The sequence below is a fragment of the Nonomuraea sp. NPDC049714 genome (genome assembly GCF_044465295.1).
GTDB lineage: Bacteria > Actinomycetota > Actinomycetes > Streptosporangiales > Streptosporangiaceae > Nonomuraea.
This window is the reverse complement of sequence record NZ_JBITLM010000001.1, coordinates 672,942-729,590: the sequence shown is the minus strand read 5'-3', so window position 1 is coordinate 729,590 and position 56,649 is coordinate 672,942. Positions and strand designations below refer to the sequence as shown.

The following is a 56,649-nucleotide window of genomic DNA, read 5'->3' as shown; positions in this document are numbered from 1 at the left end:
GGGCCGCCGGCTCCGGGGCCGGGGCCTCCTGGCCTGCGACGGATCGGCGCTGGAGGGCGGCGAGGATCCCGGCGGGGTCCACCGTGCCGTAACCGTAGTCGTAGTCGAACCCGACCTCGCTGCGGTCCTCGGCGGTGCGGCGCAGCAGGGCGCGGAGCTGGGCGGGCGACAACCGGGAGGACGGCCAGCGGGTGCGGATGGCGGCGACGAGCCCGGCGGCCACCGGCGTCGCGGCCGAGGTGCCGGAGTCCGGCTTGTCGGAGCCCAGCGCCTTGGATCCGGCGAAGTGGGTGTAGGCGCACAGGTCCGGCTTGCGCGCGCTCAGCCGGCCGGGCCCCTGCGAGGAGTAGCCGACCCGGTGGCCGTTGACGTCGACCCCGCCGATCGACAGCGCGCGGGGGTGGGAGTTGGCGCCGGTGATGGGCCGGTTGGGGTAGGCGCAGCGGCGGTCCAGGCAGTCGCGCCCGCAGTTGCCCGCCGCGAACAGCACGTCGGCCCCCGCCTGGTCGAGGCTGGCGACCATCAGGTTGAACGGGTGGGCCGCGTTGTCGGAGTAGTTGCCCGGATGCCCCACCGGGAAGTCCCACTCGGGGGAGAACGACCCCCACGAGTTGCTGATCACCAGCGCCCGGGTCTCGGCCGGCTGCCCGGCGAGGACCGTGCGCAGGTGGGAGAAGGCGGCCACCGCGTCGGACAGCAGCCCGTCGAGCGCCGAGCCGCCGGGCCGGGTGGAGCGCAGCAGCGGGATGTCGATGAGCGTCGCCTGCGGGGCGCCGATGAGCGCGTCGAAGGCGCACATCGTGCCGTGGTCGACCTCGGCGTGGCCGGGCCGGCCGGACACCCCGGCCGGGTTCCAGCTCAGCGCGGCGTCGAGGATGACGTCCCTGCCGAGCTGCCTGGCCACGTGGGCGGTGTTGATGCCGGTGTCGAGCACGGCCACCGGCACGCCGCCGCCGTGGAGCCCCTCGGCGTGCAGGCCGGGCACGTTGAGCAGCCGCTCCACGTCGTGCCAGGTGCCGACGGCCGCGTCGCCGCCGCAGGTGAGCGTGGACTCCACGACGGGGTCGGCGAAGACGCCGACGACGTCGGGGCGCATCGTGGGCAGCAGCGTCATCCGCGCGGTGAGCTCGTCGTCGGAGATGGTGCCGCGCACCAGGACGGAGGCGTCCTCGGCGGCCAGCGAGAAGTCGAGCGGCTGGTTGAGCGAGAGCGGGTCGCCGCCCCCGCCGGCGGGCACCGGCCGGGGCAGGGCGACGGGGACGAAGGTGGTGTCGAGCTCGACCCCGGGCAGGCCGTCGGCGACATCGGCGGAGGTGGCGGTCATGCCGGGGTCGGCGACCGCCGCGACCAGATCGGGGGAGGGGCGAAGCTGGATGAGTACCCGCATGTTTACCACCGAGCGACTATGGGGGAAGGAACCTTTCCAACATTCCTGCATTCCTCCCCGCCCCGTCCAGCGGCTCTTAAGGCAATTGACCTGCTAAAACGCCACAAATTCCAGCGAATTGCACAGTAATTATTTCGCGGAGCCCACGCGTTTCCGGACCTTGCGGCCCGGGCCGTCGCTCAATACGGTGAGTCATCATGACGCTTCAGGAGCAGAAGGCGGTCAGCGACGGCGGCGGCACGAGCCCACACTGGCTGGCGGTGCGGCCCAGATTGATTCTCGCCAGCGCCTTCATGCTCTTCCTGGAGCTCGCGCTGATCAGGTGGACCGGGTCGAACATCGTCCATCTGAGCTATTTCACCAACTTCGTCCTCCTGGGCTCGTTCCTCGGCATCGGGCTGGGATTCCTGCGCGTCGGCAGATCCACCCGGCAGCCCTATTACTCGCCTGTCGTGCTGTTCGGCCTCGTGCTCATCGTGCTCACCTTCCCCGTGACGGTCGACCGCGCGTCCGAGGACGTCCTCTACTGGACCAGCCTCGGCACCACCGGCCCGCCCGCCTGGCTGATCCTGCCGGTGATCTTCTGCGCGGCGGCCGTGGTGCTCATGGGGCCCGCCGAGCTGGTCGGCCGGTGCTTTCCCGAGCTGCCCCGGCTGGAGGCCTACCGCTACGACCTGATCGGCAGCCTCACCGGCATCGCCGCGTTCACCGCGCTGTCGTTCCTCAGCGCCCCGCCGGTCTTCTGGGGTCTGATCGTCGCCATCGCCTACGGGCTGCTGCTGGTGCCCCGGCCCCGCGTGCCCTACCTCGCGCTGGTCACCGTGCCCTCGCTCGCCGTCGTGGGCCTGCTGCTGGCCGAGACGCTCACCGCGGGCGCGATCTGGTCGCCCTACTACAAGGTCACCACCAGGGCGCTGGAGATCGTCGGCGTGCCGGTGACCGACATCTCGGTCAACGGCATCCCGCACCAGCAGGCCGCCCCCGCCGTCGCCCGCCTGCAGTGGGAGGGCCAGTACGGCCTGCCCTACGAGCGGGCCGTGGCGGCGCCGCAGGACGTGCTGATCGTGGGCGCGGGCAGCGGCACCGACGTGGCGATCGCGCTGTCCAAGGGCGCCCGCCGGGTCGACGCCGTCGAGATCGACCCCAAGCTCCGCGAGCTCGGCGGCTCCAAGCACCCTGACCGGCCCTACGACGACCCGCGCGTCACCACCCACGTCACCGACGGCCGCGCCTTCCTGGAGCACACCGACCGCCGCTACGACCTCATCCTGTTCGCGCTGCCCGACTCGCTCACCCTGGTGTCCGGAGCGAGCTCGCTACGGCTGGAGAGCTACCTGTTCACCCCGGAGGCCATGCGGGCCGCCCGCGAGCACCTCAAGCCCGGCGGCGCCTTCTCCATGTACAACTACTACCGCGAGAGCTGGCTGGTCGACCGGCTCGCCAGCACGGTGCAGAGCGCCTTCGGGCACAAGCCGTGCGTGGACGTGGTCAGCGTCAGCGGCCAGCAGGCCGTCATCACGGCCGGCGCCACCCCGGCCGCCCAGCGCTGCGCCGGCGAGTGGGCGGGCGCAGCCGCCGGCACCCCGCCGCCCGCCGGCGACGACCGTCCCTTCCTCTACCTCAAGGACCGGACGATCCCGGCGATCTACCTCATCACGCTGGGCCTGATCCTCCTGGTCAGCCTGCTGGCCGTGCGCATGGTCGCCGGCCCCTACCGCCGGATGCGCCCCTACGCCGACCTGTTCCTGCTCGGAGTGGCGTTCCTGCTGCTGGAGACCAAGAGCGTCACCGGCTTCGCGCTGCTGTTCGGCACCACCTGGGTGGTCAACGCGATCGTCTTCGCCGGGGTGCTCGTGGCGGTGCTCGCCGCCGTGGAGGTGACCCGCCGCTGGCGCACCCCGCCGCTGCGCGTCATGTACGGCGTGCTGTTCGCGGGGCTGGCGCTGGCCTGGCTGGTGCCCAACGCGTGGCTGCTGTCGCTCCCGCTGCCGCTGCGCGCGGTGGTGGCCGTCACGGTCGCGTTCCTGCCGATCTTCGCGGCCAACGTGGTGTTCGCCAAGCGGTTCGCCGACTCGGCGGACGCCACCACCTCCTTCGGCGCCAACCTGCTGGGCGCGATGGTGGGCGGCTGCCTGGAGTATCTCGCGCTCGTGATCGGCTATCAGGCGCTGCTCGTCGTGGCGGCCCTGCTTTACCTCGGCGCGTTCGCCCTGTTGCCCAGACGAGCCCTGGCCTGAACCCCCCGCTGGGCCGGGTTTGCCGGGCCGCGTACTGCTTGACCTGGCCTTTTGGGAATGTTGGCGGTAGTGTCGCTGTTGTAGACATCTGAGCGCCTGAGTCCGGCCCGGCGGTTTTCATCCCGGTGACCGAGCGACGTACGGCGACTTCCGTCCAGCGCCTCTCCCGCAGTGTGGCCCGTGTGCCCCGCCGAGGTGCTCCGCTGTAACCCCTCGTGTGCGTACGGCGACGTGCCGTGCCCGCGATGCCCCATATCCCAGGAGGATCTCGTATGACCATCTCCAGCACCCTGCGCAAGCTCCAGGCGAGCGCGCTGCTGGCCATGGCCACCACCGTCGCGGCCGTGGGCTTCTCCGGCCCCGCGCAGGCCGACGCCTTCCCCTACGGTCAGGACGTCTCCAACTACCAGCCCGAGCACGACTGGGCCACCAGCGGCGCCGAATTCGGCATCGTCAAGGCCAGCGAGGGCCTGGACTACAAGGACCCGACCTTCGCCCGCCACTGGAAGGAACTGGACAAGCACAAGGTCGTGCGCGGCGCCTACCACTTCGGCCACCCCGCCAACGACCCCGTCGCCGAGGCCGACTACTTCCTGGCGGCCGTGAACAGCCAGCCGGCCAAGCCCGGTGACCTGCTCGCCCTCGACCTGGAGACCAGCGACGGCAAGTCCACCGCCCACGTCAACGCCTGGGCCAAGAAGTGGCTGGAGCGCGTCACGGCCAAGACCGGCGTCAAGCCGCTGTTCTACAGCAGCCAGTCCTTCGCCGACCAGTACGGCAAGGGCCTGGGCGGCTACCCGCTCTGGCTCGCCAACTACGGCAAGGCCAAGGGCACGGTCACCCCGCCGGCCGACTGGAAGTCCTGGGCCATCCACCAGTACTCCGACAACCCCGTGGACCAGAACGTGTCCGCGCTGACCATCAAGGACCTGCAGGCCCTGGGCCGCCCGGCGGCGTGATCCCCGGCGGCCTCAAGCCCGTCGCGCCCGCCCCCCGGTGCCGGGGGGCGGGCTTTCTTCCTCAGAGGCCGCAGGCTTCGTCGAGTGAGGTGGAACCGGCCTTCTGCGTCTTGCGGGTGGGCGTGGCCGTCGGCCTGGCGGCGGCCGTCCCCGGTGGCGTGGCGGTGGCCGTCGGAGCGCCGGGGGAGGCGGTCACGTCGGCGGTCCGCGCCCGGCGGGCCGGCTTCAGGGAGTCCTGGATCGCCTTGGCCGACGCCTTGCGGATCTTGGCCCAGTCGGGGTTGCCCGGCCAGTACTCGGGCGGCACGAACTGCAGGCTGCTGATCTTCGCGTCCTTGACCTTGAGCGCCAGGGGGACCAGAGGCTCCAGCAGCTCCTGCGGGATGTTGGTCTGCGCCAGCCGCTTGGTCGCCCTGGCGAGGTCGGTGAAGTTCGTCAGGATCTTCTGCGGCGTGGCCTGCTGCGCGAACGCGGCGATGACGCAGCGCTGGCGGCTCATGCGGTTGAAGTCGTCACTCTCCACACGGGACCGGCCGTACCACAGGGTCTCCTCGCCGGACAGCCGGCGGTTGCCCGCCTTGATGGTGCCCGCGGTGCCGTAGTGGCCGCCCCACTTGATGTCCCGCTCGACCCGGATCTGCAGGCCGCCGATCGCGTCCACCAGGTCGGCGAAGCCGTACATGTTCACCATGGCGTAATAGTCGATCTTGAGGCCGAGGGTGTGGCCGATGGCGTCCATGAGCGCTCGCGGGCCCTTGTTCTTGCCGCCGGCGAGGTCCGGGTGGTCGGTGGCGTACTGCCACACCTCGTTGAGCAGGCCGCCTTGCGGCAGCTCCGCCATGAAGCCGTTGGGGAACTGCTTGCGCAGCGGTGAGGACGGGGGGAAGCGCACATGCTGCAGGTTGCGCGGCAGGCTGTACAGCACCGTGGTGCCGGTAGGGATGTGCACGCTGGCCACGTTCATGCTGTCGGTGCGCACGCCGGTGCGGTTGCCCGCGGCGTCACCGCCGACCAGGAGGAAGTTCACCCGGTCCTTGCCGTTCCAGGGGTCCTCTTCCTTGATCGGCGCGATGTCCGGGTCGTCCTCGGCGCTGCGGAAGATGTTCTGCATCGCGCCACTGCCCGCCTGCACGGTGGTGGCCGCCAGGGCGAACGGTGCCATCACCGCCACGCACACCACGCCCACCACGATGCCGGAGACGATCTGGCCCTGCTGGTTCAGCCTGTTGGGGCCGAGCGTGATGTAGGAGGAGATCACCAGCGCGAACCAGCAGAGCGCGCCCAGCACCGCGAGGGCGGTCACCGTGGTGTGCACGCTGCTGCGCATGTAGATGCCCACGTTGTCGAGACTGAACAGCACGAACGCCAGCACGCCGAGCAGCACCACCGCGTAGGCGCTGATCAGGATGAGGCCCGTACGGCGACGCCCGGCCCGCAGGTGCGCGATGCCGGGCACGAAGACCGACAGCAGGGTCCAGCCGATGATGGCTCCGACGTCGGCCGGCCTGGCCGGGCCGGACGCGCTCTTTCCCGCGCCGGCCTTGCCGCTGCCGAGGCCGGCGGCGAAGCGGCTGAGCGCGCCGGGCAGGCCCGGTCCCGGCGACCTCCTGGGGGCGGTGCCGTCGCCCCTCCTGGTGGAGCCAGAGCCAGAGCCGGAGCCGGGGCGGGGGCCGAGGCCGGGCTTCTCGGCGGAGCCGCCGGAGGGCCTCCTGGCGGAGCCGGAGGACTGCTTGGGAGTGCCGGAGGACTGCTTGGGGGAGCCGGAAGGCTGCGAACCGCCCTCCGCGGACGACGACGGCTGGCGGCCGGTGGGGCGTGGGCGGCGAGGGGGACGGCGTTTCCTACCGCCGGGCACGGTGTTGTCCCCATCGCGCTTGCTCACACTGGCTCCTTCGCGCCCACCAGGCAGAACCCCGAAGGTTTGCCCCCGTTTGACAGCAAGATTGCCAGGATTCTAGTCCCCATATACGGACATCAAAGACATGTGTTCAAGCTGAGATGAACACCAGGTTGCCGTTACGACGTCGTGGAGGAGGCCGCCATCCACGTGTTGCACTGGTATGCCTGGCTCTTCAGCCAGCCCTGCCGGAACCACCTGTTGTTGTTCGCCCGCGAGCCGTGGTCACGCGGAAAACCCGGGTAGTCGCCCACCTGGCTGTAGAAGAAGAACAGCTGGTTGCGGTTGGTCGAGTTGACCGGATAGGTGCCGGCCACCGACCTCATCCACATGCCGCCGAAGCAGGTGGCCTGCAACTCCATCCGCCTGTTGAGCGCCAGCTTGCCGCTCTGGCTCGTCGAGTCGAGGGTCCGCGCCCACCATGAGTCCATCAGCCCGGTGATGTTCTGCACATGGTGGCCGTACTCGTGGGCCATCATGCTGATGATGCCGCCGTGCCAGGAGATGATCTGGCCGTACCCGCGGGCGTTGCCGTTGCCCTTGGCCATGGCCGTGGTGGAGGCGTAGATGGTGTTGTTGCGCGGGCAGTAGTACGGCACCATGCTCCCCGCCGCCGGGTAGTCGCCGCAGGCTCCCCTGCCGCGCCCGGCGACGATCGCGTAGTTCGGCGGGCTGAAGGGGATGCCCTGCTTCCGCAGGATCTGCCCCCAGGCCTGGTCCATGCACCTGCCGGTCCTGAGGATCAGCGACTTGAGCTGGCTGTGGCTGAAGATGCTCACGTTGCCCGCCCGGCAGCGCAGCCTCGGCAGCGCGCCCGCCCGGTAGACCGTGTTGTTCTTCAGGCTCCGGTTGACGGTGACCTGAGCCGGCGGGTCCACCTCCTGCTCCCGATCGGGCTCGTCGTCCTGGGTGCGCGTCGGGCTGGGCCCAGCGCTCGGCTCGGTGCTGGGCTCACGGCTGGAGTCGGTGCTCGGCCTCTCGCTCGACGTCCGGTCCGGCCTCCGCGTCGGCTCGTCGTACGGCGACAGCGTCGGGATCGCGATCGGGGTCGTCGTCCGTGACTCCTTGGCGCCGCCGATCATCGCCGCGCCGATGACCATCAGGACGAACAACGCCGCGATCGAGCCGAACACGGTGCCGAGGACGGCCCCCACACCCATGCCCGGCTTCTTCCTCGGCGGCTGCGGCCACTGCCCGTACGGCCCGCGCCCCGGTGGGGGCGGAGGAGGCGGAGGCGGCGGCTGCTGCCACTGCGGCGACGGGGGAGGGGGCGGAGGCGGTTGCGGGTAGGGATGGCCCTGTGGAGGCGCGTAGGGGCCGCCCTGCGGCGGCTGCTGCGGGTACGGAGTCGGAGGCCCCTGGGGTGGCGGGTACGGAGCCCCTTGGGGTGGTTGCTGCGGGTACGGGTTCCCCTGCGGCGGCCGGGCCGGCGGGGAGGGGTACGGATTTCCCTGCGACGGGTAAGGATTACCCGGCGCCGCGGGTGGGTACGGGTTGTTCGCCGGACGGTCGCCGCCCGGTCGCTCAGGCGTGCCGTATCCCGGTGGGGGCCAAGGGCGCGAGGGTGGCCGCTGGGGCTGTCCTGGCCCCTGAGGCGGGGGAGGGTACTGCCCGTTGCCTGTCACCGTGTCGCCCCTTAATACGGTTCGTCCCGTAATGAGTGACCAAGTGAGTCACTCGTCGAGTCTTTGCCAAATTTGGGGCAGAAGCATACTCATTTATCACCCGTCACGGATGTAGCGGTACTCGGTTACAGTCCGAAATCATTCGAGGTGATCTCCGCTATGTCCCCCACCGCGCGGCGGGCGTTGTCCTAGCTTCTTTGACATGAACCTCCAGCAGCTCCGCTATGTGGTCGCGACTGCGGAGCACCGCACCATGACCGACGCGGCCAGGTCGCTCTACATCGCACAACCTGCGCTTTCGCGTGCGATCCGGGATCTGGAGCGAGAGCTGGGCATGACGCTCTTCGCTCGCTCCGGGCGCGGTGTAGTGGTGACCGCACAGGGCCGCCGGGTGGTGAAGCTGGCCAGGGAGGCGCTCGACGCGGTTCGCGAGATCGAGGGCCTGGGCAACCACGGCGGTCCCGCCGGGGAAGCCGAGCTTCGCATCGCCTCCACGCCCAGCCTCGAACCCGGCCTCGCAGGGCGGCTTCTGCCCGCCTACACCGCCGAGCACCCCGGCGTCCGCGTGCACATCGTGCGCTGTGACGGCCGTGATGCCGTGGTCAGTGCCATCAGGGACCAGCGGGCCGACCTCGGCCTGACGGACCTGCCGGTGCCCGGCGACCTCGTCACCCATCCCCTCGAACGCCAGGAGATCGTGCTGATCTCCCCTCCCGCCCTCGAACTGCCCAACCCCGTCCCGATGTGCCGTCTCGACGGCATGCGGCTGGCCCTGCCCGCGCGCGGCAGCGTCCGTCGCAGGGAACTGGAGGCGATGTTCGGCAGGTACGCGGTCAACCCCGTCGTGGTGCTCGAAACCGACGAGCGCAACGGCTGGCTGAACGCCGTACGCGCCGGCCAGGCCTCACTGCTGTGGTACCGCGGCATGGCCGAGCAGGCCGGCCGGGCCGGTCTCGTGGTCCGCTCGCTCGAACCCGCCGTGCGGCGCGTCATCGCCGTGGTGCACGCCCGCCGCCGCCTCCCGCTGATCGCCCAGGACTTCCTGGCGACGGCCGAGAAGGGCACCGCCGCCTAGCGCGGCCGATCGCCGGATCCCGCACCGGTCACCCGCGGGGCAGCCACACCACCACGCGCAGCCCGGGGGCAGCGTCCTCCAGGTGCACCGTGCCGCCGTGCGCGCGCACGGTCTCGCGGACGATCGCCAGCCCGAGCCCCGCGCCGCCCTCGTCACGGCCGCGGCCGGAGTCGAGCCTGGTGAAGCGGTTGAACACCCGCTCCCGATCCTCCTCGGGAACACCGGGGCCGTCGTCGGTCACCGTCAGCGTGCCGTCGCCGGTCAACGCCACCTCGATCTTCGACGTGGTGTGCCGGACGGCGTTGTCGATCAGGTTGGTCAGCACACGACTCAGGTCGAGCGCGTCACCGCTGACCACCAGCGGCTCGCAGGCGGTCAGCCGCACGTCGCCGTAACGGTCGGCGATCTGCCGGGTCACCTCGTCGAGGTCGACCGGCTCAGTCCGGGCGGGCACCCCGCCGCGCTCGTCCAGCCGGGCGAGCGCGAGCAGGTCCTCGGCGAGCTTGGACAGCCGCATGGTGTCCTCCAGGACGCCTTCGGCCGTCTCACGCCAGTCCTGGCCCTCGGGGTGCCCGAGGGCCACCTCGAGCTGCAGGCGGATGCTGGCCAGCGGGCTGCGCAGCTCGTGGGAGGCGTCGGAGACCAGCGCGCGCTGCCGCTGCTCGGCCTCCTCCAGCCTGGCCAGCATGTCGTTGAGTGTGGTGGCCAGGGAGTGCACCTCGTCCTTGGACTCGGGCACCGGCAGCCTGCGGGACCTGGCGGTGTGCGTGATCTCGGCGGCGCCTCTGCGCAGCGCGCTGATCGGGCGCAGCGTCCTGCCGATGATCAGCCAGCTCGCCGCGGCGAGCAGCACGATCAGCAGCGGCGTGCCGATCAGCAGCACCCGGCCGGCCGTGGCCAGGCTGGTCTGGATCTCCGCGACCGGCCTGGCCGCGATCACGGTCCGGCCGCGGTCGGCCCGCACCACGACCACGCGCAGCGGCCCGGGGATCGCGAACGGCCGGCCGTCCATGAACGTGACGCTGCCCTTGCGCAGCACCCGCTCCCGGGCGGCCGCGTCCAGCAGCGGCACCAGCCGGTCGGCTCCGTAGGTGACGTGCGTGATGCGCCCGCCCGCGTCGACGACCTGCACGATGGTGCCGTCGTTGGTGGTGATCGGGGTCGTCAGCGTGCCCGCGTCGGCGTGCACGCGCACCTTCTGGGCCTGTTGCCTGGTCGACTCGTCGACCGTGTCGATCAGCGCCCGGTCCAGCACGGTGAGCAGCACCGACGCCGAGACGGCCAGCGCCAGGGCGAGCACCGCGGCGGCCACCACGGTCAGCCGGAAGCGCAGCCCCTGCCGCCGCCACCAGGCCAGCGGGCTGTCAGCCACCGTCATCAGCCACCGTCATCAACCACTGTCATCAGCCACCGTCACCGGCCAGGCGGTAGCCCGCGCCGCGGACGGTCTGCAGGGCGTTCCTGCCGAACGGGCCGTCGATCTTGCGGCGCAGGTAGCCGACGTACACCTCCACCACGTTCGGATCGGTGTCGAAGGTGTCCCACACGTGCTCCAGGATCTCCGCCTTGGACACCACCTCGTCACGCCTGCGCATCAGGAACTCCAGCAGCGCGAACTCCCGGGGGGTCAGCTCGATCGCCGTCTCGCCGCGCAGCACCCGGCGCCGCGCCGGGTCCAGCGACAGGTCCCCGGCGCCCAGCACGGCGGGCCGCCGCCCGGAGTCGCGGCGCAGCAGCGCGCGGAGCCTGGCCACCAGCACCACGTAGGAGAACGGCTTGGTCAGATAGTCGTCGGCGCCCAGGTCGAGGCCGTCGGCCATGTCGTACTCGCCGTCCTTGGCCGACAGCATGAGGATCGGCACCCAGTTCTCCTCGGCGCGCAACTGCTTGCACACGTTGTAGCCCGACAGCCTCGGCAGCATGATGTCCAGCACCACCACGTCGTACTCGCCGTGCCTGGCCTCGTGCAGCCCCTGCTCGCCGTCGTGGGCGAGGTCCACGGCGAAGCCCTCGGCCTGCAGCCCCCGCTGGAGCGCGGCGGCCATCCGCCGCTCGTCCTCGACGACAAGTACTCTCATGTGGCGATTCTCCCGTTCTCCGCCTGAGACCTCGCTGAGAAGGCTGAGAGCGGCCTCAGGCTGTCTCAGGTCTGCCTAAGGATGCATGACGCAGGCTGCACGTATCGACATACCGTTAGGGAGTGAGATGCGTAAAGGCACGTTCATGAGGTGGGGGGTCCCGATCGCGGCGGCCGCCGTGATCGCCGGCGCGATCGGCGCCGGCCCGGTGGTCGCCGCGGTGAGCGGCGATCCGGTGCTGCCGGAGCGTTCGGCCCAGCAGTTGCTGGCCGACGCCGCGGCGGCGACGAGCAAGTCGGAGGGGCCGCCCCCGATGTCCGGCACCGTCCAGCAGACGGCGTCGCTCGGCCTGCCGGCGCTGCCGCAGACGGGCGGCGGCTCGCCGCTCAGCCTGCTGTCGGGGTCACATGAGGTGAAGGTCTGGTACGGCGCCCACGACAAGGTGCGCGTGGCGATGCCCACGCAGCTGGCCGAGACCAACCTGATCCTCAACGGCGACCAGATGTGGTACTGGGACAGCGGCACCAACACCGCCACCCGCCTGAAGCTCCCGGAGGGCGGTGAGCGGCCGGACACCTCGGCCACGCCTCGCCCTGAGGACCTGACGCCGCAGGCGGCGGCGGAGATGGTGCTGGCCCAGGCCGGCGAGCACACGGCGATCAGCGTCTCCAACACCGCCGAGGTGGCGGGCCGCCCGGCCTACCAGCTCGTCCTCAAGCCGAAGGCCGCGGGCTCGCTGGTGCAGGAGGTGCGCCTGGCGCTCGACGGCGAGAACTATGTGCCGCTGCAGGTGCAGGTGTTCGCCAAGGGCTCGGCGGAGCCGGCCTTCCAGGTCGGTTTCACCCAGGTGACCTTCACCCCGCCCGCCGCCGAGAACTTCACCTTCACCCCGCCCGCCGGGGCGAAGGTGGAGGAGCAGAAGCTCGGCGCGCACAAGCAGGAGATGACCGACGAGCAGCGCGCGCAGGAGAAGGAGGCGCACAAGGCGGCCGGGGACGTCAAGGTCGTCGGTGAGGGCTGGACGTCCGTCGCGGTGCTGCCCGGGTCGCTGGAGGACCTGGCCAAGCCGTCCGAGGGCGCGACCCCGGCCGGCGAGGACTCCCCGTTCGGCGACCGGGGCGAGGGCGACCCGGCCGCGCTCATCGACAGTGTGCTCAAGTCCGCCACCCCGGTGAGCGGCGAGTGGGGCTCGGGCAAGCTGATCAAGACCAAGCTTGCCACCGCCCTGCTGACCGACGACGGCCGGCTGCTGGTCGGCGCGGTCACCCAGGAGGAGATCATCAAGGCGGCGGGCGTCAAGTGACGACCGTCACTCTGGAAGCGGGGGCGCCCTTCGGGGCGTCCCCGCCCTCCGCCGCCATCGTCACCAGCGGCCTGACCAAGCGGTTCCGCGGCGGTCAGGTCGCCGTCGACGCGCTCGACCTGAGCGTCCCGCGCGGGTCCGTCTTCGGCTTCCTGGGCCCGAACGGCTCGGGCAAGACCACCACGATCCGCATGCTGCTCGGCCTGGTCGCGCCCACCGAAGGCGAGTGCTCGTTGCTGGGCCTGCCCCGCGCCGAGGCGCTGCCGAGGGTCGGGGCGCTGGTCGAGGGGCCCGCCTTCTACCCGTACCTGTCCGGCGAGGCCAACCTGCGCCGGCTCGACGCCGCCGACCCCACGGCGCCCGCCGAGACCGCCGCGCGGCGGATCGGGCAGGCGCTGGAGCGGGTGGGGCTCAGCGCGGCAGCAGGCAAGCGCTACCGCAACTTCTCGCTCGGCATGCGCCAGCGGCTGGCCATCGCCGCCGCCCTGCTCGGCCCGCGCGAGCTGCTCATCCTGGACGAGCCGACCAACGGGCTCGACCCGCAGGGCACCCGCGAGGTACGCGCGCTGGTCAAGGAGATCGCCGCCGCGGGCACCACGGTCTTCGTCTCCTCCCACCTGCTGGGCGAGGTCGAGCAGATGTGCACGCACGCCGCCATCATGCGCACCGGCAAGCTGGTCGCGCAGGGGACCATGGCCTCGCTCAGCGGCGGCCGCGCCACCCGGGTGCGGATCGACACCCCCGACCCCGCCGACGCCGCGCGGGTGCTCAGGGAGCTCGGGCTGGAGGACGTGCGGATCGGCGACGACGTGAGCGCCGCCCTGGACGGGCACGCCCCGGAGAAGGTCAACGCCGCCCTCGTGGGCGAGGGGGTCGCCGTCCGCGGGTTCGCGGTCGTACGGCCGAGCCTGGAAGACGTGTTCGTCGGACTGACGGGAGAGGGTTTCGATGTCGACGGCTGACACCTCGGCCACCGAGGCGCGGACCCGGCGGCTGCCCGGACTGGTGCCCGTGGCGGAGACGCTGAGCAGCGCCGAACGCCGCCCGGCGGAGCCCGGTCCGCCGCCCCCGCCGCCCGCCCGCAGGCCGTGGGCGTTCTGGCGGCTGCTCGGCTCGGAGCTGGAGCTGACCTTCAAACGCCCCCGCAACCTGGTCATGCTGGCCGTGGTGGCCTGCGTGCCCGTCATCGTCGGCATCACGCTGAGGATCGTCGCGGGGGACGAGGCGATGGGCGGGATGATCGCGGACGTGGCGGGCAACAGCCTCATGCTGACGTTCGTCTCGTTCTCGTTCCTGGTGCTGCTGCTGATGCCGATCACCGTGAGCGTGGTGGCGGGTGACTCGATCGCGGGCGAGGCCGGCGCCGGCACGCTGCGCTACCTGCTGGCCGCGCCCGCCGGGCGCACCCGGCTGCTGGCCGTCAAATACCTGAACGCGGTCGTGTACGGCTACGCCGTCACCGCCGTCGTCGCGCTGTCGGCGCTGGTCACGGGACTGATCCTGTTCCCCGCCGGGCCCGTGACGCTGCTGTCCGGCAGCACCATCAGCATGGCCGAGGGCCTGACGCGGATCCTCATCAGCGTCGGCTACGTCGGCGCCGGCATGGCGGCGCTGGCCGCGGTCGCGCTGGCCCTGTCGGTGTTCACCGAGGTGCCCATCGGCGCCATCGCGGGCACCATGGTGCTGGTCATCGTCTGCCAGGTGCTGCGGGCGATCCCCCAGCTCAGCGCCCTGGAGCCCTACCTGCTGCCGAGCCGGTTCACCAGCTTCGACGCGGTGCTGCGCAGCCCGATCGACACCGGCGCGCTGATGAGCGGCCTGCTGACGTTCGGCGCCTACATCACCTTGTCGCTCTCCATCGCCTGGGCGCACTTCTCCGGCAAGGACATCACTTCGTAGTGAGCCCGTACGGGGAAGTGTCCCCGTACGGGCCGGGAGGCGGGTCAGGCGGGGCGGCGGCGCAGGGCGAGGACGGCGACCACGACGCCGATGACGCCCACGGCGAGTCCCGCACCGCCCAGCAGGCGGGCGGTGCCGTCGGAGGCGGCGGCGTTCGCGGCCGGGGTCACCGAGGGGGCTGCCGCGGAGGCGGCGGTGGTGGCCGCGGTCACGGCGCCTTCCTTCGACGCCGGGGTGAGCTTGAGCACCGGCGCCGGACGCTCGGGCTCGGTGCCGTCGGCCTTGGGCGCTTCGGCCCAGTCGACCACCTCGCCGCCGGAGTAGGTCTGCTTGGTCGGGAAGACGAGCTGGTCCACGCCCTCGGGCAGCTTGCCCATGGACACCTCGAACTCCTGGAACTCGCCCTGGCCGATCTCACCGCCGGACCAGACGACCTTGGTGACGGCCTCGGTGAGCTCGCCGTACTCGGTGGTGACCGGCTTGGGCAGCTTGCCTTCGGTGACCTTGACGGTCCAGCCCGGCACCGGCTTGACCGAGACGAACGCCAGCGGGTGGTCGGCGGGGAAGGACACCTCGACCTTGACCGTCTTGGCGTCGTCGCGTTCGTTCGGCACCCGGAAGGCGACCTTGCTGAAGCCGCCCTGCTCGGCGGTGCCCGGGTTGATGGTGACGTGGGCCAGCGCGGGGAGCGCGAGGCCGATGGTGAGAGCGGTGGTGGCGGCGAGCACGGTCGCGGCACGGCGCGTCAGGGACATGCGGGGACTCCACTTGGGTGATCAGGGGGGAATGCAGGGTGTCAGAAGCTCAGGCGGGCAGCGGAGGACCGCGCCTGGCGACGGAGTGACGGAGGAGCGGGGCGATGGGCACGGCGCGTACGCGCACGATCGGCGCGGCGGGCCGGATCGACGGCGGGACGGGCGGGCGCGGCAGCAGCACGAGCCGGCCGCCGAGGCGGCGCAGCATCGCCCACAGCGCGGCCTCGCCGCGCGCCAGCCAGCAGCCGGTGATGAGCGTGGCCGTCAGGTGGGCGACCAGCATGCCGAGCGCGTCGCCCAGCCCCTGGCCGTGCAGGTGCGCGACGACGTAGGCGCTGCCGTCGCCGCCGCCGAACAGCTCGTGCAGGCCGAGCTGGCCCACGACGAGCGCGGTGTTGATGACCGCCGTCGGCCGCTCCCGGCCGGACAGCGCCATGGCCAGCGCGAACACCGTGGCCAGGCCCAGCGCCGCCGCCCAGGGGGCGGGGCCGGCGCCACCGCCGAGCCAGTGCGCGAGCGCGGCGAGCGTCACGCAGACGGCGGCGAAGGCCGCCGTCCTGGTGAGTCTGAGTGGCAGGTGCGCGTGCATGGGTGTGCTCCATGCTCTCACGGGAAGGCCGCCGGCAAGCTCGGACTGCGCAATGCTGGGTGATATACAACGTTTGTCGCTAGGGTCAGTGCCGACCACGTTGACATAGAGGTGAGAACGTTGCGGCACTTAGCTGGTTTGCTCATCGGAGTTGTGGTGACCGCGGCCGTGCTGGGAGGCGGGGGCTGGGCCGTCCAGCAGTCCCTGGCCGGCGCCCAGGGTAATCCGGCGGGCGGGCAGCAACTGTGGATCGCCCTCGGTGCGATGGCCGCGGTGGGCCTGGTCGTGGGCCTGGTGGTGGCGGGCAGGGTGTCGCCGCTGGCCACGTTCGTCCCCTCGATGGTGCTGCTCGCCTGGACCGTCGTCTACGCGCTGGACATGAACCGGGCGCTGTCCCTCGTCCCGGACGCGCCGTCGATGCACGAGATCGTCAGGCAGGCCGCCACCGGCTCCAGGACCCTGCTCACCAGCGGCGTGTACGCCCTGCTCGGCGTGGCCCTGTTCATCCCCGTGCTGATGCCGTCACGCTGGTCGCGCGACCACGACGACGAGGACGACGAGTACGAGCAGACCTCCGACGAGGGCGGCTACTACTGACCCTCACCGCTCGCTCGTGTACGGGTGCGTGACCTCGTGTACAGGTGCGTGACCACGTCCTCGATGCTCGCGTGGCCGGGCGCCGAGGCCATCAGCTCGTCCAGCGTGCCGTCGAAGGCCAGCCGCCCGTGGTCGATCAGCATCACCCGGCGGCACAGGCGCTCGATGTCGCCCAGGTCGTGCGTGGTCAGCAGCACGGTGGTGCCGCGCTCGGCGTTCAGCCGGGCCAGGAAGGCCCGGATGCTCGCCTTGCTGACCACGTCCAGCCCGATGGTGGGCTCGTCGAGCACCAGCACGTCCGGGTCGTGCAGCAGCGAGGCGGTCAGGTCGCCGCGCATCCGCTGCCCCAGGCTGAGCTGACGCACCGGAGTGCGCAGGAACGCGCCCAGATCCAGCGTCTCGGTCAGCTCCGCCAGCCTGGCCGCGAACACCTTGCGATCTACTTTGTAAAGGAGCCGGATCAGTTCAAAGCTGTCCTTGAGCGGCAGATCCCACCACAGCGTGGTGCGCTGTCCGAAGACCACGCCGATGCGCCGGGCGAGCGTCGTGCGCCGCCGCGAGGGGTCCAGCCCTGCCACCCGCACCGTGCCCGAGCTGGGGGTGAGGATGCCGCACAGCATCTTGATCGTGGTGGACTTGCCGGCCCCGTTGGGGCCGAGGTAGCCGACGAACTCTCCCGGCGCGACGGTGAACGACAGGTCCTGTACGGCGTGCACGATCGTGCGCCTCACCTTGAAGGCACGGCCGGCGCGGTCAAGCTCGATCATGGTCAACTCCCCGTGGATCGATAGCGGCGGATGCCCTGCCGCCAGGCGAACCCGGCCAGCAGGGCGAGAACCAGGGCCGCGGCGGGCCCGAGGAAACGCAGGAACTCCGGCGTGCCGAACGGGTCGTCCCGGCCCAGCACGTACAGGCCCGGCTGCCAGTTGATGAAGGCCAGCGGCAGCACGTACGTCGCTCCGCGCACCAGGTCGCGGCCGTAGACGTTCAGTGGGTACTGGGTGAGCTGCTGGCCGCCGTAGGTGAAGGCGTTGGCCACCTCGGGCGCGTCGGTCAGCAGGAACTGCAGCGCGCCGGCCAGCGTCCAGAGCGCGGCGAAGATGACCACCCCGCAGCCGACCATGACGGGCACCATCCAGAGCCTTCGCCCGTCGAGGTCCAGCGCCCCGAGCGCGTGGCCGAGCACGGCCCCGGCCAGCACCACACGGCCGAACCGGGTCGGGACGAACCGGTCGGTGGCGATCTGGATCCAGGGGCTCACCGGCCGGATCAGGAAGGTGTCCATGGTGCCGGCCTTGATGTGCTGGCTGATCCGGTCGAGGTTGCTGACGAACAGGTCGCAGAGGGTGAAGGCGAGACCGGCGGCGCCGTACAGGAAGAGCACCTCGTCGCGGGAGAAGCCGCCGAGCGTGGTGGTGTTGGCGAAGACCACCAGGATCACCGCGAGGTCGAGCGCGCCGGTGACGCAGCCGAACACGACCATGAGCGCGAACGAGGCCGGGTAGGCGGCGGCCGCGCGGGTCCATGTCCAGGCCAGCAGCACGTACGTCCTAACCACCCTGGATCACCACCTTGTAGCGGATCGCGCGGGTGGCGAGCGCGCCCAGGCCGATCAGCGTCGCGGCCCAGAACGCCTGGAAGGCCAGGGTGTCCAGGACGGGCGCCTTGCCGAGGTAGAGGTCGGCGGGGGCCTGGACCATGGCCGCCCACGGCAGCGCCCTGGCCAGCTCGCCCAGCCAGCCGGGGAAGATCGTCAAGGGCAGCATCATGCCGCTGAAGAACGTGCTGAGCACCAGGGACAGCACGTTGACGCCGCGGTCGTCGGCGAGCCAGCAGACCGACAGCGCCACCAGATAGCGCCAGCCGAAGCTGGTCAGCACGGCGAGCAGGAGGCCGGCGAGGAATCCCGCCCACTGCGTCGCGCCGGTGGGCGTCACGAGGCCGAACAGGACCGCGCCGAGCAGCATCGGCGGCAGGCCGCGGGCGAGGAGCAGGAAGGCCGCCCGCCCGAGATCCTCGGCCAGTGACCAGGCCTGGAGCGAGGCGGGCCGGACGAGGTCGAGGGCGATGTCGCCGCTGCGGATGCGCTCGGGGATGGTCAGGCCGCCGCCGAAGAGCTGCATGGGGGCGATGAAGGCCTGGGTGATGAAGCAGAAGGTGACGGCGTCGGCGACGTCGTAGCCCGCCAGGCCGGGCCGGGCCTGCCACAGCGCGATGAGGATGTAGGCCCGCAGGACGCCGAACACGCTGTTGGTGAAGGCGCCGGCGAGCGCTCCGGTGAGGTAGGCGGCGTGTTTTCTGAAGCCGTACCGGACGAGCCGGGCGTAGAGCGGAATGACGTGACACCTCCGGACTGTGCGGGCGCGGTCACTGACCGTGTCCGGGCCCGCGCACGCGGGCGTGACTGGAAAAGGCAGCCTGGAATTATCCGGTTTCCGCCCGGTGCGGCGCAACGCATATATGACGTGCCTACCGGCGGGTAGAGCGTCGTTCCGCTGGGAAGGGGATCATTGGAGGACCGTTATGCACCTGGACAGGGACGTCACCCCGGACTACCCGCTGAGCTGGCAGGCGCGCGCGCTCACCGGCCTCATGCACGGCACCTTCAAGCCCGCCTCCCACCTGCTGCTGCGTCACTCCCTCGCGCTCGACGCCGCCGCCCGGCTGGGCGAGCTGGTCAGGCTGGTGCCGGTGGGCATGCCCGAGCACGCGAGCGTGGCGCCGGCGGCCTTCGCCGCGTGCGGCGGCGAGTGGATCCGCGCCGGGCAGCGGTCCGGCGAGGGCTACGAGGGCTACGAGGGCTACGAGGGCAGGGTGCTGCTCTACCTGCACGGCGGCGGCTACTTCTCCTGCTCGCCGAGGACGCACCGGCCCATCACCTGGCGGCTGTCGGTGGTGGCGCGCCGTCCGGTGCTGGCCCTGGACTACCGGCAGGGCCCGGCGCACCACCTCGCCGACTCGCTCGCCGACGCGCTGGACGCCTACGACTGCCTGCTGAAGCGTGGGCACGACTCCGCCGACGTGATCATCGCGGGCGACTCGGCGGGCGGTCATCTGACGCTGGCGACCCTGCTGGCGCTGCGTGACCGCGGCCTGCCCCTGCCTGCGGCGGCCATCTGCCTGTCGCCGTGGGCCGATCTGACGGACTTTCCCCGGCGTGCCAACCGCTGGCAGGATCCCATGCTCGCGGCGGGGCGGGTGCGCTGGCTGGCCCGCCGCTGGACCTCCGGCCTGGACCCGTGCGACCCGCTCGTGTCGCCGGTGCTCGGCGACTTCACCGGCCTGCCGCCGCTGATGATCGTCACCGGGTCGACCGAGGTGCTCAGGGACGAGGCGCACCGCGTCGCCGTCCGCGCCCGGGAGGGCGGGGTGCCGGTGACCTACGAGGAGTGGCCGCACATGCCGCACGTCTTCCCGATCTTGGCGGACGTGCTGCCGGAGGCGCGGCTGGCCTTCCGGCACATGGCCTCCTTCCTGGCCGTCGCGGCGGGGGTGACGGGGCCGGTGACGGAGGGCGACGTCGCGGCCTGATCAGCGCATGCCGAACAGGAAGCGGGTCACCGGGGTGCGCCGGACCAGCACGTCGTAGACGGCGAAGGTGAGGGCGAGCGAGGCGACGACGATGACCGCGAACTTCACCGCGACGGGCGCGCGCCAGCCGACGACGACGTAGGCGACGCCGACGACGACCGGCTGGTGCAGGATGTAGACGGGCAGCACAGCGCCGGCCAGATAGTCGTACATCCGGCGCGGGCGCCCACCCCGCTCGGCGGCTTCCCCAGTCGCTTCCTGAGTGGCTTTCTGGGTGGCTTTCTGGGTGGCGGGCGCGTGTCGGCGCCGGTCGAGCAGGCCGAGGATCGCGACCAGCCAGCACCAGCCGGCCGCGCCGTACAGGATGCGGGCGGTCGTCGCCAGCGGCGACAGGTCCATGAACGGGTCGGCGCCGGGCGTCTCGCCCGCGATGAGGAACAGCGGCGTCCCGGCCCCCGCCAGCGCGATCCCGAGCACCGCCGCCACCACCGCGTCGCGGCGCATCGCCTCGCGCAGCCGCGCGTCGGCCGCGAGTGCGAACCCGGACAGGAAGAACAGCAGGTACGCCCATCGGCTCCAGCCGCCGTAGTCCTCCTCCACCCCCAGCAGGGCGGAGACCAGCGCGACGGGCGCGGCGGGCAGCAGCACCATGCCGCGCCGCCGGGCCGCCCAGCCCAGCCCGTCGCGGATCCGGCGGCCGAGACCGGGCGGCACCCGGCGGGCGAGCCCCGCGAGCAGCAGCGAATAGACCAGCAGCAGCACCACGAACCACAGGTGGCCGGTCTCGTAAGAGGCGCCCTGGACGATGAAGGGGAACTCCGACGGCTCCAGCCGCACCTCGAAGAAGTGCGGCCAGAACCGCGCGTAGGAGTCGTGGTAGGCGGGGTCGGCCCTGAGCCGCAGCCACTGCGGGAACGGAAGCAGCACGAGCGTGGCGAACACCAGCGGGACGCCGAGCCGGCGTAACCGCTCCAGCGCGAACCCGCCCGCGCCCCTGCGGCGCAGCGAGTGCCACGCGCCGAGGCCGGACACCAGGAACAGCAGGGGCATCGCCCAGATGACGCAGAGCGCGGCGAAGATCGTGGTGAGCTCGGTGGTCTCGGCGTTGCGCACGTAGAAGTCGCCGTCGGTCTCGAACACCAGCGAGGAGTGGAAGAACACCAGGCCGACCACCACCAGGGCGCGCAGCGCGTCCAGCTCCGGGCGCCGCGCGCTCCGCGGAGGAGGATGCGCCGTCATCGTCTGCCTCCGATCCCTCTTACTGATCATTCTGCTGGCTGCCGGACAGGGGCGCCAGGTGAGCCGCGAATCGGGCAGAAGGCCACGGGCAGGGGAGATATTACGGCGCGTCAGCGGTTTCCCGGCGCGGAGCATGTAAGTTAGGTATACCTAACTAAGGAGTCGTCCGTATGGCTGAGAAGCCAAGGGATCACCATAGAGGCGTCGTGCTGCGTACCGAGCGCATCTCGCCGCACATGATCCGGGTCATCGTCGGGGGTGACGGCCTGCGCGACTTCGCCACCACCTCCGACTGCACCGACCACTACGTGAAAGTCGTGTTCCCGCACGAAGGGGTCGACTATCCCCAGCCCTTCAGCGTCCAGCAGGTACGTGAGACCATGCCGCGCGAGCTGTGGCCCCGCCTGCGCACCTACACCGTGCGGGCGTGGGACCCGCACAGCCGTGAGCTGACGCTCGACTTCGTCTATCACGGTGACGAGGGCCTGGCCGGACCCTGGGCCGCCCGTGCCGTGCCGGGCGACGAGATCCTCATGCTCGGCCCCGGCGGCGGTTACGCCCCCGACCCCACCGCCGACTGGCACCTGCTCGTCGGCGACGAGAGCGCGCTGCCCGCCATCGCCGCCTCCCTGGAGGCGATGCCCGAAGGGGCCAGGGCGCACGCGTTCGTCGAGGTGGAGGGGCCCGCGGAGGAGATCAAGGTGCGGACGTACGGCGACGTGCACCTCACCTGGCTCTACCGCAACGGCCGCCGGGTCGGCGAGGCGCTGGTCGAAGCGGTGCGCGGGCTGGAGTTGCCGGGCGGCGACGTGCAGGCGTTCGTGCACGGGGAGGCGGGCTTCGTCAAGGAGCTCCGCCGCCTGCTGCGGGTGGAGGCCGGGGTGCCGATGGCGCGGTTGTCCATCTCCGGCTACTGGCGGCTCGGGGTGGACGACGAGGCCTGGCGGGCGGTCAAGAAGGACTGGAACCAGCAGGTCGAGACCGAAGAGGCCGCCGAACTCGGCTGACGTCCCTGCAGACCATCCCGTCACACCACTTACTCTCCCAAAAGGTACGAACGCCTTACCTCCGATACCGCTTGTGAACGTCATGCGCCACCACCTGATCAGGAGGGCCACAGTGTGGCTTGCCGGGTTCCTGACAGGAGAGGCGAACGTGGATGGCGCGTGGTGCGAGCGACCTGCCCCCGGGCGTGCGGCCGCTGACGGTGGGCGACCCGGTCATGATCGGCCGGCACCTGCTGCTCGGCCGCCTCGGCGTCGGCGGCATGGGCATCGTCTATCTGGCCGAGCCTCCCGGAGGCGGCTTCGTCGCGCTCAAGACGCCGCACGCACCGCACCTGAAGGATCCCACGCTCCGCGCCCGTTTCGCCGAGGAAGTGGCCTTCTCACGCAGGATGGTGCCGTTCTGTACGGCTGCGGTCATCGAGGACGGCGTGGACGGGGACCGTCCCTACCTGGTGACGGAGTACCTCCCGGGCCCGGCGTTGTCCCAGGTCATCGCGGCCCGTGGCGCGCTGACCCCCGATCTCGCCTACGGGGTGGCCCTCGGCGCGGTGGCAGCGCTGGTCGCCGTGCACGACGCGGCCCTGGTGCACCGGGACCTCAAGCCGGGCAACGTGCTGCTGTCCCCGCGTGGCCCCCGGGTGATCGACTTCGGCATCGCCCGTGACGTCGACACCCTCTTCGCGCACACGCAGGCCGGGCAGGTCATGGGCAGCCACGGCTGGGTGGCGCCCGAGTGCCTGACCGGCGGCCCGGCGGTGCCCGCCTCCGACGTGTTCGCGTGGGGCTGCCTGGTCGCCTTCGCCGCCACCGGCCATCACCCTTTCGGCGGCGGCGAGCCCGATGAGCTCGCCAGACGCATCCTGTTCGAGGAGCCGCGCGTGGCGAGCGTACCCGGACTCCTTCGCCCCGCCGTGGTGGCGGCTCTGGCGAAGGACGCCGCCGACCGCCCCAAGGCGGCCGACCTCCTGCGCGCGCTGCTGGCGGGTGGCGGGGTGGGCGAGCCCGGGGACCTGCGCGCGGCGGTCGGCGGCGTGCTGGAGGAGATCTGGAGTGCCGTCCCGTACCCGGCGGGAGGGGGCCGGGTACGGGACGGCATTCCAGCGCCCGGCGGCCGGCGGGCACCGGATCGCGGTGCGGCCGGTGCCGCCGGTGCCGCCGGCGTGGTCGTGGACCGCCGGGCGGTCGAGGTCGTCGTGGATCGCGGGCCGGTCGTGGTGGCGCCCGCGGCGCCTGCGCGCACCGGGCGCGCTCGGCGGCGGAGGCAGGGCAGGAGTGGCGCGCATCTGGCGCATGCCGGTCTCGCCGCCCTGGCCACGGTGTCCATCGCGGCCGTCACCGTGTTCACGGCCACCGGAGGCGAAGGGCTGAGCATCGGCGGCGGGGCCCGGTCGCCGGACGAACCGCCGGTCGTGTGGTTGCACGCCACGACCGGGTCGGCGAGGCGCCCGCCGGCCTCCCGGACCGCCGACGCGCCCCCCGCCACCCCTACCGTCGCGGCTCCGACCGCCGCCGTCCCGACCCCCGGCGTCCGGGAGGCCGCCACCCCCACGGCCCCGGTGACGCGCACCCGGGGTACGGCGCCGTTCGCCGTGGTCGGCCCTCCCCTGGAGCGGCACGCCACCAAGCCCCCTCCGGACGACGATCCCGTGGGCGTCCCCGGCGGTGAGGAGCCGGGCGCCTGCGTGAACCGGCCACGTGCCAGGCGTGGCCGACCGGACTGCCCTCGGCCGTCGGTGTCCATCAGCACCATCCCGCAGGACGGCCCCGGCGAGTCACCGGGCCCGTCGGTGTCCGACCCGGCCACCCCGACGGCGACCGCCGCCCCCACCTCGTGACGGTCGGGTACCGCCTCTTCTCCGAAGATCGCCGTCCCGAGCTCTCGTGACGGTCAGGTACCCGCCTCTTCCAGCGGTGACCGTCCCGAGCTCTGTTGACGGTCGAGTACCCACCTTTTTGTGGGTACTTGTCGGTAAGTCCGGGTGGCCCGAAGCTTGGTCGCAGGGGCCGACGGATCCGGAGTGGGGAGGTGCGGTGCGTCAGGAGGCCGGCTGGGACTCGGCCAGCCTCTCCAGACGGCGATGGCCCCAGTCGGAGAGGGGCGCCAGCGCCTCGGAAAGCTCGCGGCCGAACGCGGTCAGGGAGTAGACGGTCTTCAACGGCAACACGTCGTGCACCTCGCGGCGGACCAGCCCGTCGGCCTCCATCTCCCGCAGCGTCTGAGTCAGCACCTTCTCGGTGAGGCCCGGCAGCCGCCGGCGCAGCTCGCCGGGCCGGTGCGGACCGGACTCCAGGATCCAGAGCAGGATCGATTTCCACTTGCCGTCGATCACGGCGATCGCGGCGGTCACGCCGCAGACGTTCGGATCCTGGGCACGGCTGCGTGTCATTTTCATCCTTTGATCAGTGAGGAGCTGAGGCATGACCTCGCACATGGAACAGTCTGCCGTCACCGTGCTCGGTCTGGGTCCGATGGGCCGGGCTCTGGCCGCCGCCTTCCTGGACGCGGGCCTGCGGGTCACGATCTGGAACCGGACGCCGGGCAAGGACCGGGAGCTGGCCGAGCGGGGCGCGGTCGCCGCCGGGTCGCCGGAGGAGGCGGTCGCCGCGAGCCGGTTGACCGTGGTCTGCGTGGTGAACTACGACGCGGCCGACGCCGTGCTGCGCCGCGCCGCCGTGGCCGAGGCGCTCAAGGGGCGCACGGTGGCGAACCTGACCGCCGACACCCCCGGCCGGGCCCGGGACAGCGCGGCCTGGGCGGCCGAGCACGGCATCGGATACCTGGACGGCGCGATCATGACGCCGACCACGACCATCGGCACACCGGACGCGGTGTTCCTGCACAGCGGCCCGGAGGAGCTCTACCGGGAGCACCGGCCGGTGCTGGACGCCCTGGGTGGCGCCCACACCCACCTCGGCGCCGACATCGGCCGGGCGGCGGCGTACGACATCGCCCTGCTGGACATCTTCTGGACCGCGATGACGGGCTATGCGCACGCGCTGGCCGTGGCGCGGGCCGAGGGGATCACCGCGCGGGAGCTGGCGCCGTTCGCGCAGGGCATCGGCGCGATCCTGCCGCCGATCTTCGCGGAGACCGCGGACGAAGTGGACAGCGGCCGGTTCTCCGGCGCGGACAACCCGATCACCTCGGCCGCGTCGTCCATGGCCCACATCGTGCACGCCTCCGAGGGCCATGGCATCGACGCGGGCGTGATGCGTGCGGCCGAAGGGCTGGCGCGCCGCACCATCGGACGGGGGCACGGCACGGACGGGTTCATCCGGATCACCGACGTCCTGAACCCCCGCTGAGCGCGGCGGCCGGCCGCTGTTCCGGGCCTAAGGTGAGTGGCCGCGCCGGCCAGGGGAAAGGCCGGCGCGGCCGTCGCCGGGGGAACCTACCCATGCCCTGGAGGTGGCCGGCGAGATCGGGGCGGGCTCAGTGGGCGAACTGCTCCTCCTCGGTGGAGCCCCTGAGCGCCGTCGTCGAGGAGTCGGGGGCGACGGCCGTGCTGACCAGGTCGAAGTAGCCGGTGCCGACCTCCCGCTGGTGACGGGTGGCGGTGTAGCCCTGCGCCTCGGCGGCGAACTCGGCCTCCTGCAGCTCCACGTACGCGCTCATGCCGTCGGTCGCGTACCCCTGGGCGAGGTCGAACATCGAGTAGTTCAGCGAGTGGAACCCGGCCAGCGTGATGAACTGGAACTTGTACCCCATGTGCCCCAGCTCCCGCTGGAACTTGGCGATGGTGGAGTCGTCCAGGTGCTGCTTCCAGTTGAAGGACGGTGAGCAGTTGTAGGCCAGCAGCTGGTCGGGATACTCCGCCTTGATCGCCTCGGCGAAGCGGCGGGCGACGTCGAGGTCCGGGGTGCCGGTCTCCATCCAGAGGAGCTCGGAGTGCGGCGCGTAGGCCAGGCCGCGGGCGACGCAGGCCTCCAGGCCGTTGCGGACGCGGTAGAAGCCCTCGGCGGTGCGCTCGCCGGTGATGAACGCCTGGTCGCGGGGGTCCACGTCACTGGTCAGGAGCGTCGCGGCCTGGGCGTCGGTCCGCGCGATGATCAGTGAGGGGACTCCGGCGACGTCCGCGGCGAGGCGGGCGGCGTTCAGGGTCTTGACGTGCTGGCCTGTCGGGATGAGGACCTTGCCGCCGAGGTGGCCGCACTTCTTCTCGGAGGCGAGCTGGTCCTCCCAGTGCACGCCCGCCGCGCCGGCGGCGATCATGCCCTTCATGAGCTCGAAGGCGTTCAGCACGCCGCCGAAGCCGGCCTCGGCGTCGGCCACGATCGGGGCCAGCCAGTGCGGGCTGTCGGCGACGCCCTCCGACCAGGTGATCTGGTCGGCCCGCAGCAGCGCGTTGTTGATGCGGCGCACGACGGCGGGCACGGAGTTGGCCGGGTAGAGGCTCTGGTCCGGGTACGTCTGCCCGCCCAGGTTCGCGTCGGCGGCCACCTGCCAGCCGGACAGGTAGATGGCCTGCAGCCCCGCCTTCACCTGCTGCACGGCCTGGTTGCCGGTCAGCGCGCCCAGCGAGTGCACGTAGTCCTCGGTGTGCAGCAGGCGCCACAGCCGCTCGGCGCCGAGCCGGGCCAGCGTGTGCTCCTCCTGGACGCTCCCGCGCAGTTTGATCACGTCTTCGGCGCTGTAGGTCCGCTCGATGCCCTCCCAGCGAGGGTCGTTGTCCCATTCGTCCTGCAGCTGCTCGGCAGGTCCCTTGAGGCGATCGTTCATCGGGTCACTCCTTTTCGTCCCCTGGGGCTCATGCCGAGTCTCTGCCCTGCCCCACACCTCCACATAGCCCACCAAGGAGAGAAAAATCGTCAGTCTTCATGGTTTGTCAACTGTGACCGCGTGTTCATCTGAGAAGAAATCGGAAATTTTCCCGTTGGACTAGACCAATGTCAGCCGTGGAAAGCCGAGCCCCCGCTCGGCCGGCGGAGATCCGCCACCCACCGGCGTAGCGGCTAGAAGATATGCGGATTTTCCGTCTAAGATGCCCGTATGGCGTCCTTGCTAGGCGAAGAACCGCTGTCTTTGACGCAAGAGCTCGATCTGATCGCGTTTGGGCAGCGTCTGCGTCACCTGCGGAAACAGCGTGGCCTCACCCTGTCCGACCTCGGCTCACGCGTCAGCAGGGCGCCCAGCCAGCTCTCGCTGCTGGAGAACGGCAAACGCGAGCCGAAGCTGTCGCTCCTCAAGTCGCTGGCCGCCGCACTCGGCGTCCCCGTGGAGGAGCTGCTGCGCAGGCAGCCGCCGAACCGGCGCGCCCAGCTGGAGATCGCCCTGGAAGAGGCGCAGCGCGACCCCATCTACGCCGGGCTCGGCCTGCCGCGGCTCAAGGTCTCCGCGCGCGTGCCCAACGACGTGCTGGAGCACCTGCTCGGTCTGTACGGCGAGCTGCGCGCCAGGCAGGCCAGGGGCACCGCCACCCCGGAGGAGGCCAGGGCGGCCAACGCCGAGCTGCGGCGCCGGCAGCGCGAGGTGGGCAACTACTTCCCCGACATCGAGAAGGCGGCCGGTGAAGCGCTGGCCGCGGTCGGCTACCGGGGCGGCGCCCTGTCCCAGAGCGTGATCCAGGGACTGGTGACCCACTTCGGCTACACCGTCCACACCGCCCAGGACCTGCCCAGATCGGTGCGATCCATCACCGACCTCCGCAATAGCCGCATCTACGTCAAGCACGAGCAGCTCGGCATGCACACCCCGCGCACGATCCTGCTCCAGACGCTCGGCCACCTCGCGCTCGGCCACGGCAAGCCGCGCGACTTCGCCGACTTCCTGCGCCAGCGGACCGAGGCCAACTACTTCGCCGCCGCAGTCCTCGTACCGGAGAAGGCCGCCACCGTCTACCTGCAGGAGGCCAAGGCGGAACGGGCGCTGTCGGTGGAGGACCTGCGCGACGTGTTCGCCGTCTCCTACGAGATGGCCGCGCACCGCTTCACCAACCTGGCCACCCACCACCTCGACCTGGTCTGCCACTTCGTGCGCAACGACGCCGGCGGCATCATCTACAAGGCCTACGAGAACGACGGCATCGTCTTCCCCGCCGACGAGCAGGGCGCGATCGAGGGGCAGCGGATGTGCCTGCAGTGGTCGGGGCGGCAGGTCTTCACCTCGCCCGACCGCTTCTCGGTCTTCTACCAGTACTCCGACTCGCCCACCGGCACCTTCTTCTGCGTGGCCCACGTGGACCCGTCCCGGGAGCGGGACTTCGCGATCACCCTGGGCGTGCCGTTCAAGGAGTCGCGCTGGTTCCGCGGCCGCGAGACCACCAACCGCACCAAGTCGAGCTGCCCCAACGGCGAATGCTGCCGCCGGCCGCCCACCGACCTGGCCGAACGCTGGGAGGGGTACGCCTGGCCGTCGGCCCGCGCGAACTCCCACGTGCTCGCCGCCCTGCCGCCCGGCTCGTTCCCCGGCGTGGACGAGGCGGACGTTTACACCTTCCTGGAGCGGCACGCGGCCCTGAGCTGACGACTAGCCGGGTTGAAAAGCGGGGATAAAGCCTGATGAACGGGGGTGGTCGTATGCTGCCTGAAGTTCATCGCTGGTTGCGGCGCCGCACATCCAGTGTCGCGGACTGGCCGGTCGGATCACTGGTCGAGGCGAAGGGGAATCTCACCGTCAGCGTGGTGCTCCCGGCACGCGACGAACGGGAGACCGTGGGGGAGATCGTTCAGGTCATCCGGCGGGAGCTGGCCTGTCTCGTGGACGAGATCGTGGTGATCGACTCGCGCTCCACCGACGACACCGCGGCGGTGGCCGCGCGGGCGGGCGCCGCCGTGCACGCTCAGGACGACATCCTGCCGGAGTTGCCGCCCCTCGACGGCAAGGGGGAGGCGTTGTGGAAGTCGCTGGCGGTCACCACGGGTGACATCGTGGCCTTCGTAGACGCCGATATCCGGAAATTTCGCTCTTCGCTGGTGAGTGGGGTGCTGGGGCCGCTGCTGACCGACTCCACCGTGGCCTACGCCAAGGGCTGCTACGACCGTCCGTTCGACGGCGCCCCCACCGGCGGCGGCCGGGTCACCGAGCTGGTCGCCCGGCCGTTGATCAACCTGCACTGGCCGCTGCTGTCCGGCTTCGTCCAGCCGCTCGCCGGCGAGTACGCGGGCCGCCGCTCGGCGCTGGAGCGGGTGCCCTTCCTCACCCGGTACGGGGTCGAACTCGGGCTGCTCATCGACCTGCTGGACCTGGCGGGGCTGGACGCGTTCGCCCAGGTGGACCTCGGCTCCCGCGAGCACGCCCCGCAGTCGACGGAGGCTCTGGGCGGCATGGCCGGGCAGATCATGCTGGCCGCCTGGTCCCGCCTGCGGCGCCAGGGCAAGATCGACGCGTGGCACGTCCCCTCGCCCTGCCTCGACCAGTTCCGGCGGGCCTGCGTCGGCCACGAGATCGTCTCCAGCGACATCACGATCGCCGAACGCCCGCCGATGCTCACCCTCACCCGCTGAGCCGCTCGCTGGGCCACCCCGTGAGCTGCCCGCTGGGCCGCCCGCCGGTTCCGTCTCTGGCTGTATTGTCCCTGCTGTTCGTTCCTGGTTCGAGAAGGGGGTCGGCATGGCGTGCCGGATCAGTGAATTGGTGCTCGAATGCAGTGACCCGGAGCGGCTGGCCGCGTTCTGGTGTGAGGTGCTCGGCTTCGGCGTGATCGGGCGGGAGGAGGGGGCGGTCGAGATCGGGCCCGCCGAGGGGTTCGGCGGCCTCCAGCCGACGCTGGTGTTCAGCCCGTCCGAGGAGCCCAAGCGTCAGCAGCTGCGGCTGCACATCGACGTCAACCCCACCGATCGCGACCAGGACGCCGAGCTCGAACGACTGCTGGCCGCCGGGGCGACGCGCGCGGACGTCGGGCAGACCGGCCAGGAGCCCTGGCATGTCCTCGCCGACCCCGAGGGCAACGAGTTCTGCCTGCTCCGCCGCCGCCTTTCTTGACCTTCCGAGCGTACCTACTGGCCAGTAGGGTATTATCGTGTCGGAAATTTCAGGAAGTAACGGTATGAGCGGCTTCAGCCTCGATCTCGGCGAGGACGTCACCGAGGTGCGCGACTGGGTGCACGCCTTCGCCCGCGACGTCATCCGCCCGGCCGGCGCCGAATGGGACGAACGCGAGGAAACCCCCTGGCCCGTCATCCAGGAAGCCGCCAAGATCGGCCTGTACTCCTTGGACTTCTTCGCCACCCAGTGGTTCGAGCCGAGCGGGCTGGCGCTCCCGGTCGCGTTCGAGGAGCTGTTCTGGGGAGACGCGGGCATCGGCCTGTCGCTCGTCGGCACCGGCCTGGCCGCCGCCGCCCTGTCCGCCAACGGCACCCCCGAGCAGATGGGGGAGTGGCTGCCGCAGATGTTCGGCACCGAGAACGACGTCAAACTGGGCGCCTTCTGCGCCTCCGAGCCCGACGCCGGCTCCGACATCGGCTCCATCCGCACCCGGGCCACCTACGACAACGGCGACTGGGTGCTCAACGGCGTCAAGACCTGGGTGACGAACGGCGGCATCGCCAACGTCCACGTCGTCGTCGCCTCGGTGGACCCCGGCCTCGGCACCCGGGGCCAGGCCACCTTCGTCATCCCGCCGGGCACGCCAGGGCTGTCCATGGGCCAGAAGTTCGGCAAACACGGCATCCGCGCCTCCCACACGGCCGAGGTCGTCCTGGACCACGTCCGCGTGCCCGGCTCCTGCCTCCTCGGCGGCAAGGAGAAACTGGACGCCCGCCTGGCCAGGGTGCGCAACGGCGAACGGGCCGGCGAGCAGGGAGCCATGCGCACCTTCGAGACCACCCGCCCCACGGTCGCCGCCATGGCGGTGGGCATCTCCCGCGCGGCCTACGAGTACGCCAGGGACTACGCCCGCGAACGTGAGCAGTTCGGCCGCAAGATCGGCGAGAACCAGGCCATCGCCTTCCTTCTGGCCGACATGGCGACCCGTGTGGACACCGCACGCCTGCTCACCTGGCGGGCAGCCTGGATGGCCAGGCAGGGCAGGCCCTTCGAGCAGGCGGAGGGCTCGATGTCGAAACTGGTGGCGGGGGAGACGGCCGTCTGGGTGACGGAGCAGGCGATCCAGATCCTCGGCGGGGCCGGATACACCCGCGACCATCCGGTGGAGCGCTTCCACCGGGACGCCAAGATCTTCACCATCTTCGAGGGCACCAGCGAGATCCAGCGCCTGATCATCGGCCGCGCCGTCACCGGCCTGCAGGTCCGCTGACGGTACGGTACGGGACGGGACGGGGGGCCGGGCCGGGACGAGGCCGGGACGGTGCCGGGTTCGCGACGAAAGACGTAGGGCCGTTACGGCGTTCCGCCGCGAGCGTTCCGTCATTCCGCGCTTCCTTCCCGCACCGCTGATCCTTACCGTGGTCAATCGACGACCATGCCCATGACCGGTGAGGACCCAAGGTGAGCAGGCAGCCGCCGACCGCGATGAGACCCACGGGGCGCTCCGCCGTCGCCACGCGCAGTCCGGAGGCCGGGCGCATGCGGGTGATGGGCATCGTGAACGCGACTCCCGACTCGTTCTGGCCGGGCAGCAGGTACGAGACGACGGAGCGGGCGATCGCCGCCGGGAGGCGCGCCTTCGAGGCGGGCGCCTGGGCGGTGGACGTCGGCGGCGAGTCCACCCGGCCCGGCGCCGAGCCGGTCTCCGTGGACGAGGAGCTCGACCGGGTCAGACCCGTCATATCGGCCCTGGCCACCGTGGGCAGGGTGTCGGTCGACACCCGTCACCCCGAGGTGGCCGAGGTGGCCGTACACGAAGGCGCGTCCTTGATCAACGACGTGTCGGGCACGCTGCACGCCGTGGCCGCCCGGCTCGGGGCCGGCTACATCGGCATGCACGCGCACACCGTGCCCGTGCTGCGCGACGTGTTCCCCGTCTACGACGATGTCCACTCCGAGGTCGCCGCCTACCTCCGGTCGCTCGCGGCGACCGCCCGGGCCGACGGGGTCGAGGAGATGTGGATCGATCCCGGCATCGGCTTCGGGAAGGACACCGAGGACACCGTCACCCTCCTGCGGCGGCTGCCCGAGCTCTGCTCCCTCGGCGTCCCCGTCGCGCTCGGCGTCAGCCGCAAGTCCTTCATCGGCAAGGTGACGGGCCGGGACGTCGGCGACCGGCTGGCCGGCTCGCTTGCCATGGTCGGACCGGCGTGGTCGGCGGGCGTCGACCTCATCAGGGTGCACGACGTCCCGGAGACCCTCGACACGATCGCCCTGTTCGACGCGGTATGGGGCCGCGCCGCCGGCAGGTGACCCGAGTCACGGGAGAGCGGCGCGCAGACATTCTCCGGTACGTGAATCGCGCGCGTCGAGAAGGCCCGGTGGAGTGCCCTCGTACATCACCCGGCCCCCGGCGCCGCCCCCTCCGGGACCGAGGTCGATGATCCAGTCGGCGTTCTTGACCACGTCCAGGTCGTGCTCGACGACCACGACGGAGTTCCCGCCGTCCACCAGGGTGTCGAGGACGGCCAGGAGATGCGAGATGTCTGACATGTGCAGGCCGGTGGTGGGCTCGTCCAGCACGTAGACGGAGCCCCGCTCACCCAGCCGGGTGGCGAGCTTGAGGCGCTGGCACTCGCCGCCGGACAGGGTGTTGAGCGGCTGGCCGAGCCGCAGGTAGCCGAGGCCGACGTCGACCAGCGAGCCGAGGGTCCGTGCGATGCGCTGCTCGGTGAAGAACACGGCCGCCTCGGCGGCGCTCAGCGCGAGGACCTCGCTGATGTCGAGCCCCCGCAGCCTGTGGCCGAGGACCTCCTCGGTGAAGCGCCTGCCGGAGCAGGTCTCGCAGAGGGTGACCATGGGGTCCAGGAAGGCGAGGTCGGTGTAGATGACGCCCTCGCCCTGGCAGGCGGGGCAGGCGCCGGCGGAGTTGAAGCTGAACAGGGAGGCGCTGACCTGGTTGGCCCTGGCGAAGAGCCGGCGGATGTCGTCCAGGACGCCGGTGTACGTCGCCGGGTTGGCGCGCCGGTTGGTGGTGACCGCGGACTGGTCGATGATCACCGCGCCGGGGTGCTGGGCGCGGAAGACCTGATGGACCAGGGTGCTCTTGCCCGAGCCGGCGACTCCGGTGACGACCGTGAGCACCCCGGTCGGGATCCGTACGGTGATGTTCTTGAGGTTGTGCAGGCAGGCGCCGGCGATCGTCAGGTGGCCGGTAGGGGTGCGGAATTCCCGCTTCATGGGGAGCCGGTCGCGCATGCAGACGCCGGTGCGGGTGCCGGCGGCCTGGAGGCCCTGGACGTCGCCCTGGTAGACGATCTCGCCGCCGTGCTGCCCGGCGCCGGGACCGAGGTCGATGACGTGGTCGGCGATCTCGATGACGTCGCGGTCGTGCTCCACCACCAGCACCGTGTTGCCCTTGTCGCGCAGCCGCCGCATGAGGGTGGTGAGCCTGCTGACGTCGTGCGGGTGCAGGCCGATCGTCGGCTCGTCGAAGATGTAGGCCACCTCGACCAGGGAGCTGTTGAGGTGGCGGATCATCTTGACGCGCTGGGACTCCCCGCCGGACAGGGTGGCGGTCTCCCGGCTGAGCGTCAGGTAGTCCAGGCCGAGCTCGATCAGGTGGCCGAGCCGTTCCAGAAGGTTGTCGCGCAGGGTCGTCACCCGTGGCGAGGTGATGTCGCGGACGGCGGCGGCCAGGTCGCCGATCTCCAGGGCGGCGAGTTCGGCGATGTTGCGCCCGTCGATCCGGCAGGCGAGCGCGTCCTTGTTGAGCCGCCGGCCGTCGCAGGTGGGGCAGACCGAGACCGAGACGACGCGCTCCAGCGCGGCGCGGTTCTTCGCGCTCATCTCCTCGGGACTCTTACGGATGTACAGCCGGTCGAACTTCGGGATCAGGCCCTCGAACGTGGCGGTGATCTGCCCGCCCTTCCAGTCCAGCGGCACCGATCCTTCCGCGCCGCGCAGGAGGGTGTCCCACTCGGCCTCGGTGTAGTCGCGCAGCTTGCGGTCGTTGTCGAACAGCCCGGAGTTGGCGTACAGCTTCCAGAACCAGCCGCCCACGGCGAACGCGGGATGCCCGATGGCGCCTTCGTTGAGCGAGCGTGAGGTGTCGAGCAGCTTGTCCAGGTCGAGCTGGACCCTTCTGCCGAGCCCTTCGCAGTCCATGCACATGCCGGCGGGGTCGTTGAAGGAGAAGGCGTTGGAGTGGCCGGCGCCCGGCTCGCCGATCCGGGAGAACAGCAGGCGGAGCAGGGCGTACAGGTCGGTGATGGTGCCGACGGTGGAGCGGGAGTTGCCGCCGAGGCGTTTCTGGTCGACCACGATCGCGGTGGACAGGCCCTCGATGACGTCCGCGTCCGGCCGGCCGTAGCGGGGCAGGCGGTTGCGGGCGAAGGCGGTGAACGTCTCGTTGAGCTGCCGCTGGGATTCGGCCGCGATGGTGTCGAAGACCAGCGACGACTTCCCCGAGCCGGACACCCCGGTGAACACGGTGATCACGTGCTTGGGCACCTGGACCGAGATGTTCTTGAGGTTGTTCTCCCGTGCGCCGACGATCGTGATCATGCTTCCCCGTCCCTGCTCCTGGCCTGTCCGGGCACGGTAGAGGAGAACCAGGTCGGTTCCTTTCCGCATTCGATGGGCGCGCGCCTGCCTAGGGTGGGCGTATGCCTGTGCGTACGTGGGTGGTCGTGGTGTTCACCGATGAGGAGGGGGGCTCCCCGGCCGGTTCCGGGGTGCTCGTCGCCGATGGGCAGGTGCTGACCAGCGCGCACGTGGTCCCGGAGGACGGCGTCTGCTGGGTGTCCTTCCCCCTGTCGGACGACGGCCTGACCCTGTTCCGCGCCGAGTGCGCCGGCAGGCGCGACGAGATCGGGGCCGACGTGGCGCTCCTCGCCCTGACCGGGCCGTGGCCGCCGGACGTGGAGCCGGCCCCGCTGGCCCGCGTGAAGGACACGGCCCTGAAGGACACGCCCTGGACGGCGTACGGATTCCCCGACGGCAGCCCGTTCGCCACCCAGGCGGGAGGCACGGTCGGCGCGCAGGCCGGTTACGGCTGGGTGGCGTTGCGCACCGAGTCCCGCCACCCGCTCGCCCGGGGCTTCAGCGGCTCCGGGCTGTGGTCCGAGCGCCACCAGGCCGTCGTCGGGATTCTCGGCCGGTACGAGTCCACCCAGGGCGACGGCCTGGCCCTCACCCTGCACACGGTCGACCGCCTGCTGCCGGGGGCGAGGCTGGGGTACCGCGCGGAGCGGGCGGGGGAGCTGGCCATGACCGCCTGGGGGTGGTCGCTGACCGATGATCCCGAGGCGGGGCGGCACTGGCGGCCACGGGCTCGCGGGGTCTCCCGCGACAGCGAGCGCGGCCACCGCTTCACCGGCCGCGCCGAGGTGCTGAGCCGCGTCGTCGCCTGGCTGGACAGCGAGCGGCCCGCCTACAGCGCGCTCGTGGTGACCGGTTCGCCCGGCGTGGGGAAATCGGCGGTCCTCGGCCGGGTCGTCACCACCGCCGATCCGGCCCTCCGCGCCGAGTTGCCCGGCTCCGACACCGCCGTCCGGGCCACGCCGGGCTCGGTCGGCTGCGCCGTGCACGCCAAGGGCAAGACCGCGCTGGACGTCGCCGCGGAGATCGCCCGAGCCGCGGGGGTCCCCCGGCCGGATCGACTGGAGGACCTGGTCACGGCGCTGAGCACCGGGCCGAGGCTCAACCTGATCATCGACGCGCTCGACGAGGCCGGCACGCCCGCCCAGGCGCGCGAGCTCATCACCGGCCTGGTGGTGCCACTGGCGGAGACCTGCCCGGCCGTGCAGATCGTCGTGGGGTGCCGCCGCCGCGATGACGAAGGCGATCTGCTGCTCCGCTTCGGGCGGGCCGGTGAGCTCCTCGACCTGGACGATCCCGCGCTGTTCCGCGAGGCCGACCTCGCCACGTACGCGCTGGCCACCCTCCGGTCCGCCCGTTCGGACGGCAACCCGTACCTGGAGGACGGGCCGGCCCGCCCGATCGCCGACCGGATCGCGGCGCTGTCGGCGGGCAACTTCCTGGTCGCCGGGCTCATGGCCCGCGCGCACGGACTGCACGACACCGTCGCCGTCGGCCCCGGCGAGCTGTCCTTCAGCCCCACCGTCGACGGCGCGCTGCGCGACTACCTGGCCAAGCTGGGCCCCGAGGCCGGAGACCTGCTGACCGCGCTGGCCTTCGCGCGGTCGCCGGGCCTGAGCGTCGAGCTGTGGCAGACGGCGATCCGGGCGCTCTACGGACGGACGCCTGGCCGGGAGGCGCTGCTCAGGTTCGCCGGATCCTCGGCCGCCAACTTCCTGGTGGAGTCCGGACGGGTGTACCGGCTCTTCCACCAGGCGCTCAACGACACGTTGCTGGCCGCCAGGGCCGAGTTCCACCCGCGCGAGGACGACGAACGGGCCCTCGCCAGGGAGTTCCTCGCGTACGGCGTCCGCACCGGCTGGGCGTCCGCTCCGGACTACCTGAAGCGCTCGCTGCCCCAGCACGCGGCCGACGGGGGAGTGCTGGACGAGCTGCTCGCCGTGGACGACCTCCCGCTGCACGCCGACCTGATGCGGCTGATCCCGCTCGCGCGCGGGGCCGTCACCCCGGAGGGCAAGCGGCGCGCCCGCCTGCTGCGCAGCGCCCCGCAGGCGGTGGCCGCGGACCCTGACGAGCGGCTGGGGGTGCTGAGCATCGCCGAGGCCCTGGACGGTCTCGGGGACGCCTACCAGCGGATGCCGCACCCCTCGCCGTACCGGGCGAGGTGGGCGCGGGTCGAACCCCGGCTGATGGAGACGGTCCTCACCGGCCACGCCGCCCCGGTCAGCGGCGCCTGCGCCGTGACCGTCGACGACCGCACCCTCCTGGCCACCGCCGGCGAGGACGCGACCGTGCGCGTGTGGGATCCCGCCACGGGCACGCAGGTGCGCACCCTCACCGGGCACACGGCGAGCGTCACCGCCGTCCTCGCGTTCACCCTCGCGGGCCGCACGGTGCTGGCCACCGCCGGCATGGACAGGACCGTGCGGACCTGGGACCCCGCCACCGGCGCCCACCTGCGGACCTACCGGGGGCACACCTACGGGGTCACCGGCCTGTGCACGCTGACGGCGGACGGCCGCACCCTGCTGGTCTCCACCAGCGACGACCGGACGGCCCGGATCTGGGACCCGGCCACCGGCCGCTGCCTGCGCATGCTGTCCGGGCACGCCCGTGAGGTCACCGCTGTCTGCGCCGTCACCCTCGGCGGCCGCGAGCTGCCGGCCACCGCGAGCCAGGACAGGACCATCCGCCTGTGGGACCCGGACACCGGCGCCTGCCTGCACACCTTCGCCGGTCACACCGAGGGGACCAGAGGCCACTCGCACCGCGTCACCGGCCTGTGCGCCCTCACGGTGGACGGCCGTGCCCTGCTCGCCTCCACCAGCCGCGACAGGACCATCCGGCTGTGGGATCTGAGCACCGGCTCCTGCCTGCACACCCTGACCGGGCACACCAGTGAGGTGACGTTCGCCTGCCCCGTCACCGTGGACGGGCGCACGCTGCTGGTCACCACGGGAGGCGACAGGTTCGTCCGGATCTGGGACCCGGCGACGGGACAGCCGGTCGGCAGCCTGGGCGGCCACACCGACGCGGTCACCTCCGTCTGCGCCCTCACCGCCGACGGGCACCCGCTGCTGGCCACGACCGGCCGCGACCGCACCGTGCACCTGTGGGCCGCGGACGCCGCCACCCTGCGCCGCCCGCACCGGACGCTCCCGTACGGAGTCACCGGCCTCTGCCCGACCAGCGTCGACGACCGGCCCGCGCTGGTGACGACGGGCCGCGACAGCACGGTCTACCTGTGGGATCCGGAGACGGGCGAGCACCTGCGCAGCCTCACCGGGCACACGCTCCCGGTGAGCGCCGCCTGCGCACTCGGCGGCCTGCTGGCGACCACCGGCGAGGACCGGACCGTACGGCTGTGGGACCCGGCCACCGGCGCGTGCCTGCACGTCCTGACCGGGCACGACAAGGGCGTCACCGCCGCGTGCGCCGTCCAGGGGATGCTGGTGACGACGGGCCGCGACCAGACCGTACGGGTCTGGGACCCGGCCACCGCGACCCTCCTGCGCACCATGACCGGCCACACCGCCGCCGTCACCGCGGCCTGCGCCATCGGCGCGAGCCTGCTCGCCACCGCGAGCCGCGACACCACCGTCCGCCTGTGGGACCCCGCGACCGGCCTGGAGCGCGGCGCCTTCGTCGCGCACGAGCGGGCGGCGGTCACCGGCCTGTGCGCCCTTCGGTACGACCACCGCCAGCTCCTGGTCACCACGAGCCGCGATCGGACGGCCAGACTGTGGGACCCGGCCTCGGGCGAGCACCTGCTCACCTTCCGCGGGCACACCGACACGGTCAGCGCCGCCTGCCCGGTGGCCGTGGAGGGCCGCGCGCTGCTCGCCACCTCCAGCTACGACCGCACGGTCCGCCTGTGGGACCCCGCGACGGGCTCGTGCCTGCGAGTCGTGCCCGTCCAGCACGAGGCTCTAGCGTTGAGCGCGATCCCCGGAGGCGTGGCGGTCGGCCTGACCGCGGGCGTGCTCGCCGTCCGGCTGTCATCGTGAGCTGGGTCGTCGTGAGAGGAACGTCGTAGTGAGAGGAAGCATGTGACGAACGTCGTCAGGTATCAGGTGGACGAGCACACCACCGTGGCCTTCGAGATCGACCCTCCGCCGGGCTACCAGCCCGCCGGGGCCAAGGCGGTCGCCGGCTCGGTCCAGGAGGCGCTGGAGCCGGCCATCGAGGCCGCCCGCGTGGTGCTGGCCAAGATCAAGGAAGTGAAGCCGGACGAGGTGCAGGTGAAGTTCGGGATCAAGGTGAGCGGGACCACCAGCTGGCTGGTCGCCAAGGCGTCGACGGAGGGCAACTTCGAGGTCACCCTCACCTGGAAGTCCTAGACGAGCGCCGCCGGCCTGGCGAGGCCGGCGGCGGACGTCAGGCGACTTCGCAGGCCGAGCCGTCGAGGGTGAAGGAGGCCGGTTCGGCGGTGTTGCCGTTGTGGGTGGCCTGGAAGCCGAAGGTGGCCGAGCCGCCCGGCGGGATGGTGGCGTTGTAGCCGGCGTCCCGCGCGGTCACGTCGCCGCTGGCCGGTGAGACGGCGGCGTTCCAGGCGGAGGTGACGGTCTGCCCGGCCGGCAGCGCGAAGGCCAGCGACCAGCCGCCGACCGTGGCCGTTCCGGTGTTGGTGATCGTCACCGCGGCGGTGAACCCGGTGTTCCAGGAGTTCATCGTGTACGTGACCCGGCAGGCGCCGGAAGGCGTCGGGGTCACGGTGGGGGAGCTCGTGGGGCCGCCGCCGTCGTCGAGGCCGAGGAACTCGATGGCCAGGGCTGCCATGCCGCCGCCCGGGATGTTGTGGCCGACGCCGTCCAGGCTGATCGCCTCCACGGCGGTGCCGTACCGGGTGCGCGTCCAGTTCGACCGGGGGCGGTCGGTGGAGGTGGGGGTCTGGCCGAGGCCGTGGACGTCGGTCCACTGCTTGATCTCCTCGGTGAAGTTCGGGTAGCGCAGGGTGTCGTCCTGGGTGCCGTGCCACACCTGCATGCGCGGCCGGGGGCCGCTGTAGCCCGGGTACGCGGCCCGTACGAGGTCGCCCCACTGCTGGGGGGTCCTGATCAGGGTGCCGTTGGCGCAGGAGCTGTTCCAGCCGGAGCCGTCGGTGGTGGCGAAGCAGCCGAACGGCACACCCGCGAACGCGGCGCCCGCCTTGAACACGTCGGGGTAGGCGCCCAGCAGCACGTTGGTCATCATGGCGCCGGAGGACGAGCCGGTGACGTAAACCCGGTCCGGGTCGCCGTTGTTACGCTGCTGGACGTACCTGACCATGGAGACGATCCCCACGGGATCGCTGCCGCCGTCGTGCCTGAGCGCCTGCGGCGAGGAGACGTCGAAGCACGAGCCGCTTCGGGTCGCCGACGGATAGATGACGACGAAACCGTACCGGTCGGCGAGGGAGGCGAACTCGGTGCCGGAGTGGAAGGCGGGGCCCGAGCCGGTGCAGTAGTGCACCGCCACCAGGATCGGCGGCCGGGCCCGCACGTTGCCGGGCACGTACAGGTGCATGCGCAGGTTGGTGGGGTTGGCGCCGAAGTTCGTCACCTCGGTCAGCGCGGCCGGGCGGGCGGGGGACGCGGTGATCAGCCCGGCGACGATCAGCGTCACGGCGACGGCCAGGGCGCCGAGGACTCTGCTCTTGATCCTCATCCGCTCTCCTCAATCTCTTGGACCGCGAGGGTTCCCGAAACATTCCGGAGTCTGACAGAAATGTTTCGGTCGGCAAGCCGACGGTCGGGCGCCGCGGGCGGCCTCGCCCGGGATCTGCGACGATGCCCGCTTCGCCGGTCGGGGTTCGTGAAACTTTCCGCCGGTGTCTAGAGTCGCCTGCGACGGGCGGCGGAGAACGGAGTGACCATGGATGCTGGTCGGGTGCGAGGCTGCGTGCTCGGAGGCGCGATCGGGGACGCCCTCGGCGCGCCGATCGAGTTCGAGTCACTGGCCAGGATCCGCGTCCTGCACGGCCGCGCGGGAGTGACCGGCCCGGTCGCGGACTGGCGGGGGAAGATCGGGCTGGTCACCGACGACACCCAGCTGACGCTCTTCACACTGGAGGGCATCATCCGCGCCGACGTGCGCGCTACGCTCAAAGGCTTCTGCCACGCGCCCTCCGTGCTGCGCTCGGCCTACCTGCGCTGGCTGGACACCCAGAGGTACGACGCGCCGCCGCCCGGCCAGGGCGTGCATCACCGTACGGGATGGCTGCGTGAGCAGGGATGGCTCTACGCCCGCCGCGCCCCCGGCAACGCCTGCCTGTCCGGGCTCCGCGCCGAACCGGCCCACTACGGATCTCCCGGCCTGCCGGGGCAGATCAACCCGCGCTCCAAAGGCTGCGGCACGGTCATGCGGTCGGCGCCGTTCGGGCTGATGGGCGGCTCACCACGGCAGGCCTTCGAGCTGGCCGCCGAATGCGCGCAGATCACCCACGGGCACCCCACCGGCCAGCTGGCGGCCGGCGCCTTCGCCGTGCTGATCCACCACCTGGTGCACGACGCGCCGCTGGCCGACGCGGTGACGGGCACCCTGGAGGTCCTGGCCGCCTACCCGGCGCACGAGGAGACCACGGCGGCGCTCCGGGCCGCGACCGTCCTCGCCCGCCAGGGCGACCCGAGCCCGGAGAAGCTGGAGACCCTCGGCGGAGGCTGGGTCGCCGAGGAGGCGCTCGCCATCGCCGTCTACTGCGCGTCGGCCCAGCCCGACGGCGAGCGCGCGCTGCTCCTGGCGGTCAACCACTCGGGCGACAGCGACTCCACAGGCGCGATGTGCGGCAACATCCTGGGCGCCGTCCACGGCGAACCGGTGCTGCCCGGCGAGTGGCTGAACACCCTGGAGGGACGCGCCACCATCACCGAACTGGCCGACGACTTCGTCACCCAGCTGACCCAGGGCCGCCGGACCACCGGGCGCACGGACTGGCTCGCCAAGTATCCGGGCGCCTGACCTGGTCTCAGCGGGCCCTGCCCGGTGCGGTCAGCATGGGTGCTGTCGTGTCTTAAAGTGCGGATGGAAGGCTCCCCGGCAGTGGTCTACTGCCGCATCACCTTGGCGGGCCGGACCCCGGATCCAGCCCGCACCAGCAGCCGCCGGGCGTACGGTCGCCCTCGACGCCGCAGGCATTCGCGATGGTCCGGCTGTCGTCCCAGGCGTTTTACCGCGTCCTGCTTTCTCGGGCGCCACGTGTCCGGCTCCGTGGGAATTCCGTGATCCGTTTAGATTCGGATTGGGGAAAAATCAGCCAATTATCGCGACCGTAACTTGCTGTAGTCGAACGACTGCGATGGATTAAGTGCGAGAACTATCGAGCAAAACGGCTAAGTCTCGACCTTTACTCCTCCGGGGCAGGTATGTCCATCGCTCCTGCATAGTGTGAAAGGGATTCCAGCACCATACTGCCGTCAACCGGCAACGTCGTGGTGTTTCAAGTACGGGCCCCTGTCCGGAGTTCAGAGAAGGATCTCGTGATGAAACTTACGAATATTCTCGCTGCCAGCGCCATGGCGGCGACAGCCCTCGTCACCCCTATGGCGACAACGGCTCAGTCCGCCGGCGCCGGCACCCCGGCCCAGGTGTCAACCACGCAGACCGTGTCCGACGTCCACCCCTGCAAGTACCACAAGAGGCCAAAGAAGTGCCGCGCCCGCGGGCACGGTGGCGGACATGGCAAAGAAGGCAAGATCAAGATCGACATTCGGATCGATAATCAGAAGCCCGACAAGGAAGGCCCGAAGCCGGGAGAGCCGAAGCCGGGAGAGCCGAAGCCGGGAGAGCCGAAGCCGGGAGAGCCCAAGCCAGGAGAGCCCAAGCCAGGAGAGCCGAAGCCGGGAGAGCCGAAGCCGGGAGAGCCCAAGCCGGGAGAGCCCAAGCCGGGCGGCATCGACATTAGGTAGGCCCAATCAGGCCTCAAGGAGAGCGGCGCCAACAGAGAGGTCGAAAAGTAGAAGAGAAAAATCTAAAGTCTTTGGACATAAAGAAGCCGTGGCATCCGAAGGTGAAAGGCGAGGGCGGTGAATTGACCGCAACGCCCGCCGGCCGTCGAATGCGGCCCGCTCCACCGGGTGTCGTCTCGCCGGTGGGTGGTCTACGGTGCAGCTCCGGGGATGAGATCGTCGCCCTTGAGGGCGATCAGGCCACGCCGGCACACGGCCCAGCGCACGTCGTCGCTGCCGCCGTCGCGCAGGACCACGCTCGCGTAGATCGACTCGGGGCAGGAGATGCCATGCTGATTGCAGCCGCCTCTTGCGCCTACGCCGGCCGGATCGTTGTACCAATCACGGCCTTGAGGCGGAAGGGTCACCAGCACCTCGGATCTCATGTCGCCACCGTAGGGACGTCGAGCCTCCGTGACAATGCCTGCCAGGTAACGGGCAGGCCCGCCGCCCTGTCCCCGTTCCGCTGATCAGGCAGCCGTCGGTCCAGAGGCATGCACGGGACCTGCACATTCGTCTGCTTGGCTGTGGGCATGATCGACAGTCGCTCCCGCCCCGACCCGATCGCCTATCTCGACCAGGTCGCCGCGAGCCCGCCGGGCCGGGCGTACAAGCGGCAGGTTCTGGACCTGCTCGACCTCCGGCCCGGGCAGCGGGTGCTCGACCTCGGCTGCGGCCCGGGGACGGACCTCGCCGCCATGGCCGACCTCGTCGCGCCGGACGGCCTGGTGGTCGGGGTCGACCGGGATCCGGTGATGCTCGCCGAAGCCCGCGCTCGTGCGCGCTGCAGCATGTGGAGGATCCGTCGCGAGTGCTGGCCGAGTTCCGGCGGGTGGCCCGGCCCGGCGGACGGATCGTCCTGGCCGAGCCGGGCCGTTCCTGGCCACCGCGCTGCTGTTTCTGGTGGCGGCGGAGGTCCTTACCTGACGGGAGGTTACGAATGGGGCGGATGTATTGATCGGGGAGGGATCGGGCTGTTAGACAAGGGCAGCGGTTCTCGCCCTGAGGAACGGTGGTTCCACCCGTGCAGCAGTCCGTTCTCACCACAGTCATGCTTCCCGCCGCACTCGCGCTGATCATGTTCGGGCTGGGGCTGTCGCTCACGCCGCAGGACTTCGCGCGGATCGCCACCCGCCCCAAGGCCGTGGTCATCGCCCTGGTCGCCCAGCTGCTCGTCCTGCCGGTCGTCTGTTTCGGGCTCGTCGTGCTGTTCGGGCTGGAGCCGCTGCTCGCCGCCGGCATGATGCTGCTCGCGGCCTCGCCCGGCGGGACCACCGCGAACCTCTACAGCCACCTGTTCGGCGGCGACGTGGCGCTGAACGTCAGCCTCACGGCGGTGAACTCGGTGCTGGCCGCGTTCACCCTGCCCGTCGTGGTCAACCTGTCGCTGGACCACTTCGTCGGATCAGGGCGGGACATCGGGCTGCAGGCCGACAAGGTGGTGCAGGTCTTCGCCATCGTGCTGGTTCCGGTCGCGATCGGCATGATCGTACGGCGCTTCGGCGCGAGGTTCGCGGACCGGATGGACAAGCCGGTCAGAATCCTGTCGGCGATCGTCCTGGCCGCCGTGATCGTCGGGGCGATCGTGCAGGAACGGGAGCGGCTGGGCGGCTACCTCGCCTCCGTCGGCCTGGTGGCGCTGCTGTTCAGCGCGATCAGTCTCACCATCGGCTACTGGCTGCCGCGCCTGTTCAAGGTGGAGCGGCGGCAGGCGATCGCGTCCGGCATGGAGATCGGCATCCACAACAGCACGCTGGCCATCACGATCGCGCTCAGCCCGTCGCTGCTGGCCAACTCGACGATGGCCGTGCCTCCGGCGGTCTACGGCGTGCTCATGTTCGGCACCACGCTGGTCTTCGGCTACCTCGTCCGCCGCCGCGTGACCGAGCCCGACGACCGGCTGCCGGCCGCTGGCTGAACGGACGAGTTCACAGGCCGAGCAGCGTCGCGGTCGTCGACCGTTCGGGTGCGCCGATGGCCGTGAACAGCGCGTGGGCCTGTTCCCAATGCGACCTTCCCTCGCTCGGCACGGCATGACCGAGCGTCACCAGGATGCGCGCGTACTCCAGTCGCTGCCCGGATCGCCGCGCGAGGCCCAGGGCGTGTTCGCACTCCTCCACGCACTGCTCGCCGTCGCCCGCCGCCAGGTGGACGGCGGCGAGCAGGCCGTGCAGCCGGGGCAGATCCAGCGGAGTGAGCGTGAGTCCCGGCTCCAGCAACCGGTCCAGCTCTTGACGCGCGTCCGCCGACCGGCCCTGGCGGTGGTGGAACTCCGCGCGGCTCAGCAGCACCTGGTCCAGGTCCGTCCCGGTGTTCTCGCTGAGCTCCAGCGCGGCGTCCAGGCGGGCGAGCGCGGCGTCCGCCCTGCCGAGCTCCAGCTCCGCTCCCGCCATGCCGGTGAGCGAGGCGATCTGGCACCGCTTGTTCTCGACCTCCCCGGCGATGGCCAGGCCCCGGCCGAAGGCGTCGATCGCCTGCTCGTAACGGCCCGCGTCACGATGGGTCCAGCCGAACGTCTCGTACGTCACCGCCTCGGCGTATCGCAGACCGGCGGCCTGAGCCACGGCCAGCGCCTCGTCAAGGGCTTCCAGCGCCTCGGGGAGACGGGCCTGTTTCCAGCGGACGAGGGCGAGATTGACCAGGGTCAGCGTCCGGAGATGCCGGTCGCCGGACTCGTCGGTCAGGGGGAGGCAGGCCCGCAGGCACTCCTCGGCGCGGTTCAGCCGGGCGAGCATGAGGTGGGCCGAGGCGAGGTTGTTCAGTCCTCGTGCTTCGCCACGTTTGGACCCCAGCGCGTGATGGATCTCCACGGCCCGCTGGTAGCGCGGGATGGCCTTGTGCGGCTCTCCCAGCTGTTTGCACACCACGCCGCAGCCTTGCAGCGCCATGGCCTCACCCTGCGGCCACGCCGCCCGCTGGGACAGCTCCAGCGCGCGTTCGTAATGATCCATGGCGCTCGTGAGATCGGTCATGCGCCATCGGGCCAGCCCGATCGAGTGGCACATCGCGGCCTGCCCCCGGAGGTCCCGCTCCTTCTCGGCGGCGGCCAGCGCAATCTCCGCGAGACGGAGCCAGTCGCCGCGCGTACGCCGGTGATGCAGGACGTCTTTCATGGCCTCGACCAGCAGCCACGCGTACGGCCGCGGCCCGTGCGCGGCGGCGTGCGACACGGCGGCCACGAGGTTGTCCCACTCGGTGTCGAGCCAGTCGAGGGCGTCCGGCGCGGTGCCGAAGGTCGTCGGGGTCACCTCCGGCCGCGCATGATCGTAGGCGAGCTCCGGGACCTCGAAGCCGGCCACTTCGACCGCGCCGACGACCGTACACAGGTAGTAGTCGAGCAGCCGCCGGACGGCGGCCTCCCGCTCGGTCGCGGAGTCCTCCTCGAGGCTGCGTTGCGCGGCGTACTCCACCACCAGGTCATGAGCGGCGAAACGCTGCGGGCCGGTCTCCCTGATCAGGTGGATCCGCGCCGCGGCGCCGAGCAGGTCCTCCGCCCGCTCGCGGCTCGTTCCCGTCAGGGCGGCCGCCGCGGCCGCGGAGATGTGGCCGCCCCCCGCCACGCCGAGCAGGCGGAACATCCGCCGCGCCGCCGGCGGCAGCGCCCGGTGCGACAGATCGAGAGCAGCCTGTACGGCGACGCTCTCGTGGCCCTCCACGCGTAACCTCACCAGCCGCCCACGGTCGGCGAGCTGGCGGACGTAATGGGCGATCATCCGGTGCTCGTGGTCGCCGATCCAGGACACCGCGATCGACAGCGCCAGCGGCAGCCGGCCGCAGAGCGTCATGAGTTCCTCCGCGGCGTCCGGCTCCCGGCGCAGCCGGTCCTCGCCGATGCCCTGGGAGAGCAGCCGGCGCGTCTCCTCACGGTCCAGCACGTCCAGCGTGAGGCGCTCGACCCCGTCCAGAGCCGTCAGGCTCCCCAGCCGGTAGCGGCTCGTCACGACGGCATGGCAGCCGGGGTCACCGGGCAGCAACGCGCGCACCTGCGCCGGCTCGGCGACGTCGTCCAGAACCACCAGCACGCGCCGCCCCGCCAGAAGCGAGCGATAGAGGGCGATCTGAGCGTCCAGCTCGACCGGTATGTCCTTCGCCGCCACACCGAACCCTTGCAGCAGCAGTTGCAGCGCCTCGGACAACGACATCGGCTCCCGCTGGTCGAAGCCCCGCATGTCGAGGAACACCTGCCCGTCAGGAAAGCGTCCGCTCACGGAATGCGCCCAGTGAATCGCCAGCGCGGTCTTCCCCACACCGGCGGGGCCGACCACGAGCGTCACCCGGCCGGCGTCCAGTCGCCGCAGCGCCGCCGCACGGCCGACGAAGCGGCTGCTCGCGGGCGGCAGCTGGCGGGGGACCGGCGCCGGCCCGGCGCTCTCCGCCGCCGGTCCCCCCGCCAGCATCCGCTGGTGCAGCCGCTGCAGCTCGGGGCTTGGATCCACCCCGAGATCGCGTACGAGCCGAGCCCGGAAATCCTGGTACACCTCCAGCGCGTCGGGAAGACGGCCGTCGTCGTGGAGCGCCCGCATGAGCAGGGCGTGTGGCCGCTCCCGCAGCGGCTGCTCGGTGAGGAGCCGCGTGAGTCCCGGGATGGCCGCCCGGCCCCGCCCCATCCCCAGCAGCGCCGCCGCGCGCCCCTCGGCCGCCTCGCATCTGAGCTCCTCGAGCCGGTATCGCTCCACCTGCGCGGCAGGGCCGGTCAGATCGGCGAAGGGGTCGCCGCGCCACAGCGCGAGAGCCTGGTCGTACAGGTCCGTCGCGTCCGGATGGCGGCCGTCCTCCATCGCCCGGCGGGCGCTCTCCACCAGAGAGGCGAGCTCCTCGGCGTCCACCGCGGCCGCTCCCGCGCGGAGCAGGTATCCCGGGCTTCGGGTGAGGATGACGTCCGGCCCATGAGGGCCGAGCGCCCGCCGGAGCTCCGCGATCAGCGCGCGCAGCCGGGCCGGGGCCGAAGGCGGCAGGTCGTCGCCCCAGAGGTGGTCGGCCAGCCGCCCCACGGACACCACACGACCGGCGTCCAGGAGCAGGGCCGCGAGCAGCGCCCGCTGCCTGCCGGTCAGATGCGCGGTCCGGCCGTTCACGACGATCTCCAGAGGGCCCAGAAGGAGGAACCGGACATCAGGCGAGGACACCGACCAGACGGTAGTCCACCCACCCCTTGAAGATCAATTTCCGTGCGGCATCCATGCGGGATCCATGCGCACGCCTGCCACAGTGCCCCAAATCCCATCTCAAGAGATTGGCTGATGCGCGGATGAGGCCACGACTCAAAGGCATCGCCTGGGAGCGGGTCGGGGATGAGCTGCGGCTGGTGTACGACCCACGCGACCAGCTGATCCTGACCGACCCCGACGGGACGGTGGAGAAGCTCATCGGCCTGCTCGGCGAGGGCGGCAGGACCGTCGCCGAGCTCGCGGACGAGCTGTCGCTGGACGAGGCCGACGTACGGGGCGCCGTCGCGGCGTTCGACGCCGAGCGGCTGCTGGAGGACGGCGACCGGCTCGGCCTGCTGGAGCCCGCCGACGCCGAACGGTATTTCAGCAACCTGGCCTTCTTCGAGTCGTTCAGCGGCCTCGACCGGAGCCGCGAGGACCTGCAGCGCCGCCTCCGCGCAGCACACGTGCTGGTGCTCGGCACGGGCGGCCTCAACTCCAACACCATCCCGCACCTCGCCGGGCTCGGCGTCGGCGCGATGACACTGCTCGACCGGGACACCGTGGAACCGCGCAACTTCGCCCGGCAGTACCTCTACCGCCAGGACGACATCGGCGCGCGCAAGGTCGAACGCGCCGCGGCGTGGGTCAGGGCCTTCGATCCGGCCATCGAGGTCGAGGCGATCGACGCCGACGTCGCGGGACCGGAGCAGCTCGCCGCCCTGATCCGCCGCATCGGGCCCGACGTGGTGGCCTCGGGCATCGATCGGCCGAACCGGATCGACCTCTGGGTGAACGAGGCCTGCGTGCGCCATGGCGTGCCGTTCGTCCGTGGCGGCATATCGGTCACCACCGGGACGGTCTGGTCGGTGAACCCGGGCGTCAGCGCGTGCCGCGCCTGCGTACCGGCCGACCCCTCGAACCCGGACGACTTCCCCGACCCGGACGACCCGGCCCTCGCGAGCGCCATCGCCGCCAACCGCCTGTTCGTCAGCAGACCGACGGTCAACCGCGGCATCGGGCCGGTCGCCGGCCTGCTGGGGGCCTTCGGCGCCTTCGAGGTGCTGCGCTACCTGACCGGCTTCGAGCCACCGGCGTACGCCGGTCGGCCACTCACCATCGACTTCGCGCACGGCTGTGCGACGAGTCAGGACGAGTGGCCACGTGACCCCGACTGTCCGATATGCGGAGGGAGGTGATCCACATGAAGATCGAGATCAAGCGAGTCGAGAACACCCGGCTCACGGGGCTCATCCACCCCGATTCCTGAGAATCGGCCGAAGGGCCGCACTCCTGCCGATCGGGGTGCGGCCCTTTCCCGCCTGTCCCTGCCCTGCTCCGCAGGGGTCCGATTCCTCCCCGCCTGAAGGCGGGGGTTCCTGGGAGATTTCCGATGACCGCATTCTTGGACGAGGAGCTGCGCGAGCGGGCCGCACGGCTGACGGTGTCCTTCGACGGCGAGGCGTGGATCCTCGGTCGTGCCGAGTCGGGCGTCTTCGTCGCGGTGCCGGAACCGGGCGCGGTCTTCGTCACCACGCTCCAGGAGACCGGCTCGCTGGCCGAGGCCACCGCCCGGGCCGGCGAGATCGCGGGCGAACCGGTGGACGGCACCGACTTCATCGACGGCCTCACCGCCGCGGGGCTGCTCGACCCGCCGGCCGAGGTGACCGGCGGGCGCGGGCGGATCCGATGGATCGAAGGGGTCAGCCCGCGAACCGCCGCCCGGTTGTTCGGGCCCGCCGCCTGGTCGTGTTATGGGGCCGCCGCCGTGGTCGTGGTGGCTCTCATGCTGCTGCGCCCCGAACTGCGTCCCTCCTGGGACGACGCCTGGCTGCTGCCCAGCCCCGGCCTGTCCGCGTTCACCTGGCTGCTGTTCGGCATCGGGTTCGGTGCTCTGCACGAGTCGTGGCACTGGCTCGCCGGACGCGCGATCGGCGTGCCGGCGATCTTCCGGGTCAGCTATCGGGGCGTGTACGTCGTGTACGAGACGGACCTCACCCAGATCGTCACGGTGCCGCGCGATCGCCGCTACGGGGTCTACCTGGCGGGCATGGCCATCGACACCGTCGTCGTGGCCACGGCCCTGGGCCTGCGCCTGCTCGATCTCCCCGCCGCCGTCGACGACGTCCTGGCCGCCGTGGTGCTCTTCCAGCTCCTCGGCATCGTCTGGCAGTGGGCCGCGCTGCCGCTGCGCAGCGACTCGTACGCGCTGCTCGCGAACGCGCTGCGCTGCCACAACCTCTACCGGACGACCTGGCTGACCGCCAAGGCCAAGCTGTTCCGGCTCACCCCGGACGAGGCCACCGAGCTGTCCGAGATGAGCGCGCGTGATCTCCAGGTCGCCCGGTGGTTCGTGGTGCCGTACGTCGCCGGGATCGCCGCCATGGCCTGGATACTCGTCACGGGCGTGCTGCCGCTGGCCGTCTCGCTGGGAGGCTGGGCGCTGACCCAGTTCGGCGCCGGCCCGATCGGCTCGGCGGGCTTCTGGGAGGCGCTCGCCGTTGCCGTGTACATAGCCGTACAACTCGGCCTCCCCCCACTGCTCGCCCTCCGCGAGCGCCGCCTGCGCCGGGTCGGCGAACTCCTCTGAGGCCGCGCCCTCGGCCGCCGGCCTCCGAACTGGTCGAACGCCGACGCCGTAGTCAACCGCGGGCTCATGACGTTCGAGAGTCAGCGATCAAGGATTGCCGGTGCGCTTCACCCATAGCTGAGCAGGATTTTCCCCGCCGCAACTCCAGGAGGTCCACCACGCGCGCTGCTGTCCATGGCGACCGTAATTCTCGCAGTAATTCTTGGCATCCGCTGCGCTGGTTCCCAAGAAACTGCAGCAGTACGTATACGGGATGTCGGAGAGAGATCCCGTGCTGGAGGTCGTGACTGCTGAGCTCGGCGCAGAGAATGCACCGAGCGTCACCACCAGGGCGGCAATGCCTAATGCGGCGCTCTTGAGCTTCCGAGGCGGAAATACGGAGGCCAATGAAAACAACCCCTTCCGGCTTGATTCGATCCTTGCAATCGAGTATTCCTAGCATTTCAGGTGAATGGCAGTATGAGATCTGCCAGAATGCGCATTATCTCCGCCAAAGCTCTCAGGGCCGCGTGCCGCTCAGCGCACCGCCACCTGGGAAACGGCCGTCCCGGTGCCTGAGTCCCAGCCCGCGACCACCCTGGGGCCCTCGTCCAGCGCCCGGTTCACCGGTACGGTCACGGTCGTGGTGCCCTCGCGGGGCACAGTGACCACGCGGCTGCCCGCCGTACCCTGGTCGTCGCGTACGAACAGGTGCGCCCTGCCGGCGGCGCCCGCGCGCAGCGTCACCTTCACGGAGTCCTGACCGCGCGTCGCGGACACCACCCGGCCGCTGCGCGGCGCCGCCGCCGCGGGTCCGCCCGCGAGCGGGACGTGTACGCGGATCGCCTGTTCCAGAGACTGCGGGGAGTCCAGGCTGGACAGTGCCGTGTCCGGGATGACCGGGTCCGCCGGGGTGGTCGGCCGGTCCGGGGGAGGCCGGTAGCCGGGCAGGGTCGCGACGCCCCACCGGTACGGGTCTCCCTGCACGCCGCCCCACGTCGACCAGCCGATCCGAGTCTGGCCGGTTTTGTCCTGCGTGTCGGAGTCGTACACCAGGATGTCGAGCCCCAGGTGCGCGGGGTCGACGACCGAGGGCAGGAGCTCCATCGGGATGGCCATCTCCACGGCGTACCCGCCCGCGTGGACCTTCGAGGCCACCCGCATCCCCGGCGCGGTCTCCTCGCCCGGCCCCTGGCGGTTGTCGGCGTCGCGCAGGAAGCACGGCGGGCCCTCGGCCGTCACCGGCAGTACCGCCGCCTTGAACGTGGTGGAGGTGTTCTCGGAGGTGCCGCGCGGGTCGACGGTGACCTCCACCGCGTCGGTGCGCCAGTGCCGCTTGCAGTCGGCGGCGGGCAGGCGGGTGCCGAGCACCTCGTCCTTGACCTCGACCAGCAGGTACAGCGTGTCGTCGTGCCAGGTGACCTTGGCCGTGCCCGAGCAGTCGGCCGCCGACGAGCACGCGCTGCCCTCCCACAGCCGGGAGACGTCCAGGGCGGGGCCGGAGTGGTCCCCGTCCTGCCCGTCGACGGCAGGTGCGGAGGCGGCGCGCGGGACGGCGGTCGCCGGGACCAGCTCCAGCGCGGCCCTGCTCACGCTGGAGTCGTCCGTGGTGATGGTGTACGAGTAGTCGCCGCCCTCGTTCGAGGTCTTCAGCGAGGTGTCGGTGTTGGTGACGGTGAACGGCACCGTCGTCGACTCCCCGGCTGCGAGGTCGTTGTAGGGGGCTTCCGTGCGGTCGGCGGTGAAGCCTTCGGGCAGGTTCAGGCGTACGGTGCCGGAGCGGGCTGCGTCGCCGACGTTGCCGACCACGACGCCGACCTGCCGGGAGCCGCCGGACGGCAGGGTGAGGACCGGCGTGACCAGGCCGCGCAGCTGCGGCACGCCGACCTCGGCGGCCCACTTCTCGTACTGGGCGACCTGGGGGAGCGGCTGCTGCGCTCCGCGCACGGCCGGGCTGAGCTCGACCTGCCGGTCGGTGTAGCCGCGTCCGCGCTCGGTGATGAGCGTGGCCGCGACGCGGGCCCGGCCGCCGCCGTCTTCCGGTGGCGTCGCGGTGAACGGCGCCGTCACGGTGAACGGCGCCGTCACGGTGAACTTTGCCGAGCCGGTCCGCCCGGGCGCGAGCCGGCCCAGGTCCCCCGACCCGCTGACCCGCCAGCCTTCGGGTACGCGCAGCGCCACGGACGAGCGGCCCAACGGCTCGCGCGGCGGCGCGGTCACGGTGGCCTTGACGGTGAACGCCGTCCCCGGGCGGACGTCGAACGTGCTGGGGCGCAGGCCGAACAGGGTGCCGAGCGGCACCGTGCCGGCGGGCCGGGTCAGCGCGCCGTCGAGGACCGCCGTGGGCGCGGCCGCGGCCGGGGTGCCCGGCTGGGGGAACGGCACCCGCGCGTCCACCTGCGTGAAGAAGTCGCAGCCGAGCTGGGCCGGGTCGGTGGGCACGTCGGGGAAGCCGGCCCAGCCCTGGGAGGCGTACGTGCGCTGGGCGTCGCGCTCGACGGCGGCCCACGTCGCGCCCCGGGCGGAGGCGCGCCCGCTCCACACGCCGTACACGTTCTCGGCCGGGTTCGCGGGGCGGAACGTCGCGGCGCAGTCCTGGCCGGTCCGCGAGGCCCCGCGCGCGCCGCCGGTGAGCAGGCGGGCGGGCGCGAAGGGGCGCAGGCCCTCGCGGGTGATCTGCTCGGGGAACGCCTGGGGATCGGCCGCCGCGTAGAAGGCCTCGACGGCCAGCCGGGCGGCCTGCTGGTGGTTGCCGTGGTTGCCGGGCGTGGGGGCCGGGCCCATCGTCAGCAGCACCTCCGGCCGGGTCTGCCGGACGATCCGGACGACCTTCTCCAGGGTGTCGCCGCCCCAGACCTGGTCGGTCAGCGGCGCGCTCACCGTGTAGTAGAAGTCCACGTCGTCCAGGTTGAACACCTCGCGCACGCCCGCCTCGGCGACCGCCGCCCGCTCCTCGGCCTCGCGCAGCAGGCCCAGCGCGGGGCCCTCCTCGGGACCGACGGCGTTCCCGCCGCCCTCGCCCCTGGTCACGGTGACGACGCCGGTGCGGACGTCGTGGTCCTCGCGCCACTGGCCGAGCGTGGACAGACTGAACGCCTCGTCGTCGGGATGGGCGCCGACGAACAGCGCGTCGAGATCGACAGGCGCGCCACCAGGCCCGCCGGCCCGAGCCGGGGCGGCGGGAAGGACGGCGAGCGGGGCGGCGAGCAGGGCGGCGGTCACCACCGCCAGACTGGTGCGCATGGAACCTCCGGGAGGTCAGTCGCGGACCGCTCCCTGGAGCAGCCCGCGGACGAAATGGCGCTGGAGGAACAGGTAGAAGACCACCACCGGGGTGGCGACGATGACCGAGCCGGCCGCGAGCAGGGTGAAGCCGCCGGTGTGCTGGCCCTGGAAGAAGGCCAGCCCCAGCGGCGCGGTCCGCAGCGACTCGCTGGTCACCATGATCAGCGGGATGAGGAACTCGTTCCACGTCCACATGAACACCAGGAGCGTCAGCGTGACGACGGCGGGCCGGGCCGGCGGCAGCAGCACCTGCCACAGAACACGCCAGCTCGACGCCCCGTCGATGCGGGCCGCCTCGGCGATCGCCCGGTTGGACGCGCGGAAGTACGCCCGCATCCAGAAGGTGCCGAACGCCACCGACAGCGCCACCTGCGGCAGCGACACCGCCCAGAACGTGTCGATCAGGCCCAGCGAACGCAGGTCGAAGTACAGCGGCACCGCGATGGCCTCGCTCGGCATCATGATCCCGAGCATGAACAGATAGAACAGGACCGACTGCCCGCGAAAGCGCATGGTGCCGAACGCGTACCCGCTCATGACCGACAGCACGACGCTGACGACCACGACGAACACCGACACCATCAGGCTGCTGCGCAGATAGGTGCCGAACCGGCCGATCTCCCACGCCGCCGCGAGATTGCCCAGCCCGGACGTCGTCCCACTGTCGGAGGGGCCGAGCGCGGCCGCCAGGATCGTCACGATGGGCACGAGCGCGAACGCGGCGAACACCGACAGGATGACGTAGTTGGCCACCCGCTCGCCACGCGAGATCACGTCGTCCCCCTGTCTGCGAACCGGTTGACGCCGAACGAGATCGCGAAGATGACGACGGTGAGCGTGACGCCGATGGCCGCCGCCGAGCCGATCTGGCTCAGCCCGAACGCCCGGTGGTAGACCTCGTACGACGGCACCGAGGTCGAGGTGCCGGGACCGCCCCGCGTGGTGACGTACACCAGGTCGAACGTGCGCAGCGCGGCGATCACGGTCAGCGTCAGCGCGACCGCGATCTCGCCCCGCACCGACGGCAGCGTGACCGCGAAGAACTCCCGGACGGCCCCGGCCCCGTCGAGCCGTGCGGCCTCGTACAGCTCCATCGGGACACGGCTCATCCCGGCCAGCAGCAGCACCGTCACCAGCCCCGTCTCGAACCAGGTGCCGACCACTCCGACCGCGGGCAGCGCGAACGCGTGCTCGCCCAGCCAGCCGCGGGTCAGCGAGTCGAGGCCGAGCGCGCCGAGCAGCGCGTTGAGCGTCCCGTCGGGCGCGTAGACGCGCCGCCAGGCGATCGCCACCACGACCATGGCGATCACCTGGGGCAGGAACACCACGGTCCGGAAGAACCCGAGCCCGCGCACCTTGGCGTGGTTGAGGATCGCGGCCAGCACCAGCCCGATGACCAGCGGCGCGACCGCGTAGAAGACGATGAGGACCAGGGCGTGGCCGAACGCGTCCCGCAGCCCCTGGTCGGCGACGATCGCCACGTAGTTGTCCAGCCCCACCCACCGCCCGAGCGACAATCCGTCCCAGTCGTAGAGCGACAGCTGCACCGCCCGCCCGATCGGGTAGAGCAGGAACGCCGCGTAGACGGCGAACGCCGGCAGCAGGTAGAGGTAGGCGACGCGGCGCGGCTCCCCGGGCGGTCGCGACACCGTCATCCGTTGCTCTCGGCGAAGGTCTTGTAGTCCTTCTCCAACGTCGCCAGGAAGTCCTCCGGCGTGGTCTTCTTCGCCAGCAGGTCCTGCAGCGCCGCGCCCAGCGTGTCGGCGAACGTCGGGGTGGCGTAGTCCAGGTACGGCACCAGCCCGTTCCCGGCGGTCACCGTGCCGAACGCGGCGAAGACGTCGCGCTGCGGTCCCGCCGGCACGCTCTGCTTCGCCGTGTCGGCGACCGGCAGGTTGCCGGTGTCGGTGAGCACCTTCATCGCGTCCGCGCTCGTGATGAAGTCGATGTACGCCGCCGCGGCGTCGGGGTGGGGGCTCTTGGCGGTGATGGCGAACGGCAGGCCGGTGCCTCCGGTCGCGATCGGCGGAGCGCCGGCGGCGGCGCCGGGCGGCAGGATGAAGCCCAGGTCCTCGCCCAGCGTCTTGTGCAGGTCGGCGAGCAGCCAGGTGCCGGCGATCAGGTAGACGCCCTCGCCGTCGCGGAACGCCTGCCACGCCGGGTCGTACCCCTGGCCGTTGAAGCCCTTGTTGAAGTAGCCCTGGTCGGCCCAGTCGACGAGCCGCCTGGCCGCCTCGGTGTTCTCCGGGGTGTTCCAGGAGGCGCCCTTGCGGCCGAAGGCCAGCGTGCGGATCTGGTCGGCCGGGACCACCCGGCTCTGCACGGTGCCGAACACGTGCACGGCCGGCCACTTGTCCAGGTTGCCCAGCTGCATCGGCACCTCACCGGCCGCCTTGGCCTTGGCCAGCCCGGCCTGGAAGTCCGCCCAGGTCGCCGGTGGCCGCAGCCCGAGCTTGTTCAGCTTGGCGGCGTTGTAGAAGATGCCGACGACCTCGCCGACCTGCGGCAGGCCGTACAGGCCGCCCTCGCCGAAGATCTTGCCGTCGGCGCTGTAGCGGGAGTAGCGCAGCACCGACTCCGGGTAGCGGTCCTGCCAGCCGTACGCCCGCGCGTAGGCGTCCAGCGGGCGGAGCTGGCCGGCCTTGACGAACGCGCCCATCGCCGAGCGGCCGTTGTTGGCCTGGACCACGTCCGGCGGCTCGTTGCCGCTGAGCGCCAGGCGCAGGGTGGTGTTGAGGTCGTCGAAGGAGCGGGACACCCGGTTGAGCGTGATGTTGGGGTATTTCGCCTCGAACGCGGTGTTGAGCCGCTTCATCTGGGCGGCCTGCCCGCCGCGTACCTCCTGGTCCCACACCGTCAGGGTCACCTCGCCCAGGGCCGCGGCGTCGGTGCGCACGGCGCTCGGCTGCGCGGAGGGGGCCGCGGGCGGGGCGGAGGAGCCGGGCGCGCACGCGGCCGCGCCGAGAGTCAGGGTCGCGGCGGTCAGTACGGCGAGTGTCCGGGTCGAGGTGAGCATCGAGGT

The 56,649-nt window shown here is 71.5% G+C and carries 44 protein-coding genes and 1 pseudogene (2 of these 45 running past the window's edge); 24 read left to right on the top strand and 21 right to left on the bottom strand.

Annotation, left to right across the window (positions count from 1 at the left end; all coding sequences use genetic code 11):
- A protein-coding gene (locus ACIBQX_RS03455; protein ID WP_397000133.1) for a S8 family serine peptidase crosses the window boundary here: on the bottom strand, positions 1-1,387 show its 5' portion. Its footprint begins 5 nt before the window's first position; the window shows 1,387 of its 1,392 coding nt (coding positions 1-1,387); the start codon lies at positions 1,385-1,387; the stop codon falls past the left edge of the window.
- A 197-nt stretch (positions 1,388-1,584) separates the two neighbouring features.
- On the opposite strand from ACIBQX_RS03455, the gene ACIBQX_RS03450 reads away from it, so the two are divergent.
- Both ACIBQX_RS03450 and ACIBQX_RS03445 read left to right on the top strand, forming a co-directional pair.
- A complete protein-coding gene (locus tag ACIBQX_RS03450) occupies positions 1,585-3,624 on the top strand; it encodes a spermidine synthase (protein WP_397000131.1) in 2,040 nt (679 codons plus the stop codon).
- A gap of 272 nt (positions 3,625-3,896) precedes the next feature.
- Positions 3,897-4,583, top strand: a complete 687-nt coding sequence (locus ACIBQX_RS03445) for a glycoside hydrolase family 25 protein (RefSeq protein WP_397000129.1) — start codon at positions 3,897-3,899, stop codon at positions 4,581-4,583.
- 61 nt (positions 4,584-4,644) lie between these two features.
- Here ACIBQX_RS03445 and ACIBQX_RS03440 read toward each other — a convergent pair whose 3' ends face one another.
- Complete coding sequence (locus tag ACIBQX_RS03440) at positions 4,645-6,465, bottom strand: LCP family protein (RefSeq protein ID WP_397000127.1); 1,821 nt, start codon at positions 6,463-6,465, stop codon at positions 4,645-4,647.
- 134 nt (positions 6,466-6,599) lie between these two features.
- Positions 6,600-7,640 (bottom strand): neutral zinc metallopeptidase, encoded by a 1,041-nt coding sequence (locus tag ACIBQX_RS03435; RefSeq protein WP_397000125.1) that lies wholly within the window; start codon positions 7,638-7,640, stop codon positions 6,600-6,602.
- A gap of 667 nt (positions 7,641-8,307) precedes the next feature.
- Here ACIBQX_RS03435 and ACIBQX_RS03430 point away from each other — a divergent pair.
- On the top strand, positions 8,308-9,180 hold the full coding sequence (locus ACIBQX_RS03430; RefSeq protein WP_397000123.1) for a LysR family transcriptional regulator: 873 nt from the start codon (positions 8,308-8,310) through the stop codon (positions 9,178-9,180).
- A 28-nt stretch (positions 9,181-9,208) separates the two neighbouring features.
- Here the strand turns inward: ACIBQX_RS03430 and ACIBQX_RS03425 are convergent, their stop codons facing one another.
- Entirely contained in the window at positions 9,209-10,558 is a 1,350-nt protein-coding gene (locus tag ACIBQX_RS03425) for a sensor histidine kinase (protein WP_397000121.1), read from the bottom strand.
- Positions 10,559-10,583: 25 nt separating this feature from the next.
- Entirely contained in the window at positions 10,584-11,258 is a 675-nt protein-coding gene (locus ACIBQX_RS03420) for a response regulator transcription factor (protein WP_189144874.1), read from the bottom strand.
- A gap of 127 nt (positions 11,259-11,385) precedes the next feature.
- On the opposite strand from ACIBQX_RS03420, the gene ACIBQX_RS03415 reads away from it, so the two are divergent.
- The 3 genes from ACIBQX_RS03415 to ACIBQX_RS03405 are packed head-to-tail and all read left to right on the top strand — an operon-like array spanning position 11,386 to position 14,460.
- Positions 11,386-12,561 (top strand): outer membrane lipoprotein carrier protein LolA, encoded by a 1,176-nt coding sequence (locus tag ACIBQX_RS03415; RefSeq protein WP_397000119.1) that lies wholly within the window; start codon positions 11,386-11,388, stop codon positions 12,559-12,561.
- On the top strand, positions 12,558-13,523 hold the full coding sequence (locus ACIBQX_RS03410) for an ATP-binding cassette domain-containing protein (protein WP_397000117.1): 966 nt from the start codon (positions 12,558-12,560) through the stop codon (positions 13,521-13,523). The genes ACIBQX_RS03415 and ACIBQX_RS03410 overlap by 4 nt, the downstream gene beginning before the upstream one ends.
- Positions 13,510-14,460 (top strand): ABC transporter permease, encoded by a 951-nt coding sequence (locus tag ACIBQX_RS03405; protein ID WP_397000115.1) that lies wholly within the window; start codon positions 13,510-13,512, stop codon positions 14,458-14,460. The genes ACIBQX_RS03410 and ACIBQX_RS03405 overlap by 14 nt, the downstream gene beginning before the upstream one ends.
- Positions 14,461-14,504: 44 nt before the next feature.
- Here ACIBQX_RS03405 and ACIBQX_RS03400 read toward each other — a convergent pair whose 3' ends face one another.
- On the bottom strand, positions 14,505-15,215 hold the full coding sequence (locus tag ACIBQX_RS03400) for a YcnI family protein (RefSeq protein WP_397000113.1): 711 nt from the start codon (positions 15,213-15,215) through the stop codon (positions 14,505-14,507).
- A 49-nt stretch (positions 15,216-15,264) separates the two neighbouring features.
- Entirely contained in the window at positions 15,265-15,804 is a 540-nt protein-coding gene (locus ACIBQX_RS03395) for an MFS transporter (RefSeq protein WP_397000111.1), read from the bottom strand.
- 156 nt (positions 15,805-15,960) lie between these two features.
- Here ACIBQX_RS03395 and ACIBQX_RS03390 point away from each other — a divergent pair, with 156 nt between their 5' ends.
- Positions 15,961-16,401, top strand: coding sequence for a hypothetical protein (locus tag ACIBQX_RS03390; RefSeq protein ID WP_397000109.1), 441 nt, complete (start codon positions 15,961-15,963; stop codon positions 16,399-16,401).
- On the opposite strand, the gene ACIBQX_RS03385 is transcribed toward ACIBQX_RS03390, so the two are convergent.
- The 3 genes from ACIBQX_RS03385 to ACIBQX_RS03375 are packed head-to-tail and all read right to left on the bottom strand — an operon-like array spanning position 16,395 to position 18,854.
- A complete protein-coding gene (locus ACIBQX_RS03385) occupies positions 16,395-17,168 on the bottom strand; it encodes an ATP-binding cassette domain-containing protein (RefSeq protein WP_397000107.1) in 774 nt (257 codons plus the stop codon). The two genes, ACIBQX_RS03390 and ACIBQX_RS03385, sit on opposite strands and share 7 nt — an antisense overlap.
- Before the next feature lie 2 nt (positions 17,169-17,170).
- Positions 17,171-17,959 carry an ABC transporter permease gene (locus tag ACIBQX_RS03380; RefSeq protein WP_397000106.1) on the bottom strand — a complete coding sequence of 263 codons (789 nt, stop codon included), beginning with the start codon at positions 17,957-17,959 and terminating at the stop codon, positions 17,171-17,173.
- Positions 17,952-18,854: an ABC transporter permease gene (locus ACIBQX_RS03375; RefSeq protein WP_397000104.1), complete on the bottom strand. Its 903-nt coding sequence runs from the start codon at positions 18,852-18,854 to the stop codon at positions 17,952-17,954. Before ACIBQX_RS03375 ends, ACIBQX_RS03380 begins: the two co-directional genes overlap by 8 nt.
- A 70-nt stretch (positions 18,855-18,924) precedes the next feature.
- Between ACIBQX_RS03375 and ACIBQX_RS03370 the strand changes: the two genes are divergently transcribed.
- A complete protein-coding gene (locus ACIBQX_RS03370; protein WP_397000102.1) occupies positions 18,925-19,932 on the top strand; it encodes an alpha/beta hydrolase in 1,008 nt (335 codons plus the stop codon).
- Here the strand turns inward: ACIBQX_RS03370 and ACIBQX_RS03365 are convergent, their stop codons facing one another.
- Entirely contained in the window at positions 19,933-21,171 is a 1,239-nt protein-coding gene (locus ACIBQX_RS03365) for an acyltransferase family protein (protein WP_397000100.1), read from the bottom strand.
- Positions 21,172-21,341: 170 nt separating this feature from the next.
- On the opposite strand from ACIBQX_RS03365, the gene ACIBQX_RS03360 reads away from it, so the two are divergent.
- Together ACIBQX_RS03360 and ACIBQX_RS03355 are read left to right on the top strand one after the other, a co-directional pair.
- Positions 21,342-22,178 (top strand): siderophore-interacting protein, encoded by an 837-nt coding sequence (locus ACIBQX_RS03360; protein WP_397000098.1) that lies wholly within the window; start codon positions 21,342-21,344, stop codon positions 22,176-22,178.
- 152 nt (positions 22,179-22,330) lie between these two features.
- Complete coding sequence (locus ACIBQX_RS03355; RefSeq protein WP_397000096.1) at positions 22,331-24,013, top strand: protein kinase; 1,683 nt, start codon at positions 22,331-22,333, stop codon at positions 24,011-24,013.
- 201 nt (positions 24,014-24,214) lie between these two features.
- Here the strand turns inward: ACIBQX_RS03355 and ACIBQX_RS03350 are convergent, their stop codons facing one another.
- Positions 24,215-24,565 (bottom strand): winged helix-turn-helix transcriptional regulator, encoded by a 351-nt coding sequence (locus ACIBQX_RS03350; RefSeq protein WP_397000094.1) that lies wholly within the window; start codon positions 24,563-24,565, stop codon positions 24,215-24,217.
- 31 nt (positions 24,566-24,596) lie between these two features.
- On the opposite strand from ACIBQX_RS03350, the gene ACIBQX_RS03345 reads away from it, so the two are divergent.
- Complete coding sequence (locus ACIBQX_RS03345) at positions 24,597-25,484, top strand: NAD(P)-dependent oxidoreductase (RefSeq protein ID WP_397000092.1); 888 nt, start codon at positions 24,597-24,599, stop codon at positions 25,482-25,484.
- Positions 25,485-25,611: 127 nt separating this feature from the next.
- Here the strand turns inward: ACIBQX_RS03345 and aceA are convergent, their stop codons facing one another.
- Entirely contained in the window at positions 25,612-26,898 is a 1,287-nt protein-coding gene (gene aceA, locus ACIBQX_RS03340; protein ID WP_397000090.1) for an isocitrate lyase, read from the bottom strand.
- A 270-nt stretch (positions 26,899-27,168) separates the two neighbouring features.
- Here aceA and ACIBQX_RS03335 point away from each other — a divergent pair, with 270 nt between their 5' ends.
- From ACIBQX_RS03335 to folP, 5 genes are all read left to right on the top strand, one after another.
- Positions 27,169-28,641, top strand: coding sequence for a helix-turn-helix domain-containing protein (locus tag ACIBQX_RS03335; RefSeq protein ID WP_397000088.1), 1,473 nt, complete (start codon positions 27,169-27,171; stop codon positions 28,639-28,641).
- Between the two features lie 53 nt (positions 28,642-28,694).
- Positions 28,695-29,621, top strand: a complete 927-nt coding sequence (locus tag ACIBQX_RS03330) for a glucosyl-3-phosphoglycerate synthase (protein WP_397000086.1) — start codon at positions 28,695-28,697, stop codon at positions 29,619-29,621.
- A gap of 106 nt (positions 29,622-29,727) precedes the next feature.
- Positions 29,728-30,099, top strand: coding sequence for a VOC family protein (locus ACIBQX_RS03325; RefSeq protein WP_397000084.1), 372 nt, complete (start codon positions 29,728-29,730; stop codon positions 30,097-30,099).
- Positions 30,100-30,163: 64 nt separating this feature from the next.
- Complete coding sequence (locus ACIBQX_RS03320; RefSeq protein WP_397000082.1) at positions 30,164-31,372, top strand: acyl-CoA dehydrogenase family protein; 1,209 nt, start codon at positions 30,164-30,166, stop codon at positions 31,370-31,372.
- 191 nt (positions 31,373-31,563) lie between these two features.
- Positions 31,564-32,415, top strand: coding sequence for a dihydropteroate synthase (gene folP / locus ACIBQX_RS03315; RefSeq protein WP_397000080.1), 852 nt, complete (start codon positions 31,564-31,566; stop codon positions 32,413-32,415).
- A gap of 6 nt (positions 32,416-32,421) precedes the next feature.
- On the opposite strand, the gene ACIBQX_RS03310 is transcribed toward folP, so the two are convergent.
- A complete protein-coding gene (locus ACIBQX_RS03310) occupies positions 32,422-34,668 on the bottom strand; it encodes an ATP-binding cassette domain-containing protein (RefSeq protein ID WP_397000078.1) in 2,247 nt (748 codons plus the stop codon).
- A 101-nt stretch (positions 34,669-34,769) separates the two neighbouring features.
- Here ACIBQX_RS03310 and ACIBQX_RS03305 point away from each other — a divergent pair, with 101 nt between their 5' ends.
- Together ACIBQX_RS03305 and ACIBQX_RS03300 are read left to right on the top strand one after the other, a co-directional pair.
- The gene (locus ACIBQX_RS03305; RefSeq protein ID WP_397000076.1) at positions 34,770-38,711 is read left to right on the top strand and encodes a trypsin-like peptidase domain-containing protein; all 3,942 of its coding nucleotides are present in this window, start codon (positions 34,770-34,772) and stop codon (positions 38,709-38,711) included.
- 42 nt (positions 38,712-38,753) lie between these two features.
- Positions 38,754-39,044: a CU044_2847 family protein gene (locus ACIBQX_RS03300; RefSeq protein WP_397000074.1), complete on the top strand. Its 291-nt coding sequence runs from the start codon at positions 38,754-38,756 to the stop codon at positions 39,042-39,044.
- A gap of 37 nt (positions 39,045-39,081) precedes the next feature.
- Here the strand turns inward: ACIBQX_RS03300 and ACIBQX_RS03295 are convergent, their stop codons facing one another.
- On the bottom strand, positions 39,082-40,350 hold the full coding sequence (locus tag ACIBQX_RS03295; RefSeq protein WP_397000072.1) for a PHB depolymerase family esterase: 1,269 nt from the start codon (positions 40,348-40,350) through the stop codon (positions 39,082-39,084).
- A gap of 207 nt (positions 40,351-40,557) precedes the next feature.
- On the opposite strand from ACIBQX_RS03295, the gene ACIBQX_RS03290 reads away from it, so the two are divergent.
- The gene (locus ACIBQX_RS03290; protein ID WP_397000070.1) at positions 40,558-41,640 is read left to right on the top strand and encodes an ADP-ribosylglycohydrolase family protein; all 1,083 of its coding nucleotides are present in this window, start codon (positions 40,558-40,560) and stop codon (positions 41,638-41,640) included.
- Positions 41,641-42,161: 521 nt separating this feature from the next.
- Positions 42,162-42,587, top strand: a complete 426-nt coding sequence (locus ACIBQX_RS03285) for a hypothetical protein (protein WP_397000068.1) — start codon at positions 42,162-42,164, stop codon at positions 42,585-42,587.
- Between the two features lie 191 nt (positions 42,588-42,778).
- Here the strand turns inward: ACIBQX_RS03285 and ACIBQX_RS03280 are convergent, their stop codons facing one another.
- Complete coding sequence (locus ACIBQX_RS03280) at positions 42,779-43,012, bottom strand: hypothetical protein (protein ID WP_397000066.1); 234 nt, start codon at positions 43,010-43,012, stop codon at positions 42,779-42,781.
- Positions 43,013-43,120: 108 nt separating this feature from the next.
- Here ACIBQX_RS03280 and ACIBQX_RS03275 point away from each other — a divergent pair.
- Together ACIBQX_RS03275 and ACIBQX_RS03270 are read left to right on the top strand one after the other, a co-directional pair.
- Positions 43,121-43,584 (top strand): annotated as a pseudogene (locus ACIBQX_RS03275) (methyltransferase domain-containing protein).
- Positions 43,585-43,677: 93 nt separating this feature from the next.
- Positions 43,678-44,544: a bile acid:sodium symporter family protein gene (locus ACIBQX_RS03270; RefSeq protein WP_397001518.1), complete on the top strand. Its 867-nt coding sequence runs from the start codon at positions 43,678-43,680 to the stop codon at positions 44,542-44,544.
- 10 nt (positions 44,545-44,554) lie between these two features.
- On the opposite strand, the gene ACIBQX_RS03265 is transcribed toward ACIBQX_RS03270, so the two are convergent.
- Positions 44,555-47,752, bottom strand: a complete 3,198-nt coding sequence (locus ACIBQX_RS03265) for a BTAD domain-containing putative transcriptional regulator (RefSeq protein ID WP_397000064.1) — start codon at positions 47,750-47,752, stop codon at positions 44,555-44,557.
- Positions 47,753-47,874: 122 nt separating this feature from the next.
- On the opposite strand from ACIBQX_RS03265, the gene ACIBQX_RS03260 reads away from it, so the two are divergent.
- Both ACIBQX_RS03260 and ACIBQX_RS03255 read left to right on the top strand, forming a co-directional pair.
- Complete coding sequence (locus ACIBQX_RS03260) at positions 47,875-48,972, top strand: HesA/MoeB/ThiF family protein (protein WP_397000062.1); 1,098 nt, start codon at positions 47,875-47,877, stop codon at positions 48,970-48,972.
- Positions 48,973-49,166: 194 nt separating this feature from the next.
- Positions 49,167-50,363, top strand: a complete 1,197-nt coding sequence (locus ACIBQX_RS03255) for a hypothetical protein (RefSeq protein WP_397000060.1) — start codon at positions 49,167-49,169, stop codon at positions 50,361-50,363.
- 516 nt (positions 50,364-50,879) lie between these two features.
- Here ACIBQX_RS03255 and ACIBQX_RS03250 read toward each other — a convergent pair.
- The 4 genes in view from ACIBQX_RS03250 to ACIBQX_RS03235 are tightly spaced (at most 15 nt apart) and all read right to left on the bottom strand, a layout consistent with a single transcriptional unit that may run on beyond the window.
- A complete protein-coding gene (locus ACIBQX_RS03250; protein ID WP_397000058.1) occupies positions 50,880-53,585 on the bottom strand; it encodes a sugar-binding protein in 2,706 nt (901 codons plus the stop codon).
- Between the two features lie 15 nt (positions 53,586-53,600).
- Positions 53,601-54,401 carry a carbohydrate ABC transporter permease gene (locus ACIBQX_RS03245; RefSeq protein WP_397000056.1) on the bottom strand — a complete coding sequence of 267 codons (801 nt, stop codon included), beginning with the start codon at positions 54,399-54,401 and terminating at the stop codon, positions 53,601-53,603.
- A complete protein-coding gene (locus tag ACIBQX_RS03240; RefSeq protein ID WP_397000054.1) occupies positions 54,398-55,282 on the bottom strand; it encodes a carbohydrate ABC transporter permease in 885 nt (294 codons plus the stop codon). The genes ACIBQX_RS03245 and ACIBQX_RS03240 overlap by 4 nt, the downstream gene beginning before the upstream one ends.
- Positions 55,279-56,649, bottom strand: partial view of an extracellular solute-binding protein gene (locus ACIBQX_RS03235; protein ID WP_397000052.1) — the 3' portion only. 30 nt of this gene lie beyond the right edge of the window; only the last 1,371 of its 1,401 coding nucleotides appear in the window; its start codon lies off the right edge, out of view — the gene reads right to left on this strand; the stop codon is at positions 55,279-55,281. The genes ACIBQX_RS03240 and ACIBQX_RS03235 overlap by 4 nt, the downstream gene beginning before the upstream one ends.

What these genes read in the sequence shown, in the direction of transcription:
- ACIBQX_RS03450 (WP_397000131.1), top strand. Translation starts at nt 1,585, where the DNA reads ATGACGCTTCAGGAGCAGAAGGCGGTCAGCGACGGCGGCGGCACGAGC.
- ACIBQX_RS03445 (WP_397000129.1), top strand. Translation starts at nt 3,897, where the DNA reads ATGACCATCTCCAGCACCCTGCGCAAGCTCCAGGCGAGCGCGCTGCTG.
- ACIBQX_RS03435 (WP_397000125.1), bottom strand. Translation starts at nt 7,640, where the DNA reads ATGGGTGTGGGGGCCGTCCTCGGCACCGTGTTCGGCTCGATCGCGGCG.
- ACIBQX_RS03430 (WP_397000123.1), top strand. Translation starts at nt 8,308, where the DNA reads ATGAACCTCCAGCAGCTCCGCTATGTGGTCGCGACTGCGGAGCACCGC.
- ACIBQX_RS03425 (WP_397000121.1), bottom strand. Translation starts at nt 10,558, where the DNA reads ATGACGGTGGCTGACAGCCCGCTGGCCTGGTGGCGGCGGCAGGGGCTG.
- ACIBQX_RS03420 (WP_189144874.1), bottom strand. Translation starts at nt 11,258, where the DNA reads ATGAGAGTACTTGTCGTCGAGGACGAGCGGCGGATGGCCGCCGCGCTC.
- ACIBQX_RS03415 (WP_397000119.1), top strand. Translation starts at nt 11,386, where the DNA reads ATGCGTAAAGGCACGTTCATGAGGTGGGGGGTCCCGATCGCGGCGGCC.
- ACIBQX_RS03405 (WP_397000115.1), top strand. Translation starts at nt 13,510, where the DNA reads ATGTCGACGGCTGACACCTCGGCCACCGAGGCGCGGACCCGGCGGCTG.
- ACIBQX_RS03400 (WP_397000113.1), bottom strand. Translation starts at nt 15,215, where the DNA reads ATGTCCCTGACGCGCCGTGCCGCGACCGTGCTCGCCGCCACCACCGCT.
- ACIBQX_RS03395 (WP_397000111.1), bottom strand. Translation starts at nt 15,804, where the DNA reads ATGCACGCGCACCTGCCACTCAGACTCACCAGGACGGCGGCCTTCGCC.
- ACIBQX_RS03385 (WP_397000107.1), bottom strand. Translation starts at nt 17,168, where the DNA reads ATGATCGAGCTTGACCGCGCCGGCCGTGCCTTCAAGGTGAGGCGCACG.
- ACIBQX_RS03370 (WP_397000102.1), top strand. Translation starts at nt 18,925, where the DNA reads ATGCACCTGGACAGGGACGTCACCCCGGACTACCCGCTGAGCTGGCAG.
- ACIBQX_RS03365 (WP_397000100.1), bottom strand. Translation starts at nt 21,171, where the DNA reads ATGACGGCGCATCCTCCTCCGCGGAGCGCGCGGCGCCCGGAGCTGGAC.
- ACIBQX_RS03360 (WP_397000098.1), top strand. Translation starts at nt 21,342, where the DNA reads ATGGCTGAGAAGCCAAGGGATCACCATAGAGGCGTCGTGCTGCGTACC.
- ACIBQX_RS03355 (WP_397000096.1), top strand. Translation starts at nt 22,331, where the DNA reads ATGGCGCGTGGTGCGAGCGACCTGCCCCCGGGCGTGCGGCCGCTGACG.
- ACIBQX_RS03350 (WP_397000094.1), bottom strand. Translation starts at nt 24,565, where the DNA reads ATGACACGCAGCCGTGCCCAGGATCCGAACGTCTGCGGCGTGACCGCC.
- ACIBQX_RS03345 (WP_397000092.1), top strand. Translation starts at nt 24,597, where the DNA reads ATGACCTCGCACATGGAACAGTCTGCCGTCACCGTGCTCGGTCTGGGT.
- aceA (WP_397000090.1), bottom strand. Translation starts at nt 26,898, where the DNA reads ATGAACGATCGCCTCAAGGGACCTGCCGAGCAGCTGCAGGACGAATGG.
- ACIBQX_RS03335 (WP_397000088.1), top strand. Translation starts at nt 27,169, where the DNA reads ATGGCGTCCTTGCTAGGCGAAGAACCGCTGTCTTTGACGCAAGAGCTC.
- ACIBQX_RS03330 (WP_397000086.1), top strand. Translation starts at nt 28,695, where the DNA reads ATGCTGCCTGAAGTTCATCGCTGGTTGCGGCGCCGCACATCCAGTGTC.
- ACIBQX_RS03325 (WP_397000084.1), top strand. Translation starts at nt 29,728, where the DNA reads ATGGCGTGCCGGATCAGTGAATTGGTGCTCGAATGCAGTGACCCGGAG.
- ACIBQX_RS03320 (WP_397000082.1), top strand. Translation starts at nt 30,164, where the DNA reads ATGAGCGGCTTCAGCCTCGATCTCGGCGAGGACGTCACCGAGGTGCGC.
- ACIBQX_RS03310 (WP_397000078.1), bottom strand. Translation starts at nt 34,668, where the DNA reads ATGATCACGATCGTCGGCGCACGGGAGAACAACCTCAAGAACATCTCG.
- ACIBQX_RS03305 (WP_397000076.1), top strand. Translation starts at nt 34,770, where the DNA reads ATGCCTGTGCGTACGTGGGTGGTCGTGGTGTTCACCGATGAGGAGGGG.
- ACIBQX_RS03295 (WP_397000072.1), bottom strand. Translation starts at nt 40,350, where the DNA reads ATGAGGATCAAGAGCAGAGTCCTCGGCGCCCTGGCCGTCGCCGTGACG.
- ACIBQX_RS03290 (WP_397000070.1), top strand. Translation starts at nt 40,558, where the DNA reads ATGGATGCTGGTCGGGTGCGAGGCTGCGTGCTCGGAGGCGCGATCGGG.
- ACIBQX_RS03285 (WP_397000068.1), top strand. Translation starts at nt 42,162, where the DNA reads ATGAAACTTACGAATATTCTCGCTGCCAGCGCCATGGCGGCGACAGCC.
- ACIBQX_RS03280 (WP_397000066.1), bottom strand. Translation starts at nt 43,012, where the DNA reads ATGAGATCCGAGGTGCTGGTGACCCTTCCGCCTCAAGGCCGTGATTGG.
- ACIBQX_RS03270 (WP_397001518.1), top strand. Translation starts at nt 43,678, where the DNA reads ATGCTTCCCGCCGCACTCGCGCTGATCATGTTCGGGCTGGGGCTGTCG.
- ACIBQX_RS03260 (WP_397000062.1), top strand. Translation starts at nt 47,875, where the DNA reads ATGAGGCCACGACTCAAAGGCATCGCCTGGGAGCGGGTCGGGGATGAG.
- ACIBQX_RS03255 (WP_397000060.1), top strand. Translation starts at nt 49,167, where the DNA reads ATGACCGCATTCTTGGACGAGGAGCTGCGCGAGCGGGCCGCACGGCTG.
- ACIBQX_RS03250 (WP_397000058.1), bottom strand. Translation starts at nt 53,585, where the DNA reads ATGCGCACCAGTCTGGCGGTGGTGACCGCCGCCCTGCTCGCCGCCCCG.
- ACIBQX_RS03240 (WP_397000054.1), bottom strand. Translation starts at nt 55,282, where the DNA reads ATGACGGTGTCGCGACCGCCCGGGGAGCCGCGCCGCGTCGCCTACCTC.